This window comes from Methanoregula sp. (assembly GCA_026625165.1).
GTDB lineage: Archaea > Halobacteriota > Methanomicrobia > Methanomicrobiales > Methanospirillaceae > MVRE01.
Map to the genome: position 1 here is coordinate 2119836 of CP112999.1, position 55027 is coordinate 2174862.

51 protein-coding genes and 1 pseudogene (1 of these 52 running past the window's edge) are annotated in these 55027 nt (G+C 49.7%); 27 read left to right on the plus strand and 25 right to left on the minus strand.

All coding sequences use genetic code 11. The features are described 5' to 3' along the window. The 5 genes from argB to OS112_11190 form a co-directional block, all read right to left on the minus strand. On the minus strand, positions 1-94 hold the beginning of the coding sequence (gene argB, locus OS112_11170; protein ID WAC04993.1) for an acetylglutamate kinase. The gene continues 779 nt to the left of window position 1, outside the view; the window shows 94 of its 873 coding nt (coding positions 1-94); it begins with the start codon at positions 92-94; the stop codon falls past the left edge of the window. Continuing rightward, positions 91-1248, minus strand: a complete 1158-nt coding sequence (gene argJ / locus OS112_11175; GenBank protein ID WAC04994.1) for a bifunctional glutamate N-acetyltransferase/amino-acid acetyltransferase ArgJ — start codon at positions 1246-1248, stop codon at positions 91-93. The genes argB and argJ overlap by 4 nt, the downstream gene beginning before the upstream one ends. Next, positions 1245-1742 (minus strand): CBS domain-containing protein, encoded by a 498-nt coding sequence (locus OS112_11180; GenBank protein WAC04995.1) that lies wholly within the window; start codon positions 1740-1742, stop codon positions 1245-1247. Before OS112_11180 ends, argJ begins: the two co-directional genes overlap by 4 nt. Before the next feature lie 9 nt (positions 1743-1751). Continuing rightward, the gene (gene argC / locus OS112_11185) at positions 1752-2738 is read right to left on the minus strand and encodes an N-acetyl-gamma-glutamyl-phosphate reductase (protein ID WAC04996.1); all 987 of its coding nucleotides are present in this window, start codon (positions 2736-2738) and stop codon (positions 1752-1754) included. Between the two features lie 120 nt (positions 2739-2858). Further along, positions 2859-3773, minus strand: coding sequence for an ADP-ribosylglycohydrolase family protein (locus OS112_11190; protein ID WAC04997.1), 915 nt, complete (start codon positions 3771-3773; stop codon positions 2859-2861). A 241-nt stretch (positions 3774-4014) separates the two neighbouring features. Here OS112_11190 and acs (OS112_11195) point away from each other — a divergent pair, with 241 nt between their 5' ends. The 5 genes from acs (OS112_11195) (at position 4015) to OS112_11215 (ending at position 10818) form a co-directional block, all read left to right on the plus strand. Beyond that, complete coding sequence (acs, locus tag OS112_11195; protein WAC04998.1) at positions 4015-6078, plus strand: acetate--CoA ligase; 2064 nt, start codon at positions 4015-4017, stop codon at positions 6076-6078. Between the two features lie 27 nt (positions 6079-6105). After that, positions 6106-7359: an OFA family MFS transporter gene (locus OS112_11200; protein WAC04999.1), complete on the plus strand. Its 1254-nt coding sequence runs from the start codon at positions 6106-6108 to the stop codon at positions 7357-7359. Between the two features lie 206 nt (positions 7360-7565). Then, positions 7566-9461, plus strand: a complete 1896-nt coding sequence (gene acs, locus OS112_11205) for an acetate--CoA ligase (protein WAC05000.1) — start codon at positions 7566-7568, stop codon at positions 9459-9461. A 95-nt stretch (positions 9462-9556) separates the two neighbouring features. Further along, positions 9557-10045, plus strand: coding sequence for an MFS transporter (locus tag OS112_11210; GenBank protein WAC05001.1), 489 nt, complete (start codon positions 9557-9559; stop codon positions 10043-10045). Positions 10046-10086: 41 nt separating this feature from the next. Then, positions 10087-10818 (plus strand): MFS transporter, encoded by a 732-nt coding sequence (locus OS112_11215; GenBank protein ID WAC05002.1) that lies wholly within the window; start codon positions 10087-10089, stop codon positions 10816-10818. A 281-nt stretch (positions 10819-11099) separates the two neighbouring features. Here the strand turns inward: OS112_11215 and OS112_11220 are convergent, their stop codons facing one another. Continuing rightward, entirely contained in the window at positions 11100-12212 is a 1113-nt protein-coding gene (locus tag OS112_11220) for an ATP-NAD kinase family protein (protein WAC05003.1), read from the minus strand. 11 nt (positions 12213-12223) lie between these two features. Beyond that, the gene (locus OS112_11225; protein WAC05004.1) at positions 12224-13582 is read right to left on the minus strand and encodes a TrpB-like pyridoxal phosphate-dependent enzyme; all 1359 of its coding nucleotides are present in this window, start codon (positions 13580-13582) and stop codon (positions 12224-12226) included. Between the two features lie 218 nt (positions 13583-13800). Here OS112_11225 and OS112_11230 point away from each other — a divergent pair, with 218 nt between their 5' ends. The 10 genes from OS112_11230 (at position 13801) to OS112_11275 (ending at position 25704) form a co-directional block, all read left to right on the plus strand. Further along, positions 13801-14598 (plus strand): hypothetical protein, encoded by a 798-nt coding sequence (locus OS112_11230; GenBank protein ID WAC05005.1) that lies wholly within the window; start codon positions 13801-13803, stop codon positions 14596-14598. A 203-nt stretch (positions 14599-14801) separates the two neighbouring features. Further along, positions 14802-15470 carry a Yip1 family protein gene (locus OS112_11235; GenBank protein WAC05006.1) on the plus strand — a complete coding sequence of 223 codons (669 nt, stop codon included), beginning with the start codon at positions 14802-14804 and terminating at the stop codon, positions 15468-15470. Further along, a complete protein-coding gene (locus OS112_11240) occupies positions 15471-16637 on the plus strand; it encodes a hypothetical protein (protein WAC05007.1) in 1167 nt (388 codons plus the stop codon). A gap of 8 nt (positions 16638-16645) precedes the next feature. Beyond that, positions 16646-17323, plus strand: coding sequence for an ABC transporter ATP-binding protein (locus tag OS112_11245; GenBank protein ID WAC05008.1), 678 nt, complete (start codon positions 16646-16648; stop codon positions 17321-17323). After that, positions 17320-18519, plus strand: a complete 1200-nt coding sequence (locus OS112_11250) for an ABC transporter permease (protein ID WAC05009.1) — start codon at positions 17320-17322, stop codon at positions 18517-18519. The genes OS112_11245 and OS112_11250 overlap by 4 nt, the downstream gene beginning before the upstream one ends. Positions 18520-18590: 71 nt before the next feature. Then, the gene (locus OS112_11255; protein WAC05010.1) at positions 18591-19451 is read left to right on the plus strand and encodes a class I SAM-dependent methyltransferase; all 861 of its coding nucleotides are present in this window, start codon (positions 18591-18593) and stop codon (positions 19449-19451) included. Between the two features lie 714 nt (positions 19452-20165). Beyond that, entirely contained in the window at positions 20166-20765 is a 600-nt protein-coding gene (locus OS112_11260; protein ID WAC05011.1) for a type II toxin-antitoxin system VapC family toxin, read from the plus strand. 1023 nt (positions 20766-21788) lie between these two features. Further along, positions 21789-22805: a hypothetical protein gene (locus tag OS112_11265; GenBank protein WAC05012.1), complete on the plus strand. Its 1017-nt coding sequence runs from the start codon at positions 21789-21791 to the stop codon at positions 22803-22805. Continuing rightward, complete coding sequence (locus OS112_11270; GenBank protein ID WAC05013.1) at positions 22802-25045, plus strand: hypothetical protein; 2244 nt, start codon at positions 22802-22804, stop codon at positions 25043-25045. Before OS112_11265 ends, OS112_11270 begins: the two co-directional genes overlap by 4 nt. A gap of 2 nt (positions 25046-25047) precedes the next feature. Then, positions 25048-25704 (plus strand): hypothetical protein, encoded by a 657-nt coding sequence (locus OS112_11275; protein ID WAC05014.1) that lies wholly within the window; start codon positions 25048-25050, stop codon positions 25702-25704. Between the two features lie 42 nt (positions 25705-25746). On the opposite strand, the gene OS112_11280 is transcribed toward OS112_11275, so the two are convergent. From OS112_11280 to OS112_11300, 5 genes are all read right to left on the minus strand, one after another. Next, the gene (locus tag OS112_11280; GenBank protein WAC05015.1) at positions 25747-26112 is read right to left on the minus strand and encodes a hypothetical protein; all 366 of its coding nucleotides are present in this window, start codon (positions 26110-26112) and stop codon (positions 25747-25749) included. 73 nt (positions 26113-26185) lie between these two features. Then, positions 26186-27325, minus strand: coding sequence for a pyridoxal phosphate-dependent aminotransferase (locus tag OS112_11285; protein WAC05016.1), 1140 nt, complete (start codon positions 27323-27325; stop codon positions 26186-26188). Then, positions 27322-27729, minus strand: a complete 408-nt coding sequence (gene ribH / locus OS112_11290; GenBank protein WAC05017.1) for a 6,7-dimethyl-8-ribityllumazine synthase — start codon at positions 27727-27729, stop codon at positions 27322-27324. Before ribH ends, OS112_11285 begins: the two co-directional genes overlap by 4 nt. 60 nt (positions 27730-27789) lie before the next feature. Continuing rightward, on the minus strand, positions 27790-28251 hold the full coding sequence (gene ribC, locus OS112_11295) for a riboflavin synthase (GenBank protein ID WAC05018.1): 462 nt from the start codon (positions 28249-28251) through the stop codon (positions 27790-27792). Beyond that, on the minus strand, positions 28248-29378 hold the full coding sequence (locus tag OS112_11300; GenBank protein ID WAC05019.1) for an alanine--glyoxylate aminotransferase family protein: 1131 nt from the start codon (positions 29376-29378) through the stop codon (positions 28248-28250). Before OS112_11300 ends, ribC begins: the two co-directional genes overlap by 4 nt. Positions 29379-29433: 55 nt before the next feature. Between OS112_11300 and OS112_11305 the strand changes: the two genes are divergently transcribed. Continuing rightward, a complete protein-coding gene (locus OS112_11305; GenBank protein ID WAC05020.1) occupies positions 29434-29817 on the plus strand; it encodes a 5-(carboxyamino)imidazole ribonucleotide mutase in 384 nt (127 codons plus the stop codon). A gap of 42 nt (positions 29818-29859) precedes the next feature. Here OS112_11305 and OS112_11310 read toward each other — a convergent pair whose 3' ends face one another. The 6 genes from OS112_11310 to OS112_11335 form a co-directional block, all read right to left on the minus strand. Then, the gene (locus OS112_11310; GenBank protein WAC05021.1) at positions 29860-31626 is read right to left on the minus strand and encodes a YgiQ family radical SAM protein; all 1767 of its coding nucleotides are present in this window, start codon (positions 31624-31626) and stop codon (positions 29860-29862) included. A gap of 69 nt (positions 31627-31695) precedes the next feature. Next, positions 31696-32274: a DNA-binding protein gene (locus OS112_11315; protein WAC05022.1), complete on the minus strand. Its 579-nt coding sequence runs from the start codon at positions 32272-32274 to the stop codon at positions 31696-31698. A 108-nt stretch (positions 32275-32382) separates the two neighbouring features. Further along, the gene (locus OS112_11320; protein WAC05023.1) at positions 32383-33480 is read right to left on the minus strand and encodes a magnesium transporter CorA; all 1098 of its coding nucleotides are present in this window, start codon (positions 33478-33480) and stop codon (positions 32383-32385) included. A gap of 172 nt (positions 33481-33652) precedes the next feature. Then, entirely contained in the window at positions 33653-35482 is a 1830-nt protein-coding gene (locus OS112_11325; protein ID WAC05024.1) for a DUF2207 domain-containing protein, read from the minus strand. 12 nt (positions 35483-35494) lie between these two features. After that, complete coding sequence (locus tag OS112_11330; GenBank protein WAC05025.1) at positions 35495-36064, minus strand: LemA family protein; 570 nt, start codon at positions 36062-36064, stop codon at positions 35495-35497. Between the two features lie 164 nt (positions 36065-36228). Then, positions 36229-37203, minus strand: coding sequence for an EF-Tu/IF-2/RF-3 family GTPase (locus OS112_11335; protein ID WAC05026.1), 975 nt, complete (start codon positions 37201-37203; stop codon positions 36229-36231). Positions 37204-37319: 116 nt separating this feature from the next. Between OS112_11335 and OS112_11340 the strand changes: the two genes are divergently transcribed. Beyond that, on the plus strand, positions 37320-38288 hold the full coding sequence (locus OS112_11340; GenBank protein WAC05027.1) for a lysylphosphatidylglycerol synthase transmembrane domain-containing protein: 969 nt from the start codon (positions 37320-37322) through the stop codon (positions 38286-38288). 3 nt (positions 38289-38291) lie between these two features. On the opposite strand, the gene OS112_11345 is transcribed toward OS112_11340, so the two are convergent. Further along, positions 38292-38987, minus strand: coding sequence for a class I SAM-dependent methyltransferase (locus tag OS112_11345; GenBank protein WAC05028.1), 696 nt, complete (start codon positions 38985-38987; stop codon positions 38292-38294). A 153-nt stretch (positions 38988-39140) separates the two neighbouring features. Between OS112_11345 and OS112_11350 the strand changes: the two genes are divergently transcribed. Beyond that, on the plus strand, positions 39141-39872 hold the full coding sequence (locus OS112_11350; protein WAC05029.1) for a glycosyltransferase: 732 nt from the start codon (positions 39141-39143) through the stop codon (positions 39870-39872). A gap of 36 nt (positions 39873-39908) precedes the next feature. Here the strand turns inward: OS112_11350 and OS112_11355 are convergent, their stop codons facing one another. The 4 genes and pseudogenes from OS112_11355 to OS112_11370 form a co-directional block, all read right to left on the minus strand. After that, positions 39909-41231 (minus strand): hypothetical protein, encoded by a 1323-nt coding sequence (locus tag OS112_11355; protein WAC05030.1) that lies wholly within the window; start codon positions 41229-41231, stop codon positions 39909-39911. Between the two features lie 78 nt (positions 41232-41309). Further along, positions 41310-42446, minus strand: a complete 1137-nt coding sequence (locus tag OS112_11360) for a glycosyltransferase family 2 protein (GenBank protein ID WAC05031.1) — start codon at positions 42444-42446, stop codon at positions 41310-41312. A gap of 17 nt (positions 42447-42463) precedes the next feature. Further along, positions 42464-43921, minus strand: coding sequence for a glycosyltransferase family 39 protein (locus OS112_11365; protein ID WAC05032.1), 1458 nt, complete (start codon positions 43919-43921; stop codon positions 42464-42466). A 209-nt stretch (positions 43922-44130) separates the two neighbouring features. Further along, positions 44131-45076 (minus strand): annotated as a pseudogene (locus tag OS112_11370) (nucleoside 2-deoxyribosyltransferase). 30 nt (positions 45077-45106) lie between these two features. Between OS112_11370 and OS112_11375 the strand changes: the two are divergent. The 3 genes from OS112_11375 to OS112_11385 all read left to right on the plus strand — a co-directional run bounded on the left by OS112_11375 (position 45107) and on the right by OS112_11385 (position 47011). Then, positions 45107-45598 (plus strand): DUF367 family protein, encoded by a 492-nt coding sequence (locus OS112_11375; GenBank protein ID WAC05033.1) that lies wholly within the window; start codon positions 45107-45109, stop codon positions 45596-45598. A gap of 163 nt (positions 45599-45761) precedes the next feature. After that, positions 45762-46205 carry a peptide-methionine (R)-S-oxide reductase MsrB gene (gene msrB / locus OS112_11380; GenBank protein WAC06177.1) on the plus strand — a complete coding sequence of 148 codons (444 nt, stop codon included), beginning with the start codon at positions 45762-45764 and terminating at the stop codon, positions 46203-46205. Further along, on the plus strand, positions 46202-47011 hold the full coding sequence (locus OS112_11385; GenBank protein ID WAC05034.1) for a YkgJ family cysteine cluster protein: 810 nt from the start codon (positions 46202-46204) through the stop codon (positions 47009-47011). The genes msrB and OS112_11385 overlap by 4 nt, the downstream gene beginning before the upstream one ends. Positions 47012-47018: 7 nt before the next feature. Here the strand turns inward: OS112_11385 and OS112_11390 are convergent, their stop codons facing one another. Further along, positions 47019-47786, minus strand: a complete 768-nt coding sequence (locus tag OS112_11390; GenBank protein ID WAC05035.1) for a site-specific DNA-methyltransferase — start codon at positions 47784-47786, stop codon at positions 47019-47021. Positions 47787-48022: 236 nt separating this feature from the next. On the opposite strand from OS112_11390, the gene OS112_11395 reads away from it, so the two are divergent. The 6 genes from OS112_11395 (at position 48023) to cgi121 (ending at position 54288) form a co-directional block, all read left to right on the plus strand. Beyond that, a complete protein-coding gene (locus tag OS112_11395; GenBank protein WAC05036.1) occupies positions 48023-49054 on the plus strand; it encodes a type II glyceraldehyde-3-phosphate dehydrogenase in 1032 nt (343 codons plus the stop codon). Positions 49055-49080: 26 nt separating this feature from the next. After that, positions 49081-50022: a tyrosine--tRNA ligase gene (locus OS112_11400; GenBank protein ID WAC05037.1), complete on the plus strand. Its 942-nt coding sequence runs from the start codon at positions 49081-49083 to the stop codon at positions 50020-50022. A gap of 26 nt (positions 50023-50048) precedes the next feature. Further along, complete coding sequence (locus OS112_11405; protein ID WAC05038.1) at positions 50049-50825, plus strand: serine protein kinase RIO; 777 nt, start codon at positions 50049-50051, stop codon at positions 50823-50825. A 91-nt stretch (positions 50826-50916) separates the two neighbouring features. Continuing rightward, positions 50917-51462 carry a KH domain-containing protein gene (locus tag OS112_11410; GenBank protein ID WAC05039.1) on the plus strand — a complete coding sequence of 182 codons (546 nt, stop codon included), beginning with the start codon at positions 50917-50919 and terminating at the stop codon, positions 51460-51462. A gap of 140 nt (positions 51463-51602) precedes the next feature. Further along, entirely contained in the window at positions 51603-53762 is a 2160-nt protein-coding gene (locus tag OS112_11415; GenBank protein ID WAC05040.1) for an ATP-dependent DNA helicase, read from the plus strand. A 4-nt stretch (positions 53763-53766) separates the two neighbouring features. Continuing rightward, a complete protein-coding gene (gene cgi121 / locus OS112_11420; protein WAC05041.1) occupies positions 53767-54288 on the plus strand; it encodes a KEOPS complex subunit Cgi121 in 522 nt (173 codons plus the stop codon). A gap of 158 nt (positions 54289-54446) precedes the next feature. Here cgi121 and OS112_11425 read toward each other — a convergent pair whose 3' ends face one another. Further along, entirely contained in the window at positions 54447-54935 is a 489-nt protein-coding gene (locus OS112_11425; protein WAC05042.1) for a MogA/MoaB family molybdenum cofactor biosynthesis protein, read from the minus strand. Between the last annotated feature and the right edge of the window lie 92 nt (positions 54936-55027).

Consider the following 55027-nt stretch of genomic DNA (forward strand, 5'->3'; position numbering starts at 1 on the left):
CCATCGCATGCCCACCAAGTTTTATCACAAGAGTCTTCCCATGGAACTGCTGGATATACGGCAGCGCCTCCATGAGCACATCCTCGCGTTTCATGTTGTGTACCTCCCGTTGATCTCCACGTATTTTTCTGTCAGGTCACATCCCCACGCGGTTGCCTTCTCTTTTCCTTGTGCAAAGTCGAGCTCGAATATGACCTTCTTTTTGTGCATCGCGGCTTTTGCTTTTTTTAAGTCTGCTATGACCTCGCCGTTTATTACCAAGGGGTAGCGCTCAGTGCCGTCACTGATCCAAAGGGAAACCGCATTGGGGTCAAACGGTACTCCGGCTCTGCCGGCAGCTGCTACAACCCGCCCCCAGTTCGGGTCTTCGCCGTAAACCGCAGTCTTTACCAATGGAGAGCCGATGACTGTGCGTGCAACTTCCGCAGCCGCTTCCTCGCTTGACGCTCCCCGTACAGTGACCTCGATAAGCTTTGTTGCCCCTTCCCCATCGGCTGCGATCTGCCGGGCAAGGGAGACACAGCATTCTTCCAGAGCTGTACAGAATTCGCGGTATGGTACCTTTCCCGCTTCCCCGGTAGCGGTACAGAGCGCGATGTCATTGGTGCTCGTGTCACCGTCGACGACGACACGGTTAAATGACCTGCGTGTTGCCAGCCTGAGTGCCTGCAATAGCTGCCTCTGGCCAACGTCGGCATCGGTATAGAGGAACGCAAGCATCGTCCCCATATTCGGTGCAATCATCCCGCTGCCCTTAGTGATGCCTCCCACAGAGAATGCCTCGTTCTTTGCCAGCGCATGTTTTGGGATTGTATCCGTGGTCATGATTGCCTGAGCAGCTGCAGATTCCGCTGACCCACTCCGTGTCAGCTCCTTTGCCACATCCCGGCACTGGCGCTCGATAAGGGTGAGGTCGAGATACCTCCCGATAACCCCGGTACTTGCAACGCCGACAAGTGATGGGTCAAGATCGAGCACCTGACCTGCAATACCGGTCATTTTTTCCGCATCGGCATATCCACGCCTGCCGGTATACGCGTTTGCGCACCCGCTGTTAGCAACCACCGCCTCCAGTTTCCCCTTTTTGATGCGCTCGCGCATCAGCTCGATCGGGCCTGCCCTGACAAGGTTCTTGGTAAATACCCCTGCGGCAGTCCCGCTCGCACGGATAAGTGCAAGCCCGTACTTGCCTTCCTTGATGCCATTTGCCGTTACACCCTCAACAGCGCAGATGCTCTGGAACGTCATGTGGCACCACCATTGTTTTTGTTGTCATAGGTCATCCCCACACCCTGCACGATATCTGCCCGTGCGATGATCCCGACAAGTTTCTTTCCCCGCACTACCGGTAGGCGGGAGATGCCCTCTTTTAACATCAGCGAGGCGGCAGCCTCAATATCCATATCCTCGGTTGCGGTGACCACCCGGTGCGTCATCACTTTTTTTACCGGGGTGTCACCAATGTTGCTCAACGCATGTTTTGTCTTTTCCCAGTTGATATACTCCCGGATCGGTATCTCAATGATTTCGAGAGGAGACGGGAGCCAGAGGTCATCCGAGATCCGTCCGGTCTCGAGCTGGGCGATGATATCAGATTCGGTAAGTATCCCTGCAAGGTTATTTCCTTCCATCACCGGAAGCCCTCCGATATGATGCTTCCTGAGCAGGGCAACCGCATCCCGCAGCGGCATGCCGGTCATGGCAACGATCGGTTCCTTTGTCATCACATCCTTTACTAGCATTGCATCCACCTAGGGTAACAGCCCGGCATGTTCCAGCCCGTCAGTCTCTTTGAATCCGCACATCAGGTTCATGTTCTGGATCGCCTGTCCGCTTGCCCCTTTGACAAGGTTGTCGATTGCTGATACCACCACTACCCGGTACCCTTCGGATTCTACCGCAAGGTCACAGAAGTTGCTTCCCCGTACCGCAGCAAGCGAGGGCTTCTGGTACCGGACAAAATATTCATTTTTATAGAAATCCCGGTAGATTCTCTCGACTTCCTTGCTCTCCATCGGTTCGTTGAGGAGGATGTGTGCTGTGGTGAGAATGCCCCGGTTGACGGGGACGAGGTGCGGTGTGAAATAGCATTTCGCCTTTGATTTAAGGAACGAAAGCTCCTGTTTCATCTCCGCAAGATGGCGGTGGGACGTCCATTTATACGGGCCGACATTGTCCCCGACATTTGGATAATGGGTTGTCGCCGATGGGTTGTCTCCCGCCCCGCTCACACCTGTTTTTGAATCGAAAATCACCGTGTGCGCCTGCCGGGCAAGAGGGGCGGCTGCCAGTGTAGCGCCTGTCGGAAAGCAACCGGGATTTGCGACAAATTTTACACCGGTAACCTCTCTTCTGTGAAGCTCTGGGATGCCGTACGGTGCAGGAAAAAAATCCGTGTGTGTGACGCCGTACACTTTCTCGTAGACCTCTTTTGGTAAACGGTAATCCGCACTAAGGTCCACAACCCTGATCCCGCGGGAGAGCAGTTCTCCAACATAGGTCATTGCCGCAGTATGCGGGACTGCAAGAAATGCTACATCGGCGTCGATCGCATCGATATCGGGGTTCGTAAACGCAAGATCTGTAAATCCTTTCAGCTGGGGATGGATCTGGACGAGCCGCGTCCCTGCAAGCTTGCGGGAGGTGGCACAGTTGACTTCCGCTGATGAGTGATGATGCAGGAGCCGGACCAGCTCACCTCCCGCATACCCGGATGCCCCGATAATCGCAACCTTCATGCATCAATGTTTTTTTGTTAAAAATTTAATCCTTTTTGGATATTTCCCGGATTATTAGGTAATTTCCCGATATTTTTAAAAAACAGGATGTTTTAGGTCCGGACTGGTGCGCGGAACAGGTCACGGCTGTTCCCGTTTCCGCTGGCAAACCCCATAGAGGCGCTGCGCGAGCAGCTCGATCCTCTGGCGTTCTTCGAGCCCATCGAGAAGATCGGTGGGGAGCGATTCCATACCCCCGCGGGCTCCAAGATATGCCCCGCAGACAAGCGCGATAGTATCCGTATTTCCCCCAACATTAGCGGCTACGGTGAGGAGGTCCGGGGGGTGCTGGTACCGACTGATCAGGAAGAATGCAACCGGCAGTGTCTGGAATACCGATACATCATGGCCGATCTTGAGCACAGCAGTCTCAGCATCGACACCTTCCCGCTCAAGCATGAGGGCGTTTCGTATCCGTCCACCGAGCACGTCATCCTCTACCGATGCCTTTTTCTCCGCTTGCCGGATTGCATCACCACTCCCGTTGATCGTATAATAGATTAGGACGGAAAGTGTTGCAACCGCAGCATGGGCTGCCGGGTGAGTATGGGTGACATTGCAGGCGCGGACAGCCCGCTCGACAGCTTCAGAGAGATCTGAGTATGCAAGGGCAAACGGGATGGCGAGAGCAAGACAGCCGGCAGTCGTTGACTTGACCCCAGCACTTGAGGGGTTGTCCCGGATCATATGCTCACAGGCAGCTGACACCGAGCCATCAGGGAACCTGAATCCGCCGCGGGCATAGAGTTCCCTTAGAGCTTCAGCATACCGGTCCTCATTGAACCGCCCGTCCGCAAGCAGGGTACCGGCAAGGATCATCAGCTGCGTATCATCGGTGAACTGCCCGGCCTTTAGCCCCGCATTGGGGTGACCCTTGTACGCCCGTCGGTATCCATACCGCATCTTCTGCAGGTTTGGCGATGTGCTCTCGTTGGGCATGCCGAGCGCGTCGCCAATTGCGGCACCCAGCAGACATCCCTTGAATTTCTCCAGCATTGATCCTATATTGAAAAACCCCGATAGATAACTCTTATTATATCCTGAGTGCATCCTGCGCGCTGGCAAAAATTCACACAAAATAGCTGGTATTTTTGTCAGATCCATTGAAAAATAATTTCCCCCGTAGTTTTTTTGGGAGACTGTGAAATATTCCGATGTGATCAAACTGTCGAATTGGTCTTCGACAAATTATAAATATGATGTTTAGCATGATTAATAATGTAAAATTGGTGAACACATGGCGACCAAAGAAGTTACAGAAACATCAGAAGTGGAGATAGCTGTCCACTGGAAAGAAGAGGGATATTATTATCCTTCGGCACAGTTCATCGCCCAGGCAAACATGACGGATGAGACCGTCTTTGACCGTTTCGGTCTTGATAAGGTCCCAAACTGCTTCAAGGAATATGCAGACCTTCTTGACTGGTATGAATACTGGCAAACGATCCTTGACACGAGCGATGCTCCCTGCTGGAAGTGGTTTGCAGGCGGGAAAATAAATGCCAGCTATAACTGCATTGACAGGCATCTTGCAAAGAACAGGAATAAAACTGCGATCCATTTCGTCTCCGAACCTGAAAATGAAAAAGTTGAACATGTAACATATCAGGAATTGTATGTTCGTGTTAACGAATTCGCAGCACTTTTACGGGACTTTGCTGGTCTGAAAGCCGGGGACAGGGTAACCCTTCACCTGCCTATGACTGCCGAACTTCCGATTACCATGCTTGCATGTGCTAGACTGGGTGTTATTCATTCGCAAGTATTCGGGGGATTCAGTGGCAAGGCTGCTGCTGACAGGATAGTCGATTCGGGAAGCAGGGTATTAATCACAATGGATTCTTACTACAGGAGTGGAGCACTTCTTGATCATAAGGAAAAAGCTGACATCGCTGTTGAAGAGGCAGAGAAGGCCGGGCAGGTTGTCGATAAAGTCCTTGTGTGGCAGCGTTATCCCGGTAAATATTCAGCACAGACTCCGATGGTTGAAGGACGCGATTTCTTTGTTAATGATCTGTTAACGAAGTATTATGGAGCAAGAATAGATCCCGTCCCGATGCCGGCTGAAGCCCCACTGTTCCTGATGTATACAAGCGGCACAACCGGAAAACCAAAAGGATGCCAGCACAGCACCGGCGGCTATCTTGCCTATGTTGCAGGAACGTCAAAATATATCCAGGATATTCATCCCGAAGACGTTTACTGGTGCATGGCTGATATCGGCTGGATTACCGGGCATTCTTACATCGTTTACGGGCCTCTTGCCCTTTGTGCATCCACGGTAATTTATGAGGGTGTACCCACATATCCCGATGCGGGGCGTTGCTGGAGAATAGCCCAGGACCTTGGTGTAAATATCTTCCATACTTCCCCGACCGCTATCCGGGCCTTAAGAAAGGTTGGTCCTGACGAACCGGCAAAGTATAATTATGAATTCAAGCACATGACAACCGTTGGTGAACCAATAGAGCCGGAAGTATGGAAATGGTATTATCATGAAGTCGGGAAGGGCAAGGCAGTGATTGTAGACACCTGGTGGCAGACAGAAACCGGTGGCTTTTTGTGCAGCACCTTGCCCGCATTAAAACCCATGAAACCGGGCAGTGCAGGTCACGGGATGCCCGGAATCCATCCGATTATATATGATGAAGACGGGAAGGTTATCCCCTCAGGGGCAGGGAAGGCGGGCAATATCTGCATCCAGAATCCATGGCCCGGTTCATTCCAGACGATATGGGGTGACCGCGACAGGTATGTCAGTACATATTATGCAAGATATTGCAAGGATAAAAACAGCAAGGACTGGAGAGACTGGCCATATCTGGCAGGTGATGCGGCCGTACAGGCCAAAGACGGTTATTACCGTATACTGGGCAGAATCGATGACGTCATCAATGTATCCGGACACAGGCTTGGAACAAAGGAACTCGAATCGGCGGCACTAACCGTTCCTGAAGTAGCAGAGGCTGCAGTCGTTCCGGTTAATGATGAGATCAAAGGCAAAGTTCCGGATCTTTATGTTGCGCTGAAACCCGGGTTCAAGGCGAGCACTAAACTTGAGAAAAAGATTTCTGATGCCCTTGCCAAGGAGATCGGGCCTATAGCTAAACCGAAAAAAGTATGGATTGTAACTGATATGCCTAAGACCCGGTCAGGAAAGATTATGAGGCGGGTGCTCGGGGCAATATCGAACAACAGAGATGTGGGGGATATCACTACACTTGCAAATCCCGAGATAGTTGAAGAGATTTCGAAGATGGTCTGGCCGAGTCACAGTAACGGCACTGGTGAAGTGGTGTAATCTTCCTTCTAATCCGGAGCGTGTGGAATGAGTGAAATTAATGATAAAATTTTAGGTATAGATGCTGAAAAAGGGCGCTGGGTTCTTGTCATTCTCGGTTTGATCATCAACCTATGTCTTGGTTCGGTATATGCGTGGAGTGTGTTTGTTGCACCGCTCACGAATTATTTCACGAAGGATCTGGGCCAGGCAGTCACGACAAGCGAGATCCTGCTGCCATTTTCCGTGTTTTTGGCATTCTTTGCCATTGCCATGCCGTTTACCGGCAAATATATTGAAAAATATGGTCCGCGGAACATCACTATTGTCGGAGGGTGCCTCACGGGGCTTGGGTGGCTTCTGTCTTCGTTTGCCGGGTCCGTACAGTTGCTCTACCTGTTCTATGGAGTGATCGCAGGAGTTGGTGTGGGAATTGCCTATGGTGTACCCATTGCGGTTTCTGCACGCTGGTTCCCTGACCGCCGCGGGCTTGCCGTTGGGCTGACGGTTCTCGGATTCGGGTTCTCGGCAGTTCTGACTGCCAATATTGCAGGATTCCTCATCGGTGCCTCTGGGGTCATGAACACCTTCAGGGTGTTCGGCATCGCATTTATCATCCTTATCATTCTGCTTTCATTGCCCCTGAAATTCCCTGCAGCAGGATGGAAGCCGGCCGGATGGAACCCGCCTGCGCTAAAACCAGGAGAGGAGATCTGTGAGTGTGACCGTGGAAAGATGTTAAAAACATCCACATTCTACGGGCTCTGGGCCTGTTACTTCATCGGCTGTCTTGCCGGGCTGATGGCGATTGGTATAGCAAAGCCCGTGGGCGTTGATGTTGGTGTGGAGGCCGGGCTTGCCACGATGCTCGTCGGAGTCTTTGCAGTATTCAACGGCTTTGGGCGCCCGGTCTTTGGCACCCTTACGGATAAGCTGACCCCCCGGAATACCGCGATGATATCCTTTGTCCTGATCGCACTGGCATCACTGCTCATCTGGCAGATGCCGACAGTGCCAGTTTATGTCCTTGCCTTTGTCATTCTCTGGGGATGTCTCGGAGGCTGGCTTGCAATCGCTCCGACCGCGACAGCAAGTTACTTTGGCACCTGTGATTATCCACGATGCTATGGCGTGATGTTCCTTGCATACGGGGCAGGGGGCATTGTCGGACCGCAGTTGGCCGGGTTCATTAAAACATCAACAGGATCATACATGGGTGTGTTCCCCTATGTTCTTGTCCTTGCAGTGGTCGGTATTGTCATCGCATTCACCCTGATGAAACCGCCAAAGGCACAACAATAAAATCAAAACCGCCATTTTTGAAATAATTGATAAAAGACTGTATCGCTGTTCATTTGTTTTGCAGGTCTGTCGATGGAGCCAGATGGTACTATAATCTTTCCTTTCACAAAAATATACATGAAGGCAGAAGGGGGTTCCTTTTTTGAACAATCCCTTAATTTTTTATACGATTCTGTTGTGATTAATAATGTAAATTAGGAGCGAACATGGCTGACAACTTCGACGTCAAACTTGTTGAGGAGATGAAATATTATACACCAGGTCCGGAATACAAGCGAAATTCCTGGATTGGGGATTACCAGAAGGCTTATGATGAGTTCCTTGCAGACCCCGATGCATTCTGGAGCGGGATTGCACAACAGCTTGACTGGATCAAGCCCTGGGATGCTGTAAAAGAGTGGAAGTATCCCTATGCCAGGTGGTTCACGAATGCAAAACTCAATATTACCGCAAACTGTCTTGACCGGCATGTCAATAACCACCGGCGGAACAAGGTCGCCCTGATCTGGCGGGGGGAGGGAGGGGCGGAGCGGATTTACACGTACCAGAAACTCCTGTCCCACGTGATGCGATTTGCAAATGCATTAAAGAAAATCGGAGTGAAAAAAGGTGACCGCGTCTGTATTTATATGCCGCTTGTCCCGGAACAGGTCATTGCGATGCTTGCCTGCGCACGGATCGGTGCAACGCACAGTGTGGTATTCGCAGGATTCGCCGCAGCAGCATTAAACATGCGAATTCAGGATGCCGAAGCAAAGGTCGTAATAACCGCGGATATTGCAGTACGCCGCGGCAAAGCTATCCAGCTCAAGGCAATCGTTGATGAGGCCCTGATCCACGCTCCTACGGTAGAGCATGTCATTGTGCTCCGGAGGAAAGATCCGTCTGTCGATCTCCACCCAACCCGGGAGCTGGATTTCTATACGGTGATGGATGATGTTTCTGATGACTGCCCGCCTGAAGTAATGGACGCCGAGGACCCGCTTTTCATATTATACACGAGCGGATCCACCGGAAAACCAAAAGGAGTTGTGCATACCACGGGCGGCTATATGGTCGGAACCTATTACACCAGTAAATATGTCTTTGATATCAAGGACAACGACATTTTCTGGTGTACTGCTGATCCAGGCTGGGTTACCGGGCACAGTTATATTGTCTACGGTCCCCTAGCGGTTGGTGCAACGGTATTCATTACAGAGCTCACTCCCGATTTTCCTGATGCGGGCAGCTGGTGGAGCCTCATTGAGGAACAGAAGATCACGATATTATACACTGCACCAACCGCCATCCGTACATTCATGAAGGTCGGGGATAGCTGGCCCAACAAATATAATCTGAAATCCCTGCGCATCATCGGTTCTGTCGGTGAGCCATTAAATCCGGAGGCATTTGAGTGGTACTATCATGTGATCGGAAAGGATCGGTGCCCCATTGTTGACACTTGGTGGCAGACAGAAACGGGCATGCAGATGATCACCACTATGATCGGCGAAAAGATGCGCCCGGGATTTGCAGGAAAAGCAATTCCCGGTGTTGAGGCAGATGTGGTGGATAAATCCGGAAAACCTGTCCTGGCGAACACCATGGGATTCCTTGTCATCAAATCACCGTGGCCTGCCATGCTGCGAACATTATACAAAGATGATGAACGGTACCGGAAGTACTGGTACACCATCAATAACTGTTATACAGCGGGCGACCTTGCAGTCAAGGGCAAAGAGGGCAATATCATGATTCTCGGGCGTTCTGATGACATCATCATCGTTTCCGGTCACAATATCGGCACCGCTGAAGTGGAGAGTGCTCTCGTATCCCATAAGGCAGTGGCAGAGGCCGCCGTCATTGGCAAACCGGATCCGGTGAAAGGGAACTCGATCAAAGCATTTGTGATTCTCCGTCTTGGTTTCCAGAAAAGTGACAACCTTATTCAGGATCTTGTTCACCATGTGCGGACGACGTTGGGGCCGATTGCAGTTCCCCATGAGATTGAATTTGTTGATAAACTGCCAAAGACCCGCAGCGGGAAGATCATGAGGAGGGTGCTCAAGGCAAAGGAGATGGGAATGGATCCAGGCGATGTATCAACGCTGGAGGAGTAAAATCCCCAATTTTTTGTATGACTGCTGAACAAAAGGAAAAAAATGCAAAAAAATTTAATCTGATTGAAATTTTCCTCTCTCTCTGGAGCGTGCGAATGAGCGAAGTTACGGATAAGATCTTTGGGTTGGGTGCAGAAAAAGGGCGATGGGGCCTCGTCATTCTTGGCATGATCATCAACCTTTGCCTTGGTTCAATCTATTCATGGAGTGTGTTTGTTGGTCCGCTTACCACCTACTTCACCAAGACACTGGGGCAGTCTGTTACTGCAAACGAGATCCTGTTGCCCTTTTCGGTATTCCTTGCATGCTTTGCCCTTGCGATGCCGTTCACCGGCAGGTATATTGAAAAATATGGTCCGAGGAATATCACGATCATCGGGGGGTGCCTTACCGGGTTCGGGTGGCTCCTCTCTTCGTTTGCGGGATCAGTCCAATGGCTCTATCTCTTTTATGGGGTGATCGCCGGAGCCGGCGTCGGGATCGCGTATGGTGTTCCGGTTGCTGTTGCCGCACGCTGGTTCCCTGACCGCCGTGGACTCGCTGTCGGGCTCACACTGCTCGGGTTTGGTTTTCCGCGGTTCTGACCGCTAATATTGCCGGAAATCTCATCGGGGTTTCCGGTGTCATGAACACGTTCAGGATTTTCGGTATTGCATTTATCATCCTGATCGTGGTGCTCGCATTACCCCTGAAATTCCCGCAGGCCGGATTGAGCCCTGCCGGGTGGTCTCCCCCCACTTTAAATCCCGGTGAACAGAACGGATGCGAAATGCGGCGGGAGCAGGTGCTCAGGACTCCTTCATTCTACGGGCTCTGGGCATGCTACTTCATTGGGTGCCTTGTCGGGCTAATGGCGATTGGGATTGCAAAACCGGTAGGTACGGATGTGGGTATTGAGACGGGACTTGCCACAGTGCTCTTAGGTGTCTTTGCAATCTTCAACGGTTTTGGACGTCCCGTTTTCGGTGCCCTCACAGACAAGCTTACCCCGCGGAATACTGCCATACTATCATTCATCCTGATTGCATTTGCCTCGCTTCTAATGTGGCAGGTCCCGGTTGTACCGGTATACATCCTTGCCTTTGTCATTCTCTGGGGGTGTCTTGGCAGCTGGCTCGCCATCGCACCGACTGCCTGCGGGAGTTACTTTGGCACTTGTGATTACCCGCGTTGTTACGGGGTTCTTTTCCTTGCATATGGCGCTGGCGGAATTGTCGGACCCCAGCTTGCCGGGTTCATCAAAACTTCAAGCGGTTCGTATCTTGGGGTGTTTCCCTACGTACTTGCCCTTGCAGTTATAGGACTTGTGATTGCTTTTACCCTCTTGAAACCACCAAAAGCCCTACATCAGGAATAATCATTTCTCTCCTTTTTTTATAACGGGCACTATCACATTTCAGGGAAATCCATCACCGGTTCACACGATACCGCATAAAATCCCGGCATCCATCTTCACCGAAATCCTGGCCTTCAAATCCTTGGATCACGACACGCCTTACCTGCCGTTCTGCATTACGGGGTATAAGACGAGGGTATTGTGAACAGGGGGCCACGATAGAGGATTACTCAGGCACAATAATACTCCAACACGGAACTCAGAAAGGTGAGATGTGCGTGCCAATTTTTCTTCTATTATTACTATTCAGCCATAGGCTGGTAGATCCTCTTTCGCTGCGCAATCCGGTACCCTGAGATGACCTGCATATGATCCCCGAATGCGGCATCAAGCGAGGAGTCCCCGGTATCAACATACAAAACGGGTGTTCTTGAAAGCTTGTATGGCGTTGCGACAACGATGATATTGTTAATCCCGATTATCCTGATCACTGCCGGGCTAACCTGCTGGGTGCCCCTTCCCAGCACAAACCCCTGTGCACCGATGATGCTGATGATCAGTCTTGCCTCCCGTTCGCTGGAAAGCAGGGCGAGGATCCCATTCTCACTGAGATCAGCAGCCACAAGCATCCTCCCCCGGATCGCATCAAACCCGAGAAGGGTCTTATTAACACCAAGCACATCTGCAATCATTTTTGTCGTCGTCCCGGGTCCCAGAATGGTGAGCTTATCAGGAGTCCCGTCAACAACCTCAGATATAAACTGTGCAATTTCTGCCTTGGCTCTTTCCTCATCCGGCTGCTCAAAGACCTGTTTTGTGCCAGCGACTTTCTCTAAAATGTAGGGCGTCTTGGCATAACCATAGAGCGTGGTACGAAGGGCTCCACCCCTGTACGCGCCCTCATCCACATCGACAACCTCTCCATCCCGCAGAGGTGTGGTGCCGGTCTGCTCCAGGAGTTCGGCTGCCGCCTGAGGGGATACTGCAAATACCCCCGAATACATCTTGACTCCGGCAGGGATTCCAAGCATGGGGACTTGGGTTCCTACAACATCAAAGACATCCCGGGCAGTTCCATCTCCCCCGCAGAACACGATCATCTCCACACCGGAATTGAGGAATTTCCGGCAGGCATTTTTTGTGTCTTCTGCGGTTGTCTTTTCCGGACTGCAATATTCAACAGAGAAGTGTGTTATTTTGGCTTTTTGCATCGCGGCTTCTCCCATATTGCCAGAACAGGTGAAGAACCGGAGGTTGACACATTTCAGGGCGCGAAGTGCTTCCTCAGCCCGTTTCTGTGCATGGGGAACTGCTCCCCGTATTGTTGCCTCATAAACGAGCCCGTCTGTGCCTTTTAGACCTACAGCCCCACCCATCCCTGCGTAAGGATTGATGAGAAAACCGATGGTATGCATGTAAAAAGAGATCAGGGGACTTTTGGGATCCGTGCGAGCGACTCTTTGATGAGCGCATCCGGATACTCGTAGTCCACGAGGCTGCCTGCGTAGTAGGCATCATATGCTGACATATCGAAGTTGCCATGCCCGGAGCAATTGAACAGAATGGTCTTCTTCTCGCCATTCTTTTTACATTTCAGGGCTTCATCGATGGCTCCTTTTACTGCGTGGGATGTCTCCGGTGCAATAATAATCCCTTCGGTCCTGGCAAAAATCTGGGCGGCATCGAAGACCTCGCTCTGGTGGTAGGATACGGCCCGCATTACGCCATCATGAACAAGACGGGAGACAATTGGCGAGTCGCCGTGATAACGGAGGCCACCGGCATGAATTGAGGGCGGGACAAAGTCATGCCCCAGCGTGAACATCTTGAGGAGCGGGGTATACCCGGCTTCGTCTGCGAGGTCATAGGTATACAGGCCTTTGGTCAGTGTAGGGCAGGACGCCGGTTCTACACCGATAATATCCACGTCTTTATGTTTCCCTGTAAGTTTGTCCCCGGCAAACGGGAACGAGATCCCTGCAAAGTTGGAGCCGCCGCCAACGCATCCGATCACCACGTCCGGGTAATCATCGACCGTCGCCAGCTGCTCCTGGGCCTCTAAGCCCATTACCGTCTGGTGAAGGCAGACATGGTTCAGCACCGAGCCCAGCGCATAGTTGGTATTGCTGTGGCTTGCGGCATCCTCCACCGCCTCGGATATTGCCATGCCGAGACTTCCCGGGGTCTCCGGATCTTTTACGAGCATTGCCTGCCCGGATTTTGTCTTGGTGCTGGGGCTGGGGATACACTCTGCCCCCCATACCTGCATCATCGACTTCCGGTACGGTTTCTGGGTATAGCTTGATCGGACCATGTAGATAGTGCATTGCAGACCGTAAAGCATCGTCGCAAATGCAAGGGCGGATCCCCACTGCCCCGCGCCGGTTTCGGTAGCGATCCTCTCAACACCGGCTTTCATGTTGTAGTATGCCTGCGGGATTGAGGTGTTGGGCTTGTGGCTCCCTGCCGGGCTCACTCCTTCCCATTTGTAATAGATCTTTGCGGGTGTTTTCAGGTACTTTTCAAGCCGGTGCGCACGGTAGAGCGGGCTTGGCCTCCAGAGCCGGAGAACATCCTGCACATCTTCAGGAATATCAATAGTACGCTGGGTGGTGACCTCCTGTTTGATCAGCTCCATAGGAAATATTGCTTTCAGGTCATCGGGACCAATCGGCTTTTTGGTCTGCGGATGGAGCGGGGGGTCAAGGGGAGAGGGCAGATCTGCCTGGACGTTATACCATTTTTTAGGCATCTGCTCCTCATCAAGGAGAATCTTGGTCTGCATATATTCATTTATTCAATTGTACAGATATATACTTAATTGAACAAATTTGTTATTTGATGTAACATTAAATACAATTTTTTGGGTCGGAGGAGCCTTAAATAGGCGATATTCCTCTCAACCCGCGTGAACGGGGATTTTAGCAGTCTGCCCAAGCAAGAAAAATCACACATTTATCCTCATCCTGTCCATGGTATTGTACACAAAGGAGCCTGCCGATTATGCCATTTATTTACTATGGACAGGGGGTTGCCCCACTTTACCAGGATTTTGCTGAGCGCCTGATGTCACATCTCGCACTCAAAGGTACCGAGATCACCCACCAGATGCTCAACCCTGCCTCAGCCCAGATGGATGTGAAACATACCGGTGAGACCGGAAAACTCAACTTCGCGATTGAGAGGGAGAATGTCAAGGTGGTCTACACGGTGGATCGTGAACGCAAGGAGGAGTCCAAGGGGGTCATGGGAGCGGTTACCGGCGCCGGTCTCGGTGGCATCCTCGGCAGCGTCCTGCGCCGGGACCAGGGGGTCGGTGATGCGATTGCGGGGGCACTTGGCGGTGCTGCGGCCGGAGGAGCTTATGGTGCTTACGATGGGTACCAGGAATCACAGGAACAGCGCACGAATTTTGCTGCAGTCCTTGCCGAGACTGTAAAGGAGGTCGAGGACGAACTTCAGAACATCCTGCAGGGACAGGAACAGGCACGCGAAGCGACCCGGGAAAAAGCCCGCGAGAAGATAGCTGAAGAGTCAGGAAAGGCTGAAGAGTACCGCTCCCTCCTTGAAGAACTGTACGGGCAGATCCTTTCTGTGCAGGAAGAAATTGAACTAGCAAAGAGCGAAGGGGGGAAAATTTCAAAGCCAAAAGCACGCATCGACCGTGCCAACGCGCTCTACCAGGAAGCACAGGCTGCATTCGACAAAAAAGAGTACAGCTCCATCAGGCCCAAAGCAACCGCTGCGCAGAGCATGGTAGACAAAGCCCGTGAGCTGATGGCGTCGGGAGATGTGGAATGAGGGGACCAGAAAAGAATTGATTTCCGTATAAATGGGCAGCTAATTCTTGGTGTTTGGGATAAAATAATCAAATCGATTTTCCTTTTTTTAAATTCAGATTATCTGCCGTACTCAGCAAGAATATAAATGAGGGGATGCAAAGTTATTAAAAGTTGTTATTCGAGCAACAACAATATGGTTCGTTGGCGGACGGTGATGAGAGAATGCAGCGTTCAATTACTGAAATATTTTCAAATCCGGATATCTTTTTTCGGGATCTGATGACAGAAAAAGAAAACCTCAAAGTCCCGGCGCTCATCGTGATTGCAGGAGGGATCGTCGCTGCTGCATACGCATATGAAGTCGGTGGCCTGACGGGACAGATGATGGGAAACCTCATGGCCGGCATAGGGACCATCATCGCGGTCTGGGCAATTGCCGGAGCCCTTATCGGAACATTGCTGTTCTGGGTTATCTGGGCCGGGATATTTTATACCATGTCCTCACTTTTCAGGGGTAAAGGCAGTTTCAGGCGCACCATGGAGTCGGTAGGATATGGTTATCTCCCGCAGGTTGCCGGAACTATCATAACGCTTATCATTTCCTTTTTCTACATCCCGAAAGTGCGAGTGCCGGAAATTTCCGCAGCTGCCCTTCAAGACCCACAGGTGATACAGGAAGCCATCAAGGCCCTCATGCATGATCCGGCCATGATGGAACTGGCACAGATCTCTTCAATTATCACAATCATTGTTCTCTTACTGAGCGCAAATATCTGGATCTTTGGATTGAAACACGCAAGGGTGCTCCCGATAAGGGATGCTGCAATCTGTGTGCTCGTACCGGTTGTCGGTTATGTTGTCTATCTGCTCTATATGCTGGCCGTGATATAAATGAAAAAGATACTTGTTTATTCAACTATTATCCTGTGTCTGCTTCTTGCCGCATTTATCGGAGTGGCAACCGCATACCAGACTGATTCCTCTCTTACTGCCGCAGGGAAAATCTATGTTTCCAAGATGATGTATGATCCCACGGTTTTTTTTACAGGTGATACCGGAACTGTCACTGTTGAGGTCACAAACGGCAACTTCACCGGTACGGACCAGGGGGTTGTGGTAAATCATGCAACATTTTCTGATAAAAATATCCGGCTCACCAGCGGGTCATATGATTCTTCGTCCAATATTGGTCCCGGTAAGTCCCGGACATTCACATTTTCTGTCGTTGCAGATGTTAGGGAGGGCACGTATTATCCGACATTCTCGTTGAGTTTCCGTGATGCTGACAGCTTGTTCCACCGTGATATGGTACAGGTAGACAACACCCCGCTCATCGTGACGGTTTTAAGCAAACCCGATGCGTTCACGCAAGACAGGAAAAAAACTATTACCGTACAGGTGGCAAATCCGCGGAAAAATGATGTGAAAAATGTCGTCCTTGAAGTTACCGGTGCCGGCTTTGATGTAACACCTTCAGAGACTTTTATTGGTTCACTTGCATCCGGAGCCAAGACCACAGCAGATATAGCAGTAACCCCCTACCAGCCAACAACACTCGGTCTTACCGTGAAGTATAACAATGGCGATAACCCTCATAAAGTCACCACAGAACTCCCGATCGTCTTTGGGCCGGATAAGAAGCAGGCAGAGCCGATCATCAGCAATATTCAGGTGAAATCAACTAACGGTATCTATCATATCACCGGTGATGTGACCAATGCCGGGCTGGAAAATGCCAACTCTGTCGTGGTCACATCCCTGTTTCCTGCAGTTCCCGAGGACCCGTACAAATCATACGTGGTGGGAGTCCTCAAGCCGGATGATTTTGGCAGCTTTGAGGTGACTTTTTCCGCAGATAACGGCGCTATTATTCCGGTCCAGATGTCGTACAAGGATGCAGATGGAAATGTAATTACATCCCGGCAGGATGTCAAGATTTCCGTGAACTCCGCTTCATCTCAGACGAACGATCTTCCCGTGATCCCCATTATCGCCGGGATCATTATCGTCGGAGTATTTGTCGGAGGATGGTTCTTCTACCTTAAAAAGAAGAAGTGATCTTTTCCATGGACGAACAGGCAGTCATGTCGTTTCGGGACGTGGTGAAGGTATACCCGCTTCCCGCAGGAGACGTCACCGCACTCGATGGTGTCACGTTCCGGGTGGACCGGGGGGAGTTTATCTCAATCATGGGGCCATCCGGATCCGGGAAGTCCACGCTGCTCAACCTTATGGGGTGCCTTGACACCCCGACTTCCGGTGACATCTTCATCAGCGGCACCAGGATTGGGGATATGACCGATGCTGAGCTGACCAGCCTCCGCAGGGACCGGATCGGTTTTATCTTCCAGTATTTCAACCTCTTTCCGCTGTTAAACACCATTGAGAATGTAACGTTCCCAATGATGCTGAAATCACAAAAGACGGTTGATGAAAAAAAAGCACGCGATGTGCTCCGGGCAGTCCAGCTGGAGGAAGAACTCTATACACATACTCCGATGGAACTCTCCGGGGGCCAGCAGCAGCGGGTTGCCGTCGCACGGGCACTCGTCAACGACCCGGACATCCTGCTCTGTGATGAGCCGACAGGCAACCTTGACTCAAAAACAGGAGCGGGTATTATGGACCTGATGACCGAACTCAACCGCAACGGTACGACGATCATCATGGTAACCCATGACCCCAATATCGCAAAATACTCAAACCGGACCATCCGTATTGCCGATGGGAGGATTGTGGAATGAGCGGTGGGATATTTTTTGAGATCGCGAAAAGGAATATCCGGATCCATATGCTCCGCTCATCGCTTGCGATGCTTGGAATCATCATTGGTGTCGTTGCCATTGCGTCCATGGGTATTCTGGGCAACAGCATGGTGCTCGCGGTATCAGATAGCTTACGGACGGTTGGCGACAGTGTCATCGTCACTCCCCATGTCGGGGGTACCGCCCGCGGGTTTGGCGGAGGGACGGGGGGGGGATCATCCTCGCTCTCCATCTCCGAGCAGGATTACCAGCAGATAAAACGCGTATCAGCCCCGAATGTGGCGATCCCGGTGCTCCAGACATCTGACCGGATGAAGCTTGGTGTGGGCACCGATGATATCGTGGCACCTGTCTATGGCCTGAACCCTGATGATGTCCCGGACCTCCTGAAATTAAAAGAAGGCGGGTACAGCCGGGGCAATTCCGGGTGTCTCGTAGGATCCAAATTCGCTGATGACAACAAAGTCAAGGTCGGAACACGGATCGCAATCGGTACTGACGGGACCAAAGGAACACTCCGGGTTACCGGTATCATCGAGGAAAGGGGGATGGCATTTGATGTCAGCACCGATTCCGCGATCGTTGCGACAAAAGACTGGTTTGATAATGCCTACAGCCGCAGTGACTATGACAAGGTCGTGATCAAGGTCAAAAACCTCGATGATCTCCCGACGGTCAAGACCGCGATCGAGAAGCAGATGAACCGCCGGGACACAATTGTTGATGTAATGGACACCCGTAAAACGATGGAGACCATTTTTCAGGCATTCGGTCAGATCACCACATTTGTCACCGCGATTGGCGGGATATCGATGATCGTCGCAGGGGTTTCTATCCTCAATATCATGATGATGTCGGTGACGGAACGGATCAAGGAGATAGGTATCATGCGGAGCATCGGGGCACAGAAGCAGGAAGTGATGCGGATGTTCCTGTACGAAGCGCTGATCCTCGGGATTGCCGGAAGCCTTATTGGTGGCGTTTTAAGCCTGCTCGGTGGATATGCCATCAGCAGCATGATGTTACAGACAACGAAATACCTGTTCGTCCCCTCGAGCCTCATCAACATCGTCTATGGCGTGAGTTTTGGTATTGTCGTATGCCTTGTCTGTGGTATCTACCCGGCATGGCGGGCGGCAAACTTAAACCCGATCGATGCGCTGCGTCACGAGTGAGTTTAATCAATAAACCATAATCTTTGTTTTAACAGAACCTTTTAACCGGTTGCGTACATAACTAAAATCCTATGAGCCCGGCACCCAATCCCCCACCCTTTGATTTAGACTGGAACGAAATCTGGAAGGCGCGGCAGCTGCGGCACGAGGCGTCGAAACACTTCGATGATCCCTCGCATAACTGGGACAGGAAGGAGAATGCCGAGCGGTACAATGCCGGTTCGAAGAGCGAGTACGACGCCCGGGTTAAGATAACAATCGCCAGCCTTGAGATCAGCCGTACGTCGCGTGTGCTGGACATCGGCGCCGGGCCTGGCACACTCGCACTCCCGCTCGCCCCGCTCGTCAGCGAAATAACCGCAGTTGAACCGGGAAAAGGGATGGTCGATCTCCTGTACGAGAACATGAAAAAAGAGGGGATCAAAAACATCACCTGCATACAGAAACGCTGGGAGGATGTCGACATCTCCCGGGATCTTGCCCCACAGTACGATGTGGTTATCGCGTCGCTCTCCCTCACGATGGAAGATATAAGAGAATCGCTTGCCAAGATGGATGCTGCTTCATCCGGGTATGTCTACCTCTTCTGGTTTGCTGACCCGCCGTTCTGGGAGCGGATGTATGTCGACCTCTGGCCAGAGCTGCATGGCGAGACCTATCATCCCGGGCCCAAAGCCGACTGCCTCTTCAACGTCCTGTACCAGATGGGAATTTACCCGAATGTTGAGATGCTTCCGTTGCAGAAAGAATACCGGTTCTCCACCCGCAGGGAGATGACAGCGTTCTTCCGAAAACGGTTTGCGGCAAAGACGCCAAGACAGAAACTCGTTCTGGACAGGTATCTCAAACCGCTGATCCGGAAAGAAGGGGACGAGGTCGTGATCTCCGGGGACTCGAAACTTGCGAAGGTGTGGTGGAAGAAGGCAGAATAAGCTTAAGTTCTTGATGAAATCCCCGTTGCCACCCACTCAGGGTCCGTGGGGAACGCCCCCCCTCCAAATTCATTTACCCCCTCCGTTTTTCCCCACACCAGACCAGTTTCCAGAAACCTCCCGACGAAAACAGGGTGGCACCCCTGCCCGCGGACAAGGGGTAACTCGAAGATATCTTTGATATCTTCTCAAGTCTGCCATTCCTTGGATAGGCAGACACCCCCCACCCACTTGGATCGAGACCCCATCCGCGATCGCGTGAGGGGTCTTGAGTACGATGACCTGCCCCCCACCTTTGAGCACATGAGGGGGTACCCCCACCACGTTCCGGTTTTTTAGTCTCCGACGGAGACTTCATCGCGGTAACCGTCTCTTCTTGTGGAAAACGGGTGGGTACCCCCACTCATGTGCCATGAAGTGCCCCCCTACCCGCTTAGATCGAGTTACCCCCTCAGACCCCTCCAAGGGCTCGGGCTTGCTCATACCAGCTCCCCCCACTTATGTACGATGTTGGGGGGTAGGGGGGGCTATCCCCTCAAGAGCTTAGAAGTAGTGGAGGGAATTACCTCCTTGTGACCGGATCGTGGTTTGCTATTCCTTGATCGCATAAGGAAGTTGAGGCGGAGATTATACACAATTGATTAATACCGTTACGATAAGTGAATAATAGGATAGATATGGCTGCACAAAAATCCATAAAAAAAGGGAAGAGAAGTGCCACGGCGGGTGCAAAAAGAGCCCCATTCGTTCTCAAGCCTATTAAGAAATCTTCAGGCAAAAAGCGCAGGTGATACCATCCCTGCCGCATATATTTACATCGACACCAACGTTATACTCGATGTTGCAATTAAGCGAAATAACAAATCTGTCGAGCTGCTGGATGCGGTAAGAGAGCGGGGTATGAGGATCTGCACATCCCATTTTTCAATGATGGAAGCTCTTGGTGTCCGGCAGGAACATCTATACATTATGAATGAGTTACAACGTGGGGAGAGGGTTGATAAAATCCTGCGGAACCGTGGCCAGCGAAACCTTTCTCATACCGATCTTATTACGGTTTACAACAATCTAATCTACTCATTTTATGAACAGTACAAGGATACCCTCGACTACTGGTTCCTCACACAGCGCGGATGGGAAAATACCACCCTCATCATGACGAAGATCAATATCTCGGCGATGGATGCCGTCCATGTCGCCACAGCGGTTGAGGCAGGGTGCGACCGGTTCGTTTCATCGGATACGGCATTGATCAAAAATGCAAAATCCCTGATTACCGCATATCCTCCTGATAAAATGATCCGGGAGATCTAACGGGATTTTCCAAACACGGACGTACGATAGATCTCTTTTCCTTAGCCACTCAAACTATTCAGATCAGGCAACCCCATCCCCTTCAACGACCGGGTCGGCCTTTCTCAGACCAGCTCCCCCCACTCATGTACGAAGGTGGGGGGGTCACCATCAGCCTCAAAGGGGGGGTATACCCCAGACCCTCCAAGTTTGCACCCTCATCCCCTCATCTTCGCGTGGAACTCACGACGGGGCACGCTATTTTCCAGCCAGTGTCAGACAGGGGGGATACCCCCCACTCGCGTTGATCAGGTCACCCCCTCCCCCCCGTGCTCAGGGCTCAGGGTATACCCCCCTCCTACCCCCTGCACCCATGGGGGGTGGGGGTACCTGCCCCCCTGTCCGTTCTGCACCTTCCGACGGAGTGCTCTACGTTCACGGCCTCCGTTTCCTGTGCAAATGGGGGGGTACCCCCCTCTCTTTCCATGAGGGGCACCCCCCATCACTCTGAGTGAGCTACCCCCCTCCCCCCTTCCGGATTTTTTAAAGGTAGCCCCCACCTACCCACCCCTCCCTTGACATGCGGGGGGGCTACCTCCCCCTATGTATGCCACCCCCCTGGCCTCGGATTTTTTTCCAGAGTGTGGGGGGGTCACCCTGATACCCCCCTATGCCTTTGCCGGATTCAGACCTCCCTCTCGCATCCGGCCGGGTGGCGCTTTGCGTGGAGTTTCAGACGATAAGGCCTCTTTTCATTCTTCGCGGAAAAAGGGGGAGGGGGGTTCCCGTGAACCCACCCCCAACCCTTGCGGAAATGAGACCCTCCCCTCATCATGGCACCCCCCTTGTTCCGGATTTTTTCATAAAGGGGTGGGGGGTGTGGGCGATGACCCCCGGTGTTGGGATTCTTAATTCAAGAATAATATGCTGGGGTGGAGATCCTATTGAGTTATTCTGTATTTGCCCCCAATTCCCAATATAACACCAAAGTTATTTAGATTTTCAAGAAAGTTATATAAAGCGGGATTGACAATATGGCTAATTATGAAGATCTTGGTTGAAATAAACGAAGAGTTATTCAAAAGGATGAAGGAAGTAAATCGGGATTCTTCCATTTCAAACTTCATCCTTGCAGCTATTGAAAATCAAATAGAACTTGAGAAAGAAGAACTAACGGACTTCGTAGATGTAGAGATAAAAAAATCAAAATCTCCTGAGAAATTAACTAGAGAAAAACCGTTTAATAAGGATTTGAAACAAGAAAAAGTTGAGATTGAGATCGTAAATAACCCCATAAGTTTCGACAAGATCAATACAATATCAATAAAGAAACCTATTAAAAATTATTACATTTGGGGACAATACAATAAATTTTTCACATTAAAATTTGCGCTCCGGTATCTTTCATTGATGCAAACAAAAAACAATTCTGCTCCGGTAAAACTCGTTGAGTTCCAGAACAAATGCGCGAAAGAAGCTTCAAAGATGAAACAGATTTTAAGCGAAAGCGATGAGAGGGTAGAAAGAAAATGGGGGGAGGCTTTTTCAGCGGGGCTTCCAGAAGACGAAGAAAAATCCCGATCCCGATTCATTCACCATTTTATTGGATACACTGATTCACAGGGGAATTCAGTTGGAGCACTATCCGACTTAGGATTTGTTGTGATCGAGAACAATCAGATCGCATTATCTCCTCAAGGGTTGGCATTTGCGCAACTGAAAAATCCCATACTCGATGAGAATCCCTTTTCTCCTGCTCTATTCAGCCAGGAAGAACGGCAATTCCTGATCGATCACATCAAAAGCAACATACCCACCGAATGGCAGGGTATGAAGACCGTTATTCAATGGATAGATAGCGGCCTCAACACTCCTGATTCCCTGAACGCAAAAATGGCGACACTGGAGCCAACAAAGTGGACCCCCAAGATGGCAAATACCTACAGGACAGGGATGCTCGCGAGAATGCTTGATTTGGGATTCATTTCACGGAAGAAGATTGGGGTAAAAGCGAACTATGTTGTGACGGAATTTGGTAAGAAGGTGGTGGGCATTACATGACAGAAAAAAAAGCAATAAAAATTGATCCTAGAGTTGCTAAGCAGGATGCAAAAAATGCCGTGAGAGATCCTTTAGATGCATTTATTGAACTCATCACAAACAGCATGGACAGTTATAATCGTTTAAAAAGCAGAGGTGAGTCAATATCTAAAGAAAACGACGGTAAAGTTGAACTGTATTTGTTAAAGAAAACACGAGGCCCCAAAAAAATTGCAGTAATTGCCTGTAAAGATTGGGCTGAGGGAATTGCATCTGATAAATTAGAAGATTATATTTCTGGTTATGGATCGAGGACCAGCGGTAAAGATATCTGTCAAAGTATTCGCGGATTTTTCGGAAGAGGATTAAAAGATGCTGCCGGGGGGCTTGACGGAATAGGTGAAATCTATTCGGTAAAAGATGGAAAAATATCCATCGGAAAAATTGATGGCCAAGATAAAAATTCAATCTCTTATTACCCTGTAGAGACAGTTGAAACCACTATAGAGAATTTGAAAAAATATCACTTAGACGATGGCGCAAAAACTTTCACAATGGTCAGTTTTCCCACTACAAATAAACCAGTCCCTAATTTCAGCACATTTACAGAGAGACTTACCAAATGCGTCCCGTTGCGTCCTTTAATGGCCAAAGGGAATATCAAATTAATTCAAATAGAGAAAGGAAAGGTTATCAAGGAGCAATTATTGAGATACAATTTCCCCAAAGGTGTCGAACTGTTAAAAGAGGAAAATAACAAAATTCCTGATGAAAATGCCACATATTCTATTATTATATGTAAGAGTGAGGAGCCATTAACTCAGTCAGAAGATGGAAAATTCAGACAAGGCGGATTGCTCATTATGAGTGGGACAAGCGTGCATGTTGCCACTCTTTTAAAATTTGAGGGAGATCCCAATGCCTCAAAATTTTTCGGGGCTGTTAGATGCGATCATATTGATACGTTGATGCGATTGGATGAACATATTGTCGCACCATCACGACGTGATTTAGATTGGGATCACCCTTTCATGAAAAAATTGAAGTTGGAAATAGAAAATAAATTGAGACCATTCATTGATATTGAGAGAGAAGAAAAAGAGCGTCAATCAAAAGGAACCAGTGAGGAGATCCTTAAAAAGAATGAATCTATGGGTCGCAAATTGGGTCAATTGTATAAAGAGATTATAAAAGATGAGGGGCTTTCTTCATTAGAGGGCCAAGATGGTTCTGATGATAACGGCATCATTATACCTAGTTTAGGCTTCGGTTTCATTCCTTCCTATTATTCACTTGAACCTAAAAAGACTCAACAATTGCGATTAGTAGTTGAAAGTCCAAGAAGAATATCCGATAATCAAAAAATATCATTTGAATCTACGAGGGGTAGCATCACAATCGACAGAAAACAAATATCCATCAATGAAGGGGATCACAAGCCAGAAAAAGGGATATACATTTTAAGAATAGGAGTCACGGGGAATAAAGAAGGTGAAGAAGGGGAGATAATTGCACGAACAAAAGATAAACGTGGTTTTGATGCTACAGCAAAGGCGCGCGTTGTTGTAAAAAAGGCAGATGTTTTTACTGATGCTCTAACATTCTCCCAGTCAGAGTATAAAATTAAAATCGAACAAACATCAAAAATCACTTTAAGAATTAATACTGAAAAAATACCGAAAACTACCAAAAAAATCAAGTTGTCAAGCAATAATCCCTTTATTCTACTCGATAAACATGAATTGACAATTTCTCATGATAAGGGTATCATTGAATCACATATCCCAATAAGAGGAACTAGAGTTGGGGAAAATGGAGTGGTAATTGCTATCGTTGAACAATTCCCAGATCTCAAATCTGAAGCTAAAATAAAAGTCGTATCAAAAAATCCATCAGCTCCACCTACAGGATTTAAAATAGAATTCCACCCCGAACCAACCCCAATTCAACGAGCATTATGTAAAGGGAGTGAAATTTACATTTTTATCAAAGAACCTACGGTTCAGAAATACTTTGGCGAGAATGGTGAATATCAAAAAAGCCTTTCATTCGCAGTTCTATGTGCAGATCTAATAACTGATGCTTTTTGTTCCAAAGTAACAGAAGAAATCAGTGAGAGGATTCCTTTCCTGGGTGAAGATAAAAATACCGCAATGAGAAGCAGATTAAATAAGTACAAAATGAAGTATGGTCCCATAATACATTCAGTATATGTTGAGGCAGAACTTCTGCAAAAAGAACGGACATTATTCGAGGTTTAATAATGGATACGCAAAAAAAGAAACATACTAAGTCAAATGCAATAAAACTAAATTTTTATGAAAAAATGCCACTGTCTGATTTAGTTCTATATTCTATTTTTTCACTTCAAAATCAACAAATTGAAACGAATTTTGAAAATATAGTTGTAGAGAGTTTTGAATTATTTCCTGAAAAATTCTCAATGCAAAGTTATTCTGAATACCCAGATCCAAATAGAGTGCGACGAGAATTACAGAGAATGGATGGGAAAGGTTTTCAGGTTGGTGACGAACAATATGTTGATGGTAATTTAAAAACTACCTACAAATTTACAGATAAAGGACTGCAGAAATTAAACCAAATACAAACATTATTAAAAACTGGAAAAGCGGAAAAAACTCAAATTAAAAGTAAAATTAAGGATTCGAGAGGGAAAATTGGCCGAGTTTTAAATGAGATTGAAAAAAATCCACTCTACAAAAAATTTTTATTGAACGGGGGTGCTATTGAAATATCAGAGCCTCTTTTAAGAGATTTATTATTTGCTACCATGGAAACATCTGATGACAAATTACGAAATAACATGAAGACACTAATTGAATATTGCGATGTAGCAAATAGAGAGGATTTGAAAGCATTTCTAATCCAAATCTGTAAAAAATTCTCAAATATTTTTTGATATCTAAAATTAATTACACAAATGCTGATTTCTTAAATATATTCAAATGGTATCATCTATATCTTCCATTAATTCCCCTTTAAACATCATCGTATCAAAATCGCACCCAAGATCGTTATATGATTCCGCGACCTGGTCCCAGAGTTTCAACTGAATCCTTTCGTAAACAGTCTCTGCGTCAAGCTTTGATAATCTCTTGAATTGTGATTTAGTAAGATACAATATGTACTCCTCTCGTCTCATGCCGCGATTCAGCCAGAAACGAAAATGATAGATTTGTTGGTCAGATGTCTGGTGGGGAAGACGACGATTACCACAGGCTAGACAGGTTTCGGCCATCTCCCTCTGCTCATGCCCGCAGTCCGGGCATGTAAAAATGATATCTTCTCTCGCCTGCCAGTTGGTCATGCAGGACCAATGCCGGCAGACTGATTAAATTTTTCGAATTGCTTCGAGGCTAAAAAAGGAAAAACAGAGTGGCCTATTTCCCGCTAACTTTCCGGATCCTCTGCATCGCTTCCTTCAACCTCTCCATCGAGGCCGCATACGAAAGCCGGATCCAGCCCGGGGCATAGAAGGCAGTTCCCGGGGTCGCTGCAACATGCGCCTTCTCAAGCCAGCGGGACGCGATTGCCATGTCGTCGCCGTCAACCTTGACAAACGCATAGAACGCCCCATCTGCCGGTGCTGTCGTAAAGCCCATCTGGTTCAGCTCGGCGATCACGTATTTTCGCCGGCGGTCAAACTCCTGCCGCATCTGCTCGATGCAGTGCTGGTCGCCTTTTAATGCTGCGACAGCGCCGTACATCGCAAAGGTGGTGGCCTGTGAGACCGAGTGCTGCTGCACCTTGGACATCTGGCGTATGATCTCCAAGGGGGCAACAGCATACCCGAGCCGCCAGCCGGTCATTGCAAAGGACTTGGAGAAGCCGTTGATCGTGATCGTACGCTGCGCCATGTCCCCGATGCTCGCAAGTGCGATATGCTCTTTGCCATACACCAGCTTCTCGTAGATCTCGTCTGACATCGCGTAGATGTCATGGTCGCAGCAGATGTCTGCAACAAGCTTCATCGATCGTTCATCAAAGACCGCACCTGAAGGATTGGACGGCGAGTTGATGACAATCATCTTTGTTTTTGCGTTTACCCTCTCCAGCACTGAATCGTCAAGCTGGAAGTTTTTTGTGTTGAGCGGATGAAAGACCGTTTTCCCGCCGGCGATCTGCACGCAGGGTTCATAAGAAACCCATGCGGGGGTGAGGAGGAGGACTTCATCGCCCGGGTTGAGCACCGCCTCCATCGCCTCGTGGATGGCATCTTTTGCCCCGCAGGTGACGATCACCTGATCGGGCTTGCAGGGGACGTGGTTCTCGTGTGTGATCTTTTTGCTGATGGCAGCCAGCAGTTCCGGGATCCCGTTGCCCGGTGCATAGTGGGTTTCGCCGCGCCGGATTGCGTCAATGCAGGCCTCCCTGATGTGCCGGGGGGTATCGAAGTCGGGCTCTCCGATAGAGAGGCTGATGACATCGGTTCCCTCCCGCTGCATCTTCTGTGCCCGGGCGGTGATCTCAAGGGTGGCGGAAGGGGCAATCTCGGAAATCTTTTCCGATAACTGCCTCATTTCAATCGCTGGACAAGCTTGATGGCTGACTCGACTGCACGTTTCGCATAATCGATCCGCTCGTTTGCCTCAAGGCGTGTCATTCCCGGCCCGGAGATGCCGAGCGTCACGGGTTTGCCGAACTCGAGCGAGAGGTCGATGATCTTCCGTGCTGCGTGCTGGACTACGATGTCGTCGTGCTGAGTTGCGCCTTCGATCACACAGCCAATGGTAACAACAGCATCAACTTTTCCTGCCTGCAGCATCTTCTTGATCGCGAGCGGCATGTCATATGCCCCGGGGACATAGATGCACTCGGTCACCTGTGCGCCGAGAAACGTCGCATGTTCCCTTCCCTCGATCTCCATCATGTACGTGATGTCACGGTTGAATTCCGCAACCACAAATCCCAGTTTTATCGCCATAACTCACTGCTCACGTAATCATTGTGTAATGTAAAACCAGATAAACTCATACTCTCTTTTTCACCGCCGGGCAGGGCCGGCATCCGCAAATCCCTGGCGCTGCCCGGTTCCCGCTTCGCGCTCCAGGTCCCGCGGGTGCAGGACGAGCCTGACCGCATTGACCGCATGCTCCCGTGTGCGCTGCTCCGCAAGCCACGCAAGCTCGCGGCCGTCTTTTGCCTCGTCCTCGTGGACGAATACCTCGATGATGTGGGTATTGGTCATCAGCTGGCACATAATCAGCCCCTGCGAAGCTTCGTGGGCGCAGAGCCGGTCTTTCTCCTGCCCGCCGGGCATTCCCAGCGCCATGACGATATCGCAGCGCTGCTCCTCGATCAGTTTCTTGCATGCCACCGGCAGGTCCTTTATGCCCGGCACCGTCACGCGCTCTATGGCAACGCTTGCATGCTTTTTGAGCTCATCGATAGCGATGGCTCCCATGTTGACGCGGGAAAAGGTAGTGTCGGCAACCCCCACTCTCATCCGAATACCTCGCCCGCTGCCTGCACACCGTCACCCTGCATTTTATATCCGAGTTTCTTCAATGCGACCTGTGTCGCTGCAAGGGTGGCGAGGATCTCCGGGGCACCGACTGCACCCATGCTCCCGATCCTGAAGATCTTACCTTTCAGGTGGTCCTGCCCGCCTGCAATGACGATGCCCATCTTCTTGATGCTATCCCGCATCTCGGCATCCTTAACCCCATCCGGATACGAGATTGCCGAAACCGTTGTGGAGTACTCGTGCTTCGCGTCGATCTTCGGGTACAGGGAAAGCCCCCATGCCTTTGCCGCTGCCCTTACCGCTTTTGCCATTTTCTGGTGGCGTGCGATCCGGCTGGCAATCCCCTCTTCCTCAACAATAAGGCATGCCTCGCGGAGCGCTAAAAAGAGCGGGACTGCCGGGGTGTACGGTGTCTCCATCGGTTTGTTTCCTGCACTCTTCCTGTACGCGGCAAGGTCAAGGTAGTACGGCGGGTTCCTGCAGAGCCGGTCCCATGCCCTGCTGCTCACCGATACGGCAGCCAATCCTGCCGGGGCCGCAAGGCACTTCTGGGAGCCTACAATGGCAACATCCACTCCCCATGCATCGGCTTCCACAACGTCGCCGCCGATGGACGTGATGCCGTCCATCACAAAGAGAGCGTCGTGCTTGCGGGCGAGCCTTCCCACTTCCTGCGCCGGGTTCTTGATACCGGCTGATGTTTCGTTGTGGACAAGAGTGACAACCTGTGCCCCCTGCTCGAGCCGTTCTTCAAGCGCCCCGAGATTGAGCGGGGTCCCCCAATCCGATGCGATCTCATGTGCTTTTCCATAGCGCTGGCTGATCTTGTAGAGCCGCTCGCCAAACTTACCGTTGACAAGGCAGGCGATCTCCTTATCCCGTCCGAAATTTGCAACTGCAGCTTCCATGCCAGCGGTACCTGACCCGCTGATCACAAAAAGGTCGTTTGATGTCCCAAACACAGTCTTGAGCACGCGGATGCAGTCACCATAGACCGCACCAAATTCAACGCTCCTATGATTGATGGCCTGACGCATCATGGCGTAGCGGACACGTTCCGGCATCGGAACCGGGCCCGGCAACATCAGTAGTGGTTCTTTTTCCATGTGGATCTGCCCATAGTATATTTATATAGACGGGATATAAGTTTGGATGGCAGATATGGCAGACGTCGCAGTAATTTCCGGATCTACATCGGACAGCGCGATCGCAGACAAGGTAAAAAAGATCCTTGACGGGCAAAAAATTTCCTATGATTACCAGGTGATCTCCGCTCACCGGGACCCGGATAAACTTGATGCGTATATCAAAGCAAGCACCTGCAAAGTGTACATTGCAATTGCGGGGCTTTCCGCAGCACTTCCCGGTGTTATCGCTTCAAAGACCGATAAGCCCGTGATCGGTGTTCCGGTAAGCGGCACCCTCAACGGTCTCGACGCACTCCTCGCGATCGCCCAGATGCCAAAAGGCGTGCCTGTCGCATGCGTGGGAGTGGATAACGGAGAGAATGCGGCGTGGCTGGCAATCAGGATATTAAAACTATGATAATTCTATTTTTAATCCTCGCAATCATACTGGCAATGAAATTCAATAAAGGAGGGGTGTGCCATCCCGTCCGGCAGCCTTCATTCCCTCATTGACAAGCGATCGGTTCTTTGGATCGCGATACTGCAGCAACGCCCGCTGTACCTTTTTCTCATGGCCTTTTGGAATATAAACCGGTGCGAGTGTAAACGGATTGAGTCCGGTATAATACATACAGGTGGAAACGCTCATCGGTGTGGGCGTGAATTCCTGCACCTGCTCGGTATACAGGTTGTGGTCATGGATATAAAACGCGAGGTCGACCATGTCATTTACCGTGCATCCGGGATGCCCCGACATAAAATATGGAAGAAGATATTGGCGCTTTCTCCTGGTCTGCTGGATCTTCTCAAACCTTTTACGAAACGCTTCAAACACATTACCATCCGGCTTGTTCATGCAGGATGTGACATTTTGGGAAATATGCTCGGGGGCCACCTTGAGATGCCCCGAAATATGGTGCTCGCAGAGTTCAGACAGATATTCCATGTCATCCGCAGGGACAAGATCGTACCGTACCCCTGAGCTCACAAATACCTTCCTGACCCCGGGGATATTTTTCAATCGACGTAAAAGCTCCAGCTGCCGGACATGGCTTGTAGAAAGGTTCGGACATGCCAGAGTGCACCGTTTATCCGGGCATGTACCCCTCGTTTCCCATTGCGGACAGTAGAGCCCGTACATGTTTGCTGTCGGCCCCCCGATATCCTGAACGATTCCTTTGAATTCCGGCATCCGTGCCATGCGCTCCACTTCCCGTACAATTGATTCCTCGCTCCGGCTCTGGATGATCCTTCCCTGGTGGTGGGTGAGAGCACAGAACGAGCACATGCCAAAACATCCACGGTGACTGGTGATGGAGAACTGCACTGGTTCAAGGGCGGGGACGGGCAGTCGGTATGACGGGTGCACCCTGCGGCTGAAGGGCAGTTCATAGACATGGTCAAGTTCTTTAGTTGTAAGAGGATTTGCGGGAGGGTTCTGGATAATTATCGTCTTTGGATGCGGCTGGGCAACTGTACGGCCCCGTACAGGGTCCTGTTCAGCATAATGTAAGGCAAATGCCCGGGCATATGTGGTTTTGTCCTTTAAAACTTCTGAAAATGGGGGTAGTTCGACGATGTCTTCCCGTGAAAATCCGCGCCACTCTGAGATTTCCATTTTATACGCTGTGCCGGAAATATCCCGGATCCGGTCTGCGGATTTGCCCGCTTCAAGCGACCGGGCAACCTCGCATACCTGGCGCTCGCCCATGCCAAAAATGAGGAGGTCTGCAGGTGCATCGGCAAGTATCGATTGCCGAACCCGGCCCTGCCAGTAATCATAGTGGGCAAACCTCCGCAGGCTGGCTTCGATACCACCAAGGACGATAGGCACATCCGGGTAGAGAGCATGGACCCGGTCTGAATATACTATGGTTGCGCGATCGGGCCGCCGGGGGATGCCACCGGGTGAGTACACATCCTCACTACGCCGTTTAAGGTTTGGCGTGAAACTGTTCACCATCGAATCGACATTTCCGGATGACACCCCGAAAAAAAGGCGGGGGGCGCCCAGCTTGATAAAATCCCGGTCAGATTTTTTGTCCGTCTGGGCGATTATGCCAACGGTGTATCCCGCATCCCAGAGCACCCTTCCGATCAGCGCAGTCCCAAATGACGGGTGATCAACATATGCATCACCGGTCAACAGGATAACATCAAACTGGGAGATGCCAAGCCTACCAGCTTCCATTTTTGACATCGGAAGGAACGGGGGTTGCGGGATCATGCTGATATAATCAGCATGTGAACCCGCAGTATAAATAATTCCGGGATTTTTAGAGAAAACAGTAAGGGATCAGCGCTGTGTCAGGTCCCGTATGATATCTGCCAGACCCGTAGGCAGTTCATCCTTGGGTTCAGGAGTGGGTGCATCTGGCAGATCAACCCGGGTCGGTTCGGATTTTTGGGGTTTATTTTCTTCATCTTCCTTTTCCTTATTGCCAAAAACAGGGAGATTTGTCTGGGTATGTTTGTCAAACTCGCGTCGTCCTTTCAGACCTGAGAATTCAAGGATGACCGCTTCAACGATAAGATACGTCGTCGCTTTCTCCCGCAGGCAGCCGGTAAGGGCATGCCCTGCACGCCCGACAGAGGCATGGTAATGGATATGCGGCCCGTCTTCACCGGGATATATCGTGCCAACCCCGAACACCTCCCAACCCCCTTCAAACATAACAAAATGGGGGACGGGGGGGATAACGGGCTCTTCGGGACCGGTGACCATCCTCCCGTTCATCAACGCCCCAAGGAAAATGACAGACCCGGACTCAATGCCCTTGTCAGTTATGAACCGGCGCATCGAAACGAGAAAATCCTCGCCGTCATCAATGCGCACCACAAAGACTCTTCCGATCTGCCCCTCCGCATATTGCATAGTATCAGGTTCCCTTCTTAAGGTTCATATTGTTTGCGTGAAGGTTTATCCGGTACCCTGATTCAGGGGATCTCCTTTCTTTAACATCCATGAGTGAATGTTATACTATCAATCGGGCTGGGATGGCAGCAGGCCAAGCCGTTTTACAGCAAGGTACGCAACGATTGTGGAAACAACGGTGGATATGACAATGACTGCAAGGTAAAGAGGCCTGTCTTCCGGAGTGAACTGGAACATTGGGTTCCCTGCAACCGTTGCGATTGTGTTTGGAACGAGAAGCGCGGTACCGATAATTGCGAGATAGGCTCCCAGAAGTGCCAGTTTGTTATTCAGGATCTGGAGCTGGTTATTGTATATAGACTGGAGCACTTCAAGACCGCTTGCAAGGACTTCGGAAAGGTGCTCTGCAAGCCCGATCTGCGCCTGCACCTCGGCAATCAGCGCATTGATGCGGTCGAGTATCTTTTCCTCATCGGTCATGAGCTCCGCATCCCCGTACCGCAGCGAGCTTAAGGTATCGACAGTTGCCCAGAGCCCGCCAAGGTACACAATCAATGCATGTTTCATCTCGTAGATCTTGGGGCCGATCACGTCCCTTGGGGTTTTGGGATCCGTAAGTTCACGGCTCAGCTGGTCACCATGCCCTTCGATGCTTGCAAGGTAATCGAAGTTCCGGGAGTTGTTCTCATCGATGATCCTGATGAGCAGCAGGGTGATCTTATCCCCGGGGAGGCTGCCAACAGGGATCTTCCGCAGGAATGTTTCGGCATAGCGCCGCACCCTGAAAAACCGCTTTACTTCGCGGGTGTGGAGCGTTACAATAAAATTGTGCCTGATAAGGATGAAAAGCGGTTCAAGCCTGACGTCAAAACCCTGCATAAAAATCGCCGGGATCAGGAGACCGAGTTCATCGTCAAAGTCTTCATACCCGTTCCTCTGGTCCTTGAGGAGGTTTCGCATTAAAAGGTCGGAAAACCCAAGCGCGGTTGCTGTCGCCATCACCTCCTGTTCAACATCATCGACAACAAAATCGATCCAGCCTATTTCGGCATCTTTGATAAAATCGCGCAACTCGTTAATATTCCGGGACTCAAAGCGATAGGTGCCGCCTGATTTCCTGACGGCGCAGAAGCCTTTCTCCCCGTATATGGGCGATGTCTCCTGAGTCTCCCCGAATGTGACCTTGTTCTCCGATTCATCTCCCATAAAGGAGTGATCGTGCTGATCCATAAGATAATTTTCCTTTTATTGCAATATTGTACAATGAGAGGGCTTTTTTTCAATAATGGGGGGAATATCAAGGAATTCTGAAAATAAAGAAGATTTTCGGGATTTTTTGCGGTTTTTAATGGGATGTGGCGGTTCAATAAACGGGAGATTATCTTCCACCCGCGCCACCACCGCCAAAACCTCCGCCGCCACCAAAGCCGCCACCACCGCCGAACCCCCCATGCCCTCCGGAACTGCCATGGCTCGGGGGGGAAAAGTACATGAGCGGGACAAATGCGTGGTTTATTCCCACAACACCAACAGGGACTCCTGTCTCGGGCATGCTGACATTCAGTGCCTTCATCGCGCGTTCCACGCTTTCACCCATACCGAGTGCCGTGCCATACACAAGCCATTCACCCCACATCGAGAGGTCTGCAGGGGAATACTTTTTCATCATCGCAAGGTCAGAGAGGAAGTGGGCAAAGGACTCCCATTCCAACCTTTCCTTATAACGGTCGTCCTTCCAGTGACCAAAGAGGGTGGACGGGGCAAAAACAGCAATTATTGTCTGGATGAGCATGATTGCATAGAGAACCACAGCCGGAATGAGCAGGGCAGACTGCATAGGCAGCACAAATACAAGGATTATGGATATTGCAAGAAGTATGATCGTGCAGAGCAGGACGGGGACAATATGCTCCCTGCCGTCAACAATGTACTGGGCCGGAAGCGCCGGGTCCGCCCGTCCGGTGACATCCTTGAGCATCCGCTGGTACTTCAGGGCTTTTTCTTCGGAAGCAGTATTTTTCCGGGCATCTTTTGCCAATGCCTCAATCCGTGTGGTATCAAGCATCCCGTTCTCCGACACTCCCGCAATGAAGTTGAGGACCCGCTGTTCATAAGGATCAGCGGATATGGAAGAAAGGATCCTTATCTCAATTCCCTTTCCACCCGGTTTTTCTGTGATATTGATAATCTTTTTACGGTGCAGGTCAAGGAGCGTCGCATAATACCCGTCCTCATCAAAATCCATTGCGTCGTCTTTGAAGAGCAGGTTCACCTGCCAGGGCCTGAGATCCGGATTTGGGATTGTGCTCAGGTATGCCGGCACCCCGTACTCTTTCTCCCTGCCATACCGGTTGTATATGAGGACAAAGACAATGGGCATGAGAATAGCCAAAAGCTTCGCCAGAAGGTTGAGTGCGATTGCCCCGTAATAGGAAATATTGTACCAGAATGCGGCAGACCCGGTCTTTCCTTTCACGTCATTTACCTGGGTCCGGAACGCCAGCATTCCTAAAAATGCTTCTTTTCCCGTCAGGAGTTCAATGGCAAGGATCTCGTTTTCCGAAACACTGCCGGTGATCACATAGGTATTCCCCGATTCCGCAACATTCAGCATCGGGGGATACACATAGATGTTATCCACAGACCGGGACGGGATGATGATCCTGACGTTACGGTAAGGAATATGGGATTCGCCCGCAAGTTTGAGGTTGAGGTGGGAATGGTACGAGTCGTACTCCAGCGGGGGGTGGAGGGAGGAGGAGTACCCGGCCGTATAGTGCCCGGAGTCGAAATAAGAGGGTTTGAAAATGCCTGCTTCATTCAACTCGGGCCTAAAACCGCTGGAGTAATGGGGCGGACTGCTGCCGGTCGCACCCGGTATCGTTACATCCCCCTTGTCATCCTTGATATACCCAATGGTCCCTGCAGGTGCCTGCATTGAAACAAATTCGATGTTTGGGTAGGTGGCCCCATTGAGCGTGAGCGGTACTTCCCAATGCCGGTACAGCATGCGGTACTGGCCGGAATTTTTCACATCATAGGTATACTGTTCAGTGAATGTGCCATTGTCATAAAGCACCGCTTCGTACCGGTCAACAACAAGGTCACCTTCAAACAAGGGAGGTATAATGGTGACAATGATTAGCCCGATAACTCCCAGTAGCAGGGAGATCCCAACAAGCCATGCAAGCTGCCGTGTTTCGCCCACAACAATTACCCTTTAGAATTCGATTTTCGGGGGTGTCTTGATCGCTTCCTCGAACTGGAGGTACTCGAGCTTGATGAACCCTATTAAGCGCCCGATAAAGTTCGACGGGATGGTGTCCATCATGGTGTTGAATTCCTGCGATATATTGTTAAAAGTGTAGCGCTGACGTGCGATCTCGTCCTCGAGTCCCTTGACGGAGTCCATGAGGTTCATGACCGTTGTGTTGGTCTTGAGGTCGGGGTAATTCTCGGCGACTGCCAGCAGGCGCCCGAAGATTGAACGCGACTCAGCTTCGACTTTGTTCAGATCGCCCGGGCCCGCGGTTGCGACACTGGCACGCATTGCGGTGACTTTTTCGAGCGTTTCCTTCTCAAATTTAGCATAGCTCTTCACCGCTCCGAGCAGCTGGTCGATCATGTCCAGCCTTTTTTTCATGGCGACACGGATCTGGCCGAGGGTTGCCTCAGACGAGTTTTTCAGGGTATAAAACCGGTTGTAGATGCCGATCGCCCAGAAAATAATGCCCACAAGGACAAGGGCTATTACTCCAAGGACGATCCATGGGATCAATGACTCAAACATAGTTTATCAGAACAAAATGAGGGGAGGTACTTATTTAAGGTGTTGTGCCCGTTGACGTCAAACGTGAGATGGGGCAGGAGTGGCAATTCCCTGAAACGTGCCCAGTGAGAGAGAACATAATTTCAATTGCGCTTGTTTTTGATATTTAGGATAAGGTTCACCTACTATGCCGGCAACTTGAGCGTTCCCATGACCCGGAGCTTTCCCCCTTCAAGATAGTGCAACACTGCATGGGCATGAGGGGGAAACACAAGCGCCTTATCCATGCTCACGGTCAGTGTTGGCATCCTCCAGTTACCCCCAACAACGACGTTTTCCAGCCGGCCGGGTAAAAACTGCATCCAGTGGCCGACATAGATAACCATGCCCGGTTTGAGAGGTGTGGGCCAGTATTTTACAAGGGCTGCCTTTGCGGTAATCGATGAGGCGGTTTTAATCGAGGGGTCGTTTGTCAGGACGTAGCCACGGTCGAGGTCCTCTGCATCAATGTTTTTAAGGGAGAGGCCCACCCGGTCCCCGGCAACAGCGTTTTCGGCGTCATCATCATGCTTCTGGATGGACCGGATCTGGGCCGTCTTTCCGGTTGGGAGGACTTTGAGCGTATCATGTTTTTTGATGAGCCCCCGTGTCACGCAGCCGAGGACAACGACACCGACGCCCTTCACGTTGAAATGGTGATCAACTGGGACTGCACCATTTCCGCCGCCGTCCTTGGTTTTCTGGTGTGAGGTCATTTTTATTGTAATACCGATCAGTTTGTCGCGGAGCCCCGCCATATCCTCCTCCATTATGTCGTAATGTTCAAGCACGGTCCCACCGATGAGCGGGGCTATCTGGTCGATGGTGACATAGTTTTTGAGGATAATGATTCCCGATGATTTTCCGGCGCTCTGTATCATCAGCACGCACTCCCCGAACCGGGCATTGATCTCATCGACCACCAGGATGACGCGGTCTGCAAGGGATATCGCATAAAACAGCGAGGATAATTTTTCCGGATACCGCGTTGGCTCGATGAGAGTGACAGTTGCATCACCCTTCTTCATGTTATAAAAAGTAATGTCGCTGGTCGTGCCTTTCTTTCCCAGATCCTTTGCGTAATCCGGCGGGGCAAGGACGGCAACGGTGAGGTTGGACATGCCTGAATACTTTAGCGGTGATGATTATTAGGATTTAGGGTCATAAAAGGAGAGATTTGATTGTTTATACATATCATAAAAACTAATTACTCTTCGGAAGACAGATGTGTGAGCAAATGAAGGGAAAAATAAAAATTTTAAGTCTGCTTGGCATCGTTCTTTTTCTCATCATCCTTTCTCGGATAAATCTCGGTGCACTTGTCGATATTTTTGCCCATATAAATTTACCTCTGCTTTTCATGGCTTTGCTCGTAAATGGTGCTGCAATCGTTTTGAAATCGCTCAAGTGGAAGATCATAGTAAATTCAGTAAAAAATGATTTTACCTTAAAAGAAAGTATAAAGGCATTTTTTGTTGGTTTTTCCTTTTCTACCATCACTCCGGCAAAGCTTGGAGATTTTATCAGGGTATTGTATATACAGGATGACGGCTGCGGCCTTGGGAAGTCACTTGCTACGGTTGTGATCGATCGATTGATTGATATTATCTTGTTGTTTTCTATCGCCTTAGTGGGCGTATACGGATTTTCCGTGTTCTATCATATCGAAATCATTTCAGTAAGCACCTTTGCTCTTCTCATAGTGGGTATTATCGCGGGTATCTATATTGTGCTTAATAAATCGGTTCTGTCTGCACTGCTTAAACCATTTTTCAATCTTTTTGTACCACAACACCTTAAAGGCAAAATCTCTCTTTATTATAATGATTTCTTCACAGGATTGTTCGCTTTTTATCTCGACCATCGGAGGTTTTATTCCAGTATCTTTGTTGGACTCATATCATGGATTCCCCCTTTCATCTATGGGTATCTGCTTGCGCTTTCGATCGGTATAGATGCCGGTATCTTCTTTTTTATTCTTGTTATTCCCATTATCAGCCTGCTTGACCTGCTTCCGATCAGTATCTCAGGCATCGGGACCCGCGATGTGGCTCTAATCTTTCTTTTTGGCCTAAAAAGTATCTCACCAGAACAGGCTGTGGCATTTTCCTTATTGTACCTGTTTATGAGCTACTGGCTGATTGCACTCATTGGTGCGGGTGTATATTTCAGGTATCCCATAGAGATTCCCAAAGATCTGAGGTAAATATTACCCGTTTTTCCGTGCAATCACACCAACCGTGTAGGCATAATATTGTTTTTTGGGAAAAGCCCGTTCAATCACCCCTATTCTCTTTCTCAACGTAAGTGGCAGGACTTCCCGGTCATTGGTTGCCAGCGGGGGCAGAGCCTGCAGTCCGAATATTTTTTCTGTGGTTAACCCGGCCTGTCGCATAGCATTTTTAATACGGCGCGGGGAGTAATCCTCTTCATACCCGAATTCAAAATTTTTTACCAGCACCGCTACGAATTTACCCGCTTTATACCAGAGGCAAAGTGTATTTGGGACAATAATAATGACCTTTCCGTAAGGTTTTGTTATACGTGCCATTTCTTTTATTGCAGCGACATTCTCCGGATCCTTGAAATGTTCGATAACCCCGGAATTATACACCAGATCAAAGGTGTTGTCACCAAATGGCATGTTAAAAATACTTCCCAGTACCGGATATCTGCAATTATTCTGTGCCAGTTTTAATGCAGCCTTTGAAATATCAAGTCCGTACGTTTCATGTCGCTCTGACAGGGGAAATAGTGTCTGTCCTGTTCCGCATCCGGCTTCAAGGACCTTCGAACCCATGGGAAGATCCTTTTCAACTTTCATCATAAAATCGAGATATTTGAGGCTGTAATCACTGGTAATCAGGTTTTTTGTCCAGACTTTTTCCCAGATTTCTTCTTCCATGGAACAGGTCACACTCGGATGATGAACATATTGTTTGGAGTGCTATATCCTCTTTATGAATCGGGGGATCAGTAACGGGTCGATATATGTAAAATTACAGAACAATAGTAACGAGGTTTTAAAGGTGTCCTGATAAAGATCATATGAGCTTAAATGATCTCGATTATAATCCCCCTTTATAACGAACGAGCCAACATTATCCATTACAATAATGACCTGTTTCCAATAATTGATGAAATCGGAAAAAAATATGGCGAAATTTTTGAATTTATTTTCGTTGATGACGGAAGCAGGGACGATACAGTTGAGAGAATAGAGGAAGCCGCCAATAAACGACCTGATACAAAAATACTCCATCACGAGATAAATAAAGGGATGGGGAACGCAATTAAGACCGGCCTTTCTGCAAGCAGTGGAGAACTTATCATCACTATGGATGCTGATCTTACTTTCCGGCCGGTTGATGTGGCAAGGCTGATAGAAAAATATCGTGAAACACATGCTGACTGCATATCCGGTTCCCCATATCTTGAAAAGGGTCTGATGGAAGAAGTTACCCCGTTCAGGCTGCTGATGAGTAAAACAGTGAATTTTCTCTACCGCCTTCTTTTAAGAAGTCATATCACTTGTGTTAGCCCTATATTCAGGCTCTATAAACGCCGTGTTCTTTCAGAGATGCAGATTACGAGTAAAAATTTTGAGATCAATGCGGAAATTATTTCAAAACTACTCATTAGTGGAAAAACAGTTGTGGAAGTACCGGTTCCCCTTCTGAAAAGGAAGTATGGGAGCTCTAAAATTAACGTTAAAAAAGAGATAAAGAATTACCTGATGCTGTTATATAAAATTTTCCGGACAAAATACCTCCACAAGGAATGGGTTTAACCAAAAAAACAAGAATAAATTATCTATTTATTTGTTTTATATCCGATTTTTTTGTATTTGGTTTATGATTTCCAATGGTTGAATCACATAGTACATCAGGAGTAAAAGAGATGCGTACTGGATAGTGAAGAAGAACAATGTCAGGTACCAGTCTGAAGATCCTACGGGATTTGTATATTCAAGATTGGTATAGAACCTCCCAAACATCAGAGGGAACTCAATATATGCAAAAACCTGCGTCAGATAAAACAGAATTATCTTGTAAAGGTCATCAGCTGCCAGCAGACAGAGAAATGGTGTGAACCATACAATATACTGGGGGCTGTGGAATTTTGTGAAAAATACTACCGAAAAAATTGCACATAATAATATTTTCAAAAGTGTTATCGGTCTCTTTTCAGTATCAATATAAGCAAAATAGAAAAGAATGAGGAATACAACACCCATCATCATGTACATCAAAGTCGAAACTACTGTCGATGTAATTCCAAGATGTCCTACATCATTTAAATACGTATAAATGGTAAATGTCGCGGTATTTACGTAAACCCCGACGCTCGAACCAGTTGCGAACAGGTATGTCCCGATAGCTTCGTGACGAACGAGAACAAGCGGTACCAAAAGAATAAAGGATAAAGGAATGATGACTTTCAAAGCCGTAATTAATTCCTGTTTTATCGAAGTTTTTTTTGCATTAAATAAAACCATGAACGGAAATGCAAGTGCCGGGAATATTTTTGCAAAAAAACCAAGGCCCGCAAAGAGATACCCTCTCATGTTCATCCCATATAAAGTAAACATCACAGCTGCCATGAGAAGGCAAGTTGGAAATGCGTCAAATTTCGTCAGAACAAAATAGGCCGTAGAGAATGCCGTTGCGTAGATAAGCCCGGCTTGATATGCGGTTTTTTCATCCCAGATTTTAAGCGCGATGAAATAGATGCAGAGAATGGTGACAATATCACACAAGACCATGAGCAGCTGGAAAGTGTACACAAATGCCATTGCACTCTGTAACGCAAGGGCTGGAATAAAGGCTATTGTAATGGGAATAAAAATCAGGACAGGATAATCAAAACTGTAATCAATATATGGTAATTGCCCCTGAAGCACTTTGACCGCATGCTCAAAATAGAATCCAATATCAAAAAGGTCAATAAAGGAGTTGAATACCAAAGGGGTGAGAGTGAGAACCAAAAATTTTGTTACCAACGAGGCAAGGATGAGATAAAATATATGTCGTTTAACCATATTCCGGTCAATATTGTCAAATTCGAATTCAAGAAAAATTAAGGGAGCCTTTCCTTTTTTTCCCTTTTTTACTGATGCTTCAAGGGCATCCTTATTTTTCTTACCCATATACATTCTCCATTCCTGTTTTATCGTGAATTTTTCAAAGATGCTTATTGTTAAAGGAATAATTTCGGCCTTCTCTTATTATAACAACCGATTTTCTGAGAAAGTGCGTTGAGTCCGTGTCCAGGTAATTCGGCGGTTTACAAAGAAATTCCATATGAATGCAACCAGTATCCCGACCAGATTGGAAACAAGATAATACACGCCAAATATACTGGTAAGGAGCCAGAGTATCCCGATATTGATTACAAGCCCTCCCGCGGATACTATATGAAATGCGACAAGGCGATGCCACCTGCTCGATAATTTGTGATCCCCTGCTGTGCGAAACGTCCAGAGATCATTCCAGAGAAAATTATTCAGGATTGACAGCTCGACTGCAAAAAAGCTGGCCTCGAGGTAATACAATCCTGCATATTCTTTGAGATAATACAGGACCCCCATATTCACGATAATACCGGAGATTCCGACCAACCCGAACTTGAACACTCTTTTCCATTCCCTCCACGCAGCGCTGTGGTGATGGAAAAACGAGTGGAGGGTGATGTCGGTTACCTGTTGCGCATATTCAATGATAGTTTTGATTTTCAGTTTGCTTGAACCAATTTCCCGGTCAACAAACTCGAATGGAATCTCTTTGTCTTTTTTCCAGGTTCCCTTTCCCAACACCTCAAGCAGGATCTTGTAGCCTTTGGGTTTCAGATGTGCGTTTGACACAACATCCTTTCTGATTGCAAAAAAACCGCTGACGGGATCGGTAACATCCGGAAAAAGAAGGCGCCCTAAAAAGGTTGCTCCCAAGGAAATAAATCTCCGTTTTAATGGCCATTTCTTTATTCCCCCGCCCTCCATATACCGGCTCCCGATAACAACATCATTGCCAGCCCGGATTTCATTGTACATTTTAGGGATGAGCGCGGGGGGGTGAGAGAAATCAGCATCGATGACAATAAAAACGTCAGATGATGCGTGTGAAAAACCATCGGCAACAGATTGGGAGAGGCCATGGTCGCTCTCGCGGACAAGGATGTCCACATTTTCTTTTATTCTTTTAAGGTCGTTCACAATGGAGATGGTAGTATCTGACGAATTATCATCAACGACCAGTATCTGCCCATTGAGGGCGTTTTTCTTTAAGACCGCATCGACTGCCATAACGATTTTGCGGATATTTGCTTCTTCGTTGAAGGTGGGTATAATTACGGTCAGGTCGTACATTGTGATTCAATCCAAACCTAGGATGAGGCAAATAAGTATATTCCAGTATTCTGGGTGACGGAATGGGTATGCCCCTGGATCCAAGCAACCGCATCACCATTCGGGTTTGCAGATACGATATCACTGGTGACTACAATATACATCGTATTGTTTCCTTTCTGCAGATGAATTGCATCGAAATCTCTTGCGGTGTCTGCATGGAATTCGATCGTACCGTCCGTGCTGTTGGTGTAATAGAAATCGAATGGCTGGTAGATATATCCGGGTGCAACAACGACCAGATCTCCGGGTCTTGTGAGTTGTGATATCTGGCCAGAGAAGCCTCTCCAGTCCTCTTTTGAGTACCCGGAATAATAGGTTACCAAAGCAGGTGCGGAAATAATGAAAGCAAATACAATGAAACCATAGACAATCGCTTTGCTGTTACTAAGAGTCCAGAACAACCGATATGAGAGTGCAACACCAAGGAAAAATATGATCGTCAGGAAGATGAGATACCGGGGAAGCATGGGGATCCTGTATGACAGAAAATCACTGATTAAAAATGTGAGAACGGTTATCGAAACAAGGAAAATGCCCTTGTTTTTATCCAGAGAGAATGCTTGGTAGATTCCAAGAAAAAACAGTATCATCAGGGGAAGGAACGAGAAATAATAAAATCTTTCAGAAAACCCGGAAATCTGTATAAAGGTCTCGGTGATGATCCCAAGCCCCTGAATCCCGAATGTCGGTGCAGATGCAGTCCGTTTGGCAAACAGCTGGATCATGATAATAATGAGCGGGAGGCAGATGAGACCAAAAACCACACCGCCTGCTGCAATAGGCCGGACTGTGCTGATATCCTTTCGGATTTTTGGAACGAGTTCATATAAACCGTACAGCACGAGCGATCCGATCATAACCAGCGCGTAAAAATGGGACCAGAAAGCGAGTGCAGAGAGAAAACCAAAAATGGCCCAGTGTTTGATATCATTTGTTTTTAAGGCTTTCAGGTAAAAGACCATGGCGAATGCTATAAAAAAGAGCATCATGGAATATGCCCGTGCTTCCTGTGAGAAGAAGATCAGGAATGGCGAGAAAGTACAAAAAGCGGCCGCGATAATTCCGGTATTCCGATCGAGAAATTCCTTTCCGATAAAGTATACGAGAGGAATTGTAAAGACACCGAGCAGTGCCGGAATGAGACGTAGAATAACTTCACTATTTCCAAACATGAGCATGATATGCTCTGTCCAGTAAAAGAGGGGGGGGTTGAATTCCCCGCCGGCAGTCACCTGCCAGATTTCCAGAAAAGATCCTTTTGATATAGTATATGTCGAGGCCTCGTCAAGCCAGAGAGAGTTGAAGCCAAGATTATAAAAGCGCAGGAATGCGCTGATGAGGGTGAGAGCAAGAAGGAGCTGCACATACCGGCTCCGTCTCAGAAGGGAGAAGAGAGTGCCGGGGGAAAGAGGGGCTAGGGGGTCGTCATTCAAAATTCCATTCCTGTCAAGATCACAATCGCTGCTGTTTTCGGTTTTTTTACCTTTTTGACGCCCTTCCTTTCTCATTCCCATCGCAATCATTAGCTATTTCGTAATTATTGGCATATAGTTTACTCAGTCGTGGAGATCTGAAAAAACCGGGGATCCTGAAAACGGGCGTATCAAGGTGGAACGTAAAAATTTGGCTTGTTTTTCCGAAATTAGCAAAGCAGGGGAGATTTCAACAACCTCAGCAGGTTATCCCTGCTCGTAACCACAGTCGCCGACTGCTCGAGCATCAGGTTCACATGTTCGTGGGTTCCGACTTTGCGAAAATCGGTCCTGAGCGCAAATACCGGTTTGTTGAGCCCGCTTGCGTATCCCATCTCCCATGCAGTCCCCGAATCAGCGTCCGCACCATCGATAATGGCTACAACCGAATCCACCTCATGAAGCCGGTTTGTTGAGCCCGCTTGCGTATCCCATCTCCCATGCAGTCCCCGAATCAGCGTCCGCACCATCGATAATGGCTACAACCGAATCCACCTCATGAAGGGCTCTTTTATTCTGTTCATAGATCCGGGCATGCGTTGTCAAATCCCGGTGAGCATCATCGTCACCGGTTTCCTGCGGGACATACACTTCGAACAGGTGCTGCCTGAGGAGACTGGCGAGAGCCGTATTGTAGGATCGTTCCGATTCAGAAAAGAGGGGGGCTGCAAGATAAATTCTGTACTGGCAGAACTCTGATACATCGACCGCTTTAATCTTGGGAAATCGTGCGAGAAATACTCCACGCCCCTCTCTTTTTGGCGGTTCGTCCCCGGTACTACCGTAATAGGTGGTTGTCACCCCGCAGGTGGGGGACGAGTTTACCCCGATGATACAGAGCGGGGGGCCCCGTGAAGCAACAACGTCATGCACACGGGATTCAAGAACGTCCATCATGCACCCAAAGCCATGCGTGTTCAGGCGTTCCAGAAATGTGCCGGGCTTTCTCTCTGCTCCAAGGTACAGCGTCTCGGGACAGGGAAGAGGGACGGCTTCGATTCCAAACCGCGTGCACCTTTCAATAGCACCGCGGAACATTTTGAGATCGGAAGGTTTAGTGATCCCCTCTGCACGCAGTGCGGGGTTCAGGATGCAGGGGCACACCAGCACGTACATTGATAGTGACTTGGTTCCCACAGATCATCAATGATGCCCCTAATTGCCTACCGGGACAACAGCTGCGACCCCCGGAAATGCACGGTGAAAAAACTCGAAAAGTCGGGGTTCGTCAGGATTGTTAAAAAAATTTCCCAAATCCCGCGAAATACCCTGCTGCTTGACCCAACGGCAGAGCGGGCACTCTCTCCTGCAGATAAAACGGTTAAATCCATCACTGTGCTGGACTGTTCATGGGAAGTGCTGAACACCGGCGCGGTTAGCGCGTGGCGCATCCGGCGAGCTCTCCCATTCCTTGTCGCGGCAAACCCGGTGAACTTCGGCAGACCCTGTATGTTGTCATCGGTGGAGGCACTTGCAGGGGCGCTGTTCATCATCGGGGAGGAGGAGCAGGCGCGCGATATCCTTGGAAAAGTCAGCTGGGGGATACGGTTTCTTGAGGTGAATAAAGAACCTCTTGAACTCTATGCCAATGCAAAGGACAGCACGGAAGTCGTGACGATCCAGGAGCAATACCTCTGACCATCTCCAACTCCCGGAATATTGCGATGATTAGGAAGGTATGGTGTATCAGGGAGCAAATCCTTAATTGAGCTGGACGGGAATGTGATTGCATGACGACAGGGGCATTGGAGATGCGCGATCCAAGGGGCCGGTAATCCGGGGATACTTTATGGCCGCTGTAATGACGATTCCGATTTATTCTGTCCGCACCGGACGGGTGGAGAATCTTATACCCGTGATAAAATCCGAGGATGTGTGGAGGGGGTTCCTAACTCCGCAGCAGTTCGATGTCGTTCGGAATAGAGGCACCGAGCTGGCCTTCACCGGTGTCTACCATGACTGTAAGAAAAGGGGGATATACCAGTGCGTCTGCTGCGGGACAGACCTGTTTCTCTCGGATGCCAAGTTTGATTCCGGCACGGGTTGGCCCAGCTTTTCAGCACCGGTATCTGACCATAACGTCAGGGTTGTGACTGATCGTTCCCATGGGATGGTCAGGAATGAAGTACTCTGCGCCCGCTGCGGTGCCCATCTTGGCCATGTCTTTGATGATGGCCATCCGCCAGCGAACAAACGGTACTGCATGAACTCTACATCACTCAACCTGGTTTTGAACCTGCCATGAAATTCCAAACCGACCGCCCCTCTGGCACATCCCGCAATACTCCAACACCTCTGCAGGTACGGGAAGATACATGCACCGATCGCGTAATCCCTGGGATCAGTTCCCGGCTTGCCGCACTGCGCAGCGATATGTTTTCGGTATCTGATTACCCTGCCGGAAAGCTTGCAGAGATCATCCGCGAAGTCGGGTTTGCCTGCGACTGCTGCACAAAGTGCTGCACAAAGGAGTTCAACGACCATGTCTTCCTTCTCGATAAAGACGCCGCTGTGATTAAAGGGATCGCTCCGGAAGCCCTCATTCCGGCACCTTACTTCGAGCTCTGTGACCAGAACGGACGGTTCTATGACTCCGGCTATGCCCTGCGGACACGGGTGGACGGGTTGTGCTTTTTCCTGAATGGAAACCGGTGCCGGATCTACGAGAACCGGCTCTCTATTTGCCGGATTTACCCGTACATGCTCCACCGCGAACCGGATGATGACGGCATTGTCGACTGGCGGCAGATCAGCGGACTGAACAAACACGGGACCTACCACAACGAGATCCCTGTTGCAGAGAGTATCGCAATCGCGCAGGAGGTAAAGGATTACGAGATTGCGTTCCTTGAGCAGACCATCCGGTTCTACGGGTTCATGTGTGGGTACTTTGCAGAGAACGGGCTCCGGCATGTCCGGAAAGTGTACGATGACCGGATGCGGGCGTTCAGGAAAGGAGATGAGATCGAAGTGTTCGTCCTGTATGACGGCCGGTTGGAACCGTGGAGGATGAAGGGGGATGAGGCGGTGCTGGGAAATGGCACTTCTTAGAAGTTAATTAATTGCCGGTTTCCTTCCGGATCCTCTCCAATGCAATCCGGCAATACTCCTCATCCAGATCAATCCCAACCGACCTCCGATTACAGCGGCATGCCGCGACCAGCGTACTCCCGCTGCCCATGAACGGATCGAGAATTGTGTCACCGACATAGCTGAACAGTTTCATACAACGCAGGGGCAGCTCGACCGGAAACGGCGCCGGGTGGTTTACCCTCTTCTTGCTCTCACCGGAAAATGTCCAGAGACCGTTGGTCCAGTCCATAAACTCCTGCCGGGTGATATCACTCTTCCGGCCGGCAGCCGGGCGTTTCCAGTTTCCTTTGTACAGCACAACGATCAGCTCCACCGGCGCAATCACAAACGGTGCCGACGGGCTCATCCATGATCCCCACGCGGTCCGCCGCGAGATGTTCCCCTCGTTCCAGATGATCGTGGAATGGTAGGAGAGCCCGGCCTCCTTGGCAATCACAGTGAGATCCGCGCCGACACTCTGCTGCCCGCCCTTGTTCTTGTCAAGCGGGATGTTAAGGCAGAACCTGCCCGAATCGGCAAGCCATCTGTGACAGCGTGACATCCATTTCTTCGAAAACGAGAGATATTCCTCATATGAGCCTCCGTCATCATGGTTGCCATAACGGATATCGACATTGTAGGGAGGTGACGTCACGATGAGATCAACACTCCCGTTTTTCACCTGCCGTGTCGTAAGAACATCGTCGTTGATGATCCTGAGCCTGTCGTTTTCGAAATAAACCAAAGACGTCAATACGCTTCCTGTTTTTCTATCGGTGCTCAAGGGTCAAGTAACCAGCGTTTTTGAATGGTGATTTCCGGCAAGCGGGATAGTTCTGAATAATTCTATCAACGTTCTTTGGGGCTTCGGCTCACGCCCTCGCCTCCTTGAACGTAAGTTCACAAAAATCTTCCTGTACAAAATGAGGAAATTCAATATCAGATTTTATTTCAGATACCTTTTTCATTGCCGGAACAATGTAAGATTGTATGATTAGGGTTGCCATCAACGGGTACGGCACGATTGGCAAGCGCGTGGCCGATGCGGTTGCCGCCCAGAAGGATATGAAGGTCGTAGGTGTCTCCAAGACCCGGCCAAACGCGGAAGCCTTTGTTGCAAAACAGCGTGGGTACCCGCTCTTCATTGCTGACATTTCCAAAAAAGCAGCGTTTGAAAAGGTCGGGCTTAACGTCGCGGGGTCAGTGGAGGACATGCTGAAGACTGCAGATGTAGTCGTGGATGCCACACCAGGGGACGTGGGTGCAACGAACAAGCCACTTTACGAGAAACTTGGGATCAAGGCTCTCTGGCAGGGCGGCGAGGACCATGAAGTCGCCGGGTTCTCTTTCAACTCCGACTGCAACTACAAGGACGCCATCGGGAGGCAGTTCGTCCGCGTTGTGTCGTGCAATACCACCGGCCTGTGCCGGATCATCCATACCATAGATAAGGAGTACGGTGTCGCCCATGTTCACGCAATCATGGTACGGCGCGGGTCGGACCCCGGCGAGATCAAGAAGGGACCGATCGATGCTGTCGTGCTCGACCCCGTGAGCGTTCCCAGCCATCACGGCCCCGATGTGCTGACGGTACTCCCCCACATCTCGATCACCACGATGGCGATGATCGTCCCGACGACGATGATGCACATGCACGCGATCCAGATCACGACGAAAAAGGATGTTGCCCGCGACCGGGTCATCGAGCTCATTAAAAATCACCCGAGAATGGGGCTGGTAAAAAAGAGCGCTGGGATCAAGAGCACCGCGGAGCTCAAGGAATTTGCAATGGATCTGGGGCGACAGCGTTCTGACCTGTACGAGAACTGTATCTTTGAGGATTCCATCTATGCAAACGGCAGGGAACTCTGCTTTTTCCAGGCAATTCACCAGGAAGCAGATGTCGTGGTCGAGAACATCGACGCGATCCGGGCGATGATGACAACGGAAAAAGATGCAGCAAAATCTGTCAGAAGGACCAACGATGCACTCGGGTTCACCCCGATCCAGAACAACCATTAACAACCACAATCACCCATTATTTTCAGATGGACGCATACGGACTGGCTACACGCAATACAGTCGAGGTCGTCACCGAAGATGACCTCCGGTCACTTCTTAAAAAACCGGGAAAGAAAGTGTACGCAGGTTATGAACCGAGCGGGGAGATCCACCTCGGTCACCTTGTCACGGTCAATAAGCTCGTCGACATGCAGGCTGCAGGATTTGATGTCGTTGTCCTGCTTGCCGACCTCCATGCCTTCCTGAACCGGAAGGGGACGATGGAAAAAATAGGTGAGCTCGCTGAGTACAACAAGCGATGCTTCGAGGGGCTGGGGCTTAAAAACGTAACATATGTCCTTGGATCTGATCTCCAGCTCTCAAGAGATTATGACCTGCTGGTGCTCCAGCTTTCCCAGCAGATCACCCTGAACAGGGCGATGCGGAGCATGGATGAAGTCGGGCGGCAGATGGACCACCCCACCGTCTCCCAGATGATATACCCCCTGATGCAGGCCGCCGATATTGCTATGCTCGGTGTCGATGCAGCAGTTGGGGGAATTGACCAGCGCAAGATCCATATGCTCGCCCGTGAGCACCTTGTCAACTTCGGGTATCCCGCACCGGTCTGCATCCACACCCCGATCCTGAACGGGCTGGACGGCAAAAAGATGTCCTCGTCGCAGGGAAACTACATCTCGGTTGCAGACAGCGAGGATGAGATCCGGAAAAAATGCCAGAAAGCGTTCTGCCCCCCGGAAGTTACAGAGAACCCCGTGCTGCAGATCTTCCAGCACCACATTTTCCCTCGGTTGCCAGAGGTTACCCTCAGGCGGCAGGAGAAGTTCGGGGGTGACAGGTCCTTTACCGGTTATGCGGAGATTGAACGGGCTTACCAGAATGGTGAGATCCATCCGCTTGACTTAAAGAAGACCTGCGGTGATTGCTTAACCGAGGTGCTCAACCCGGTCCGTGAATATATCAGATAAACCAGAATCAATATGGTGGATGTCCCGTGCGCATAGAAAAAAAGGAGGAGGGATTTGATTATAAACTCGAGGAGATGGGCGTCCGCATCAAGGACGCTAACCAGTTCAAGGTCCGGGAAGACGTCTTTGATGAGGTCACCCTTCTTGCCCTCTACAAACTGGTGCACAAGAAATGGATCTCGGCTATCGGGGGTTCCATCAGCACGGGCAAAGAGGCCAATGTATTTTACGGGGAAAGGGATGGTACGGGCATTGCCATCAAGATTTATCGTATCCGTACAGCAAACTTCAATGCCATGAGTTCCTATATCACCGGTGACCGCAGGTTTGCCAGTGTCAAGAAGAACAAAAAAGACCTGATTTTTGCCTGGACCAAAAAAGAATTTTCCAACCTTGTGCGTGCCCGTGACGCCGGAATTCCCGTGCCGGAGCCGCTCGTCTGGGACCGGAACCTCCTTGTGATGTCATTTATAGGTGAGGGGGAACGCCCGTATCCCCATCTACGCAACGCGGAGATCGCTGATCCCGACGGCCTCTATGAATGCATTATCGGGTTTATCGGTACGCTCTATCATAAAGCAGAACTTGTGCATGCTGATTTAAGCGAGTTCAACATCTTATATGGTGACAAACCCTATATCATCGATATGGGCCAATCGGTCACCCGCGACCATCCCCGTGCGTTCCAGTTCCTGATGCGGGATATCAAAAATATCAACCGGTTCTTTGCACAATATTGTGACGTGCAAAGCGATCTGGATGTCTTTAACAAGGTGACGGGGTTAAATACCATGGAACCATGATACCGGACGGATGATGCAATTAATATTAAAAGGGTATGCGGAAGATGAGCCAACTATCTTTTCAAAAGACCATGATACCGGGTGAATTTTCATGATGCAGGAAATAAAAATGTCAGGGAGCAGGATTGGTGCGCTGATCGGCAAAGGTGGCGAGACCAAGAAACTGCTCGAGACCAAAACCAACACCACCATCACCATAGACAGCAAAGAGGGCGCGGTAAAAGTTGAGGGTTCGGATGAGAATGCCGTTCCCCTGCTCCGTGCCGTTGAGACCGTCAATGCAATCAACCGTGGGTTTTCGCCGGAGCGTGCCTTCGAACTGCTTGACGATGAAGACCTCCTCCTTGACATGATCGATCTCTCCGGGCTTGCCGACAATCCGCGCCAGCTTGACCGGTTGCGGGGCAGGATCATCGGGAAAGACGGGCGTGCACGGGAACAGATCGAAGACATGACGGATGTGGAGATCTCTGTCTTTGGCAAAACCATCGCGCTCATCGGCTATCCGGAGCAGCTCAAAATCGCCCGCACGGCCATCGATATGCTCATCGAAGGGGTTCCCCACGAGAACGTCTTTGCCTTCCTTGACAAAAAGAAGAAAGAGTCAAAGCAAAACATGATCAGTTATTACTACTGACGGGCCATGAAAGCCATGTTCAAGAAGACTATATATTTATTGTGATTTGTTTCCAGTGGAGATAATAACCCGCCAAATGACCCGATTTGTGGAACGTAACGATATTATTGACCGTTTGAATGGAATGGAAGGGGTTTCCAGTGCTCGTACGTGAAATCGCAATCCCGGCAGATCTCAAGGGACAGTATGAACGGTCAGGCATTATTGAGCTCTACCCACCGCAGGCGGACTGCATAAAAAAGGGAGTCTTTGAGGGGAAAAATCTCCTCATTGCGATACCCACGGCAAGCGGCAAGACCCTTGTTGCCGAGATGGCGATGCACCACCATATCGCAAGCGGGGGAAAATGCCTCTATATCGTCCCCTTGAGGGCACTTGCGACCGAAAAATTTGAAGAGTTCAAAGGAAAGGGGGTGCGGGTCGGTATCTCAACAGGAGATTTTGACAGAAGGGATGATGCACTGGGCAGGAACGATATCATCGTTGCGACAAGCGAGAAGGTAGACTCCCTCCTGCGCAACAGTACCGGGTGGCTTGAAGAGATCACGTTACTGGTTGTCGATGAGGTGCACCTGATCGATTCTGATGACCGGGGACCAACGCTCGAAATGGTTATCGCAAAGATGCGGTTTAAAAATCCCCAGATGCAGATTGTGGCATTATCCGCGACGATTGGCAACCCGCAGAGTCTTGCCGGGTGGCTGGATGCAGAACTGGTGACGGGGACGTGGCGTCCTGTTGACCTCCGGCCTGGCGTTTTTTACAATAACAGGATTTTTTTTCATGATTCGACAAGGCCGGTCAAGCCCGTATCAAAAAATTACGATGACATAAACCTCTGTCTTGACACGATAGCCGAAGGGGGCCAGTGCCTTGTCTTTGTCTCATCCCGCAGGAATGCGGAAGCTTTTGCAAAGAGAGCGGCATCGACGATCAACGGTGACAGCCCGGAACTCAATGATCTTGCAGGACGGCTGAAGGTGATTGCGGAAACGGAAATGGATAAGGTGCTCGCAGCATGTGTGGCAAAAGGTGCTGCATTCCACCATGCCGGACTGCGCCGTGAAGCGCGTAGTCTTGTTGAGGGGGGGTTCCGGCGTGGGCTGATCAAATGCATTTCATCCACACCGACGCTTGCTGCCGGCCTCAACCTGCCGGCACGCCGCGTCATCATCCGCGATTACCAGCGGTTTTCAGCAGGGGAGGGCATGCAACCGATCCCCGTCGGCGAGTACCACCAGATGGCCGGGAGGGCAGGCCGGCCCCACCTTGACCCGTACGGAGAAGCCGTCCTGATCGCAAAGGACGAGGGGCAGGTTGAGGAGCTCTTCGCATGGTACATCGATGCTCCCCCTGAAGACATTCATTCAAAATCGGCGGATCCCGCTGCTCTCTATACCCATGTCCTCTCCCTTGTTGCATCCGGATTTACAAAAACCCGTGGCGAGCTTGCTGAATTCATGGACCGAACCTTCTATGTCCATGAAAACAGGAAAGCGAGGTTGATCCAGAGATCGGTAGATGCGGCGCTTGCATTCCTTGTATCCTCCGATATGATACTGGAAGTTGGCGAACATCTTGGGGCAACAGAGTTCGGATCACTGGTATCAAGGCTCTATATTGACCCACGGAGCGCGGAGATGATCGCCCGTGAGTTGCGTACCGTCCAGCATTACTCTGACCTTGGACTGCTACAATTGATCTGCTGCACACTGGATATGCCTACCTTGTATGCCCGAAATTCAGATCTTGGGACACTTTCGCGGGTACTGGAGAAGAGTGCGGACCAGATATGGATTCTTCCCCCAAGGAACCCTGATGATGAGGAGGCGTTCTACCGGTCCCTTAAAACAGCTCTGCTTTTATCCGACTGGGCAAACGAACTATCCGATGAAAAGATCTGCGAACGGTACTCAGTAGGGCCAGGCGACATCTATGGTATGGTGGAAAGCGTGAACTGGCTGCTGCATGCAACCGCTGAGCTCGCGAGGATGTTCAGACCCCCATTCCACATCCCAATCCGTGAATACGAGATCTGCATGAAGAACGGGATCCGCCGCGAACTGCTGCCGCTGGTGAAATTGAGGGGGGTCGGCCGTATCCGTGCCCGCAGGCTGTTTAACAACGGAATCACGAGCCCGGACGGAATCCGGGGGGCCGGCATCGAACAGGTCACAAAGATACTCGGGCGCGGTATTGCAGAGCAGATCTTTGAACAACTGAAGGGAAAACAAGCCCGCACGGATACAGGCGGCGGGGGTTCCGTTGTTACCCAGGTCTCCCTGTCAGAGTTCCGGTGAGATCATGAGCCCTGCAGATGATTCATGGGAGATCAGGAATGCGGAGTTTGATGTCGATGACCGTGACCGGTTCCTCTCTGAGCTGCGCAGGATTGCGCGGGATGCAGGGGCTACCATCGTCTGTTTCAACGCGGACAACCTTGCCGGAAGGCGACATGCGGAGTCGGCGATCCGTCACGCCCTGAGGTCCTGGAATACAGGGTCTGCAGTTGCAAACTCGTTTGAGATGGAGGCGCTCCTGTTTGCATCCGGGAACAGGCAGTGTTCTGTAGCTTCTTCCTTTGGCGTTCATTCCGGCCACAACCATGCTTATATCTGCTGTTGTCCTGCGGTTGCTGGCATCTGGGATGCACTTGCATTAATGGTTCAATATGCCGGAGAGCCCGGGGATCATCTGAGTGCGGAACGCAGGGCGAGGCTCAAAGAACTTTTCTCTGTGTCGGATGATGAGATTTCCGCAGCCGGGGAATCGAGTTTCACCGATCTTATCCTTGAGCGTGTTGCGCTCCTTGCAGTTTATCGCTAGGTGTTTTTTCCCGGCCGTTATACCTGATGGATAGTAAAGTGGAAATTTTGGTTTGCCATGGAATGTTTGTTTGTCGTTATAGTAACGCACATGATCTGTCTCTTTGATGGCCAATGCATCTGCAACTGCGGCGGTCCTGCACACTCCAAAAAAGTTACTTATTTTATTGCGTGAGACATGATGTGGACGATCTCCGGAACAATCAGCTGGCTTGTGGCAAGCCTGACTGCTGCAGTTGATCCCGGGATGCAGAAAATGACATGCTGCTGGTAGATACCGGCCACCGCCCGGGAGAGCATGGATGATGTCCCGATCTCGTCAAAGCTTTTTAACCGGAAGAGTTCTCCAAACCCGTCAATGACCTTTTCCAGCAACGGCGTTACTGCTTCGATAGTGCAGTCATCATGGGTAAGACCGGTGCCGCCATTGATGATGATACAGTTTGCATGGGATGCAGCTTTTACAACTTCAGATCGGATCGCTTCAATACGGTCCGGTACAATCGCATAATACCCTACCGGAAACCCGGCATCTTTCACAATTTCCGTAATTGTCATTCCACTTGTGTCCGTATCAGGCTTTCTTGAACTGGATACGGTGATGATCCCAATAGTGATGGCGAGTGGTTTGAGATGCTCCGGTTTCATAGTTATAAAAGTATTGTTTATTGATTGTTAATAAATTCGAGAGTTCGTTGTTATTTTTCAAAATGCAGTTCAAAATACAGTGACCCCTTTGT

What these genes read in the sequence shown, in the direction of transcription:
- OS112_11275 (WAC05014.1), top strand. Translation starts at nt 25,048, where the DNA reads ATGGATACGCAAAAAAAGAAACATACTAAGTCAAATGCAATAAAACTA.
- OS112_11350 (WAC05029.1), top strand. Translation starts at nt 39,141, where the DNA reads ATGATCTCGATTATAATCCCCCTTTATAACGAACGAGCCAACATTATC.
- OS112_11210 (WAC05001.1), top strand. Translation starts at nt 9,557, where the DNA reads ATGAGCGAAGTTACGGATAAGATCTTTGGGTTGGGTGCAGAAAAAGGG.
- OS112_11190 (WAC04997.1), bottom strand. Translation starts at nt 3,773, where the DNA reads ATGCTGGAGAAATTCAAGGGATGTCTGCTGGGTGCCGCAATTGGCGAC.
- argC (WAC04996.1), bottom strand. Translation starts at nt 2,738, where the DNA reads ATGAAGGTTGCGATTATCGGGGCATCCGGGTATGCGGGAGGTGAGCTG.
- OS112_11230 (WAC05005.1), top strand. Translation starts at nt 13,801, where the DNA reads ATGCCATTTATTTACTATGGACAGGGGGTTGCCCCACTTTACCAGGAT.
- OS112_11375 (WAC05033.1), top strand. Translation starts at nt 45,107, where the DNA reads ATGATGCCCCTAATTGCCTACCGGGACAACAGCTGCGACCCCCGGAAA.
- OS112_11330 (WAC05025.1), bottom strand. Translation starts at nt 36,064, where the DNA reads ATGTTTGAGTCATTGATCCCATGGATCGTCCTTGGAGTAATAGCCCTT.
- OS112_11320 (WAC05023.1), bottom strand. Translation starts at nt 33,480, where the DNA reads ATGGGAGATGAATCGGAGAACAAGGTCACATTCGGGGAGACTCAGGAG.
- OS112_11265 (WAC05012.1), top strand. Translation starts at nt 21,789, where the DNA reads ATGAAGATCTTGGTTGAAATAAACGAAGAGTTATTCAAAAGGATGAAG.
- OS112_11180 (WAC04995.1), bottom strand. Translation starts at nt 1,742, where the DNA reads ATGCTAGTAAAGGATGTGATGACAAAGGAACCGATCGTTGCCATGACC.
- OS112_11250 (WAC05009.1), top strand. Translation starts at nt 17,320, where the DNA reads ATGAGCGGTGGGATATTTTTTGAGATCGCGAAAAGGAATATCCGGATC.
- OS112_11395 (WAC05036.1), top strand. Translation starts at nt 48,023, where the DNA reads ATGATTAGGGTTGCCATCAACGGGTACGGCACGATTGGCAAGCGCGTG.
- OS112_11200 (WAC04999.1), top strand. Translation starts at nt 6,106, where the DNA reads ATGAGTGAAATTAATGATAAAATTTTAGGTATAGATGCTGAAAAAGGG.
- OS112_11360 (WAC05031.1), bottom strand. Translation starts at nt 42,446, where the DNA reads ATGTACGACCTGACCGTAATTATACCCACCTTCAACGAAGAAGCAAAT.
- OS112_11220 (WAC05003.1), bottom strand. Translation starts at nt 12,212, where the DNA reads ATGCATACCATCGGTTTTCTCATCAATCCTTACGCAGGGATGGGTGGG.
- OS112_11410 (WAC05039.1), top strand. Translation starts at nt 50,917, where the DNA reads ATGATGCAGGAAATAAAAATGTCAGGGAGCAGGATTGGTGCGCTGATC.
- OS112_11240 (WAC05007.1), top strand. Translation starts at nt 15,471, where the DNA reads ATGAAAAAGATACTTGTTTATTCAACTATTATCCTGTGTCTGCTTCTT.
- OS112_11340 (WAC05027.1), top strand. Translation starts at nt 37,320, where the DNA reads ATGAAGGGAAAAATAAAAATTTTAAGTCTGCTTGGCATCGTTCTTTTT.
- OS112_11305 (WAC05020.1), top strand. Translation starts at nt 29,434, where the DNA reads ATGGCAGACGTCGCAGTAATTTCCGGATCTACATCGGACAGCGCGATC.
- OS112_11315 (WAC05022.1), bottom strand. Translation starts at nt 32,274, where the DNA reads ATGCAATATGCGGAGGGGCAGATCGGAAGAGTCTTTGTGGTGCGCATT.
- OS112_11225 (WAC05004.1), bottom strand. Translation starts at nt 13,582, where the DNA reads ATGCAGACCAAGATTCTCCTTGATGAGGAGCAGATGCCTAAAAAATGG.
- OS112_11285 (WAC05016.1), bottom strand. Translation starts at nt 27,325, where the DNA reads ATGAGGCAGTTATCGGAAAAGATTTCCGAGATTGCCCCTTCCGCCACC.
- OS112_11385 (WAC05034.1), top strand. Translation starts at nt 46,202, where the DNA reads ATGAAATTCCAAACCGACCGCCCCTCTGGCACATCCCGCAATACTCCA.
- cgi121 (WAC05041.1), top strand. Translation starts at nt 53,767, where the DNA reads ATGAGCCCTGCAGATGATTCATGGGAGATCAGGAATGCGGAGTTTGAT.
- OS112_11245 (WAC05008.1), top strand. Translation starts at nt 16,646, where the DNA reads ATGGACGAACAGGCAGTCATGTCGTTTCGGGACGTGGTGAAGGTATAC.
- ribC (WAC05018.1), bottom strand. Translation starts at nt 28,251, where the DNA reads ATGAGAGTGGGGGTTGCCGACACTACCTTTTCCCGCGTCAACATGGGA.
- OS112_11300 (WAC05019.1), bottom strand. Translation starts at nt 29,378, where the DNA reads ATGGAAAAAGAACCACTACTGATGTTGCCGGGCCCGGTTCCGATGCCG.
- OS112_11335 (WAC05026.1), bottom strand. Translation starts at nt 37,203, where the DNA reads ATGTCCAACCTCACCGTTGCCGTCCTTGCCCCGCCGGATTACGCAAAG.
- OS112_11345 (WAC05028.1), bottom strand. Translation starts at nt 38,987, where the DNA reads ATGGAAGAAGAAATCTGGGAAAAAGTCTGGACAAAAAACCTGATTACC.
- acs (WAC05000.1), top strand. Translation starts at nt 7,566, where the DNA reads ATGGCTGACAACTTCGACGTCAAACTTGTTGAGGAGATGAAATATTAT.
- msrB (WAC06177.1), top strand. Translation starts at nt 45,762, where the DNA reads ATGACGATTCCGATTTATTCTGTCCGCACCGGACGGGTGGAGAATCTT.
- OS112_11400 (WAC05037.1), top strand. Translation starts at nt 49,081, where the DNA reads ATGGACGCATACGGACTGGCTACACGCAATACAGTCGAGGTCGTCACC.
- OS112_11280 (WAC05015.1), bottom strand. Translation starts at nt 26,112, where the DNA reads ATGACCAACTGGCAGGCGAGAGAAGATATCATTTTTACATGCCCGGAC.
- OS112_11355 (WAC05030.1), bottom strand. Translation starts at nt 41,231, where the DNA reads ATGGGTAAGAAAAATAAGGATGCCCTTGAAGCATCAGTAAAAAAGGGA.
- OS112_11425 (WAC05042.1), bottom strand. Translation starts at nt 54,935, where the DNA reads ATGAAACCGGAGCATCTCAAACCACTCGCCATCACTATTGGGATCATC.
- ribH (WAC05017.1), bottom strand. Translation starts at nt 27,729, where the DNA reads ATGGCGATAAAACTGGGATTTGTGGTTGCGGAATTCAACCGTGACATC.
- OS112_11310 (WAC05021.1), bottom strand. Translation starts at nt 31,626, where the DNA reads ATGATCCCGCAACCCCCGTTCCTTCCGATGTCAAAAATGGAAGCTGGT.
- OS112_11255 (WAC05010.1), top strand. Translation starts at nt 18,591, where the DNA reads ATGAGCCCGGCACCCAATCCCCCACCCTTTGATTTAGACTGGAACGAA.
- argJ (WAC04994.1), bottom strand. Translation starts at nt 1,248, where the DNA reads ATGACGTTCCAGAGCATCTGCGCTGTTGAGGGTGTAACGGCAAATGGC.
- OS112_11235 (WAC05006.1), top strand. Translation starts at nt 14,802, where the DNA reads ATGCAGCGTTCAATTACTGAAATATTTTCAAATCCGGATATCTTTTTT.
- acs (WAC04998.1), top strand. Translation starts at nt 4,015, where the DNA reads ATGGCGACCAAAGAAGTTACAGAAACATCAGAAGTGGAGATAGCTGTC.
- OS112_11270 (WAC05013.1), top strand. Translation starts at nt 22,802, where the DNA reads ATGACAGAAAAAAAAGCAATAAAAATTGATCCTAGAGTTGCTAAGCAG.
- OS112_11215 (WAC05002.1), top strand. Translation starts at nt 10,087, where the DNA reads ATGAACACGTTCAGGATTTTCGGTATTGCATTTATCATCCTGATCGTG.